A 54209-nucleotide genomic window follows, 5' to 3' on the forward strand; every position below is an offset into this window, starting at 1 on the left:
TGGCGATGTAAAGTCTACAACGTAGCTGAAAACTTACAAGTGTGAAGTCCGTCAGGCATATGAAAAAAAAAGTTCCGTATACCGATTATTTAACATTTTTCGAACGAATTTTGTGCAATAAAATTAAGGAGAACCGCACCAGACAAGCCTTGCCGCAATTTTCAGGCCGGGAACTTTAATGCCATCTTGTGGTCAAAAAAAATTCCAGGAAAAATCTTAATTTCACTCAATGATACAAATTGGAGTGAATTTTTAGCCCAGAAAGTTGTCCTCTGCGGTAAGAATCCGATCGAACCGGACGCATAATGAACCCGATCGCATTCCCTTCTTCGGCTGCTTCAGTCAGACGGAAATGTTCCTCTTCCGTCAATTCTTCCGGTAACCATCCAATCACCACGCTGTAATTTCCGGTGCGTAACGCGCGGATCATCGACTCAACGGTATCGCACGGCGGGAGCTGATTAATTTGCATGACCTTAGTAAGCGGCAGGCCTGCGGACTGAACCCACTCACGGCTCAGTTTTTGCTGGGGCGTGAGCCAAAGCTGCCAGCGCGATTGCTGACCAAGCTGTTGTAATAACGGCAACAACAAAAGTTGCGTCAACAGGGGCTGGTCTTCACGATAAACCACTTCACTGATAAGCCCCGTGGAAACACGCTCGACGGAATTCTGCGCGACATTGCCTGCGGTAGAAGAGAGAGAGGTTGAGCGATTTGCATAGCCTGAAGTGTGCATATTCATTCCAGCCCTGTAGTTACTGTATGGATATACAGTAACCCCTGTATGCATAAAGATCAACCTCATTTTCGGAAAGCGACTCGCAAAATTCATTCAATGTTGATGTCCCTCGAAAAATCATCTTGCTCATCGGCAATAAGTTGCCTATTTTCCTGCTAACGGATCCGCTAGTAAGAAATTTCGTTGTTACTTTATGATTTTGAAGGGAAATATCATGAAAAAGATATCTTATGAACGGATTTATAAATCCCAGGAATACCTCTCCCCGTTGGGCGAGATTCATCATCGTGCGCTGTTTGGAGGCTATACCCTGGCGGTGGATGATGCGGTTTTTGCCATGGTGTCAGACGGAGAGCTTTATCTTCGCGCCTGTGAGGAGAGTGCGAAATACTGTGTAAAAAATGCCTCCTCTTTTTTGACGTTGATGAAGCGAGGCCGCCCGGTGCTGCTCAACTATTATCGTGTGGATGACGGATTATGGCAGGACAGAGAGCGGCTGCTTCAGCTCTCCTCGTTTGCGCTCAGTGCGGCAAGAAAAGAGCGCTATCAGCGCCATCAACGAAACCGACTCAAGGATCTGCCAAACCTGACCTTTCAGCTTGAAGTCTTGCTCTTTGAAGCTGGCATTACCAATGAGGAAACGCTGCGGGCGCTGGGTGCCAGAGCGAGCTGGCTGAAGATGCGGGCAAAAAACAAAGCGCTCGGTATTAAGGTTCTCTTCGCACTGGAAGGGGCTATCGAGGGGCTGCATGAGGCGGCACTCCCGGCAGGCATTCGCCGGGAGCTGACGGAGTGGTTTAATGCACTGCCTGAGCCACAGGAGAATCACTCCTCCAGGTAGCGATTTGCTGTTGCAGCCGGCAAATTTCAGGCAGCAGAGCGATAAGCAGGCCTATTTGCTGAAGAACCAGCGGTGCTTTGCTGTCGTTTCCTGGGTCAAGATGCGCAATGCGTTGAGCCAGTTCATCCAGGGCCTGTTGAACGCGCGGCTCATCGGCCGGTCGGTGATGAAGTGCGTCATCAACGTAACAGACGGCATCATCGAGCAGGTTGAGAATGCCCGGGTTGGTGAGTTTCTCACGGTGGGCACCCAGCGTCGAAATATAGCTGGTGAACGTATGGTTCAGACAGAGCAGGCGGAACGCAGTCTCACGAATCTCCGCCGTGGCGCGAGGCTCCGTTGACATGTTAGAGACAACGGAGGCCAGTTCTGCGTCACTGTTGTGCGCGTCGCGACGGGCTATCCGGTAAGCCAGGCGGTTATCGCGCCCCTGGTGGTACTGCTCCAGGATTGCGTCAAGGTATCGACAGTTGGCGTTCATTGCCCTGTCTACCACGCGCGGCAAATTGCGGAAACGCCAGTCCGGCCAGATAAAGCTGACCGCAGCCCAGGCAATCGCACAGCCAATCAGGGTATCGATCACGCGGGGCAGGGCAACTTCAAACCCTTCACCCAGCAGGTTAAAGCAGAGCAGCACCAGCAGCGTGATGAACATGGTGGCGTGGGCGTACTGCACGTTGCGAAACGCGAAGAACAGCACGCCGGTGATCACAATCAGAATCAGTTGACCTTCAACGGCGGGCACGAAATAGAGTACCGGAAGGCCGATCGCGACGCCGACCAGCGTGCCGATAATACGCAGCGCAAGACGGTGTCGGGTGGCGTTATAGTTCGGCTGGCAGACGAACAGGCTGGTCAGCAGGATCCAGTAGCCGTGGTGCAGCCCGGTTATCTGGATAAAGGCATACCCCACGCACAGCACCAGCGACATTCTCACCGCGTGGCGAAAGAGAGCCGACTCCGGCGTAAAGTTACGGCTCAGCCGTAGCCACATATCGCTAACGCTGTGCACGCTGTCATCAGCAAGCTGATTTTCCACCTCACTGCCCGGCAGCGCCATCGCCTGTTCGGACTCAATGGTCGCCAGCTGAGCATCAATCGCCCGCAGGTTGTTCAGCAGAAAGCCCAGCGCTTTGATGTGCTCCGGTGACGTTCCGCTGGCCTGAACGCGGTCGAGCGCCGCATCAAGATGGCTGAATACGCGTTCAAAGCGGGGGTCATGCTGATAGGGCGTACGCAGCAGAATGGAGCGCGAGAGCTGCTGACACGCCTGAGACTGCATGGACAGCAGGCGCTGAAAGCGGAACATCACGTCGCTGTAGCGGAACTTCTCGCGCAGGGCCGCGTATTGAACGTGCGAGGAGCTGGCACGTTCGTGAATGTCCTGGGCGGCAAAATAGTAGTGTAAGGTCCTTCGCGTTCCGCGCTGACCGCGATCGCCGCGCAGACGGGTAAGCAGAGAGGCTTTTGTCTGGTTAAGGGTGGCGACCAGCTGGCCGTTTGCCAGCGCCAGATCGTAGAGCGGAGCCTGGCTTTCTTCCTCGATATCCGGGTCGAACAGCCGGGATTTCAGTTCCAGATAGTGGGCTAACTGCTCAAAGCTGCGGGCAAGGTTATCCTGCAGCGGGCGAACCGGGAAGATCAGATGACCGGTTAGCGTCAGCAGGTTATACCAGATGGCGCCCAGCAGCAGGAGAACCGGCTGCTGGTACCACTGGTCGTACAGGGAAACGCCCAGCATGGTGTAGATGGCGATCAGCAATGCACCAAACGCGATGGTGGCATAGCGCTGCCCGAGGCCGCCCAGCAAAATAAACCCGCTGGTTGAGAGCGTAAGGCCCAGGGCAAACAGCCAGGGCCACGGGAAAAGCAGCTCAACGGACGCTGACGCAATGAAAAAGCAGACGAGCGTAATGACCAGGTTACGTAAACGTCCGGCCAGACGATCGTCCAGGTCCGCCAGCGCCCCGGCCACCACTCCCAGCGTAAGCGGAATGGTGAGCTTGACATCATTCAGCCACCAGGGCAGGGCAACCGTGCCGCAAAGCGCGATAAATATCCTGACGTTGTATAGCCAGGTGCTGTTCCAGGTATAACGGCGAAGCAGTGGGCTTAGCATAAACGCGGCCGGTCCTTATTTACTGAAAACGACGACGCGCGTTAGCTTCACGGGCCGCCTGGGCCACTTCTACCGGAACAACCCTGCGACCGACGGGCCAAAGGGCGATAGCGGCGATCTTAAAGTTCGCTATCCCCACAGGAATACCAATAATCGTGATGCACTGTGCAATACCGGCAAAAATATGCATGATGCACAGCCACCAGCCGAAGAAAATCAGCCACAGTATGTTCAGCAGGGTTCCGCCCGTATTCATCAGGGCGTTTTTGTTCTCCGGATTGAGCTCGTCAACGTGGATAGCTTCATTCCCGTAGGGGATTAAGGAGAGTTTTGTGATTTCCCAGCAGGAACGGGTCAGGGGAAGCGTGAAAATCAGGACGATGCTCACCAGCGTGGCAAAAAGCCAGGAAAGGGTGGTGGCAAAACCGCCCAGCACAAAATTCAACACATTCAGAACGGTACGCATAAACCCTCACTTCCTTTCGATAAAATTAACGCCCAATGATTGTAACGTTTTTTTAGGCTGGAGCACCTTAAAACTGGCAGTTAAACTGTCAGGTAAATTATCTCTTCGTGGATTTGGCGGAACATGGAACTGAAAGCAACGTCGTTAGGCAAACGCCTGGCGCAACACCCTTACGACAGGGTGGTTCTCCTTAATGCCGGGGTGAAAGTCTCCGGGGAACGCCACGAATACCTTATTCCGTTTAATCAGCTTCTGGCTATCCACTGTAAACGCGGGCTGGTGTGGGGCGAGCTGGAGTTCGTTCTGCCTGACGATAAAGTCGTGCGTCTTCACGGCACCGAGTGGGCGGAAACCCAGCGTTTCCATCATCACCTGAACGCACTGTGGCAGCAGTGGAGCCAGGATATGAGCGTAATTGCCGCCCAGGTGCTGCAGCAGGTGCTGGACGATATCGCGAAGAGCAACGCACAGCACGCGTGGCTGACCCGTCAGCAGACCGCCGGGCTGCAGCAAAAGATCCGACAGGCACTCTCGGCGCTGCCGCTCTCCGTGACGCGTCTCGACGAGTTTGACAACTGTCGCGACGCCTGGCGCCAGTGTCAGGCCTGGCTGAATGATAAGGATAAAAGCCGTCTCGCCCATAACCAGGCCTGGATGGACGCTATGCTCACCCAATACGCCGACTTTTTCAGTACGGTGGAATCTTCACCGCTCAATCCGGCCCAGGCGCGCGCGGTGGTCAATGGCGAGCAGTCGCTGCTGGTGCTGGCGGGGGCCGGTAGCGGTAAAACGTCGGTACTGGTGGCGCGTGCCGGCTGGCTGCTGACGACCGGAGAAGCGGTAGCCGATCAAATACTGCTTCTGGCCTTTGGCCGCAAGGCTGCTCAGGAGATGGACGAACGCATCCAGGAACGTCTGCACACGCGGGATATCACGGCCAGAACCTTCCATGCCCTTGCGCTGCATATTATTCAGCAGGGCAGTAAAAAAGTGCCTTCCATCAGTAAGCTAGAAAACGACGCGCAGGCGCGTCAGGCGCTGTTCATCAAAACGTGGCGCCAGCAGTGCAGTGAGAAAAAGGCGCAGGCGAAAGGGTGGCGTCAGTGGCTGGAGGAGGAGCTCGGCTGGGAGGTGCCAGAGGGCAGCTTCTGGCAGGATGACAAACTGGCGCGTCGGCTGGGTTCGCGACTTGACCGCTGGGTCAGCCTGATGCGAATGCACGGTGGAACGCAGGCAGAGATGATTGAAAGCGCGCCGGAGGCGATCCGCGATCTGTTCTCGAAACGGGTCAAGCTGATGGCTCCGCTGCTGAAAGCCTGGAAAAACGCGCTGAAAGAGGAAAATGCCGTCGATTTCTCCGGTTTAATCCATCAGGCCATCATCATTCTTGAGAAGGGACGTTTTGTCAGCCCGTGGAAACACATTCTGGTGGATGAGTTCCAGGATATCTCTCCGCAGCGTGCTGCACTACTCTCGGCGCTACGGGCGCAAAATAAACATACGTCGCTGTTTGCGGTGGGTGACGACTGGCAGGCCATCTATCGCTTCAGCGGGGCGCAGCTCTCCCTGACGACCGCGTTCCACCACTATTTTGGCGAAGGGGATCGCAGCGATCTGGACACCACCTACCGCTTCAATTCACGCATTGGTGAGATCGCCAACCGCTTTATCCAGCAGAACCCGCATCAGCTGGCCAAGCCACTCAATAGCCTGCGCCCAGGGGATAAAAAAGCGGTCACCCTGCTGGCGGATGACCAGCTGGAGCCGCTGCTGGACAAGCTCAGCGGCTACGCGAAGCCCGATGAACGTATTCTGGTGCTGGCCCGCTACCATCACCTTAAGCCCGCGGCGCTGGAAAAAGCCGCCACCCGCTGGCCGAAACTGCAGCTTGAATTTATGACAATTCACGCCAGCAAAGGGCAGCAGGCTGACTATGTGATTGTGGTGGGGCTGAAAGAGGGCAGCGACGGTTTCCCGGCCCCGGCCCGCGAGTCGGTGATGGAAGAGGCCCTGCTGCCGGTGCCGGAAGATTTCCCGGATGCCGAAGAGCGGCGTTTGCTGTATGTGGCCATCACCCGCGCGCGGCATCGCGTGTGGCTGCTGTTCAATAAAGAGGAGCCATCCGTGTTTGTCGATATCCTGAAGAGTATTGATGTGCCGGTGGCGCGTAAGCCATAACGATGTCAGGCAAGATTTTGTAGCCGGGTAAGGCATAGCCGCCACCCGGCAAAAAAGCTACTTCAGTCTGTCGGAAAGATAACGCTGATAGTCCGGAATAAGGATATCAACCGGCGAGTTAAACTGCGGCGATTCGATGATGAAATCCGCCGTCGACAGGTTTGTCGCCACCGGAATATTCCACACCGTCGCCAGGCGCAGCAGCGCTTTAACATCCGGATCGTGCGGAACCGCGTTCAGCGGGTCCCAGAAGAAGATCAGCACATCAATTTTCCCTTCGGAAATCTGCGCGCCGACCTGCTGATCGCCGCCCATCGGACCGCTCAGCATGGCATTCACCTGCAGACCCGTTTCGCGCTGGATCAGGTTACCGGTTGTGCCGGTCGCCGACAGGGCGTGCTTTTCCAGCGAAGGCTGATGGCGGCGAACCCAGTTAAGCAGCATTTGTTTACAGTGATCGTGCGCCACAAGAGCAATGTGTTTGCGCTCAGGCAGCGTGCGTGTTGTCAGTTCCATAATCATATCCATCAGGTTAACTGACTACACGATGACGGGAACCGTCTGACGCTGCAAGAGAAAGGCGTAAAAAATGTGGCTTATGATGAAGGTTGTTGTTTTGCCCACTGTAAAAACCGGGCCCGCGTGTCGGGATCGGCCTGCTGGAACCAGAATTTAAGGCGCTGTTCCGTCAGGGTCTGGGACTGGGGAGGAATAACGTCCAGTTCAGAGACGCCGGATAGAAGCGTACTGTCGTCCGCCATCATGGTGGCAAACTGCGGAAGCGAGGCGCGTTTCCCCGCTTTGTTATAGGTCTGGGTCGCGGCCTCGTAATCCGGGCCTTTCGGCGAGGTCGTTAACGCCAGAATATCCAGCTTCACCGGAATCGGCATCGCATTCCCGTCCAGCAGTTCAACGCGGGGTGAAGCGTCGAAGGCCGCAGATTCCTTCTCCGTTTCAAGGCGAGGCAGGGTGATGTTCACCTGACTGATTTGCCGGGTATTAAAGCTGACGATCAGCGGCGGGGAGATGTACATCCGTTGCTCGTGATTAGCCAGACCGATCGACTTTTCTACCCGAAAGACCAGCTGATGCGGCCCGTTATCTAACTCGATGCTGTCTGCACCGCGCAATAACGAGCTGGAGACCTTTTTCCCGTCCAGTACAAGAAGATCAATGTCGGTAGAGAGCCGGAGCGTGGTAGCAAAAACGCAGACCGGCATCACTAACGCAATCAGGGCAGTGGCAATACCGGTTTTCATAGAAGGCTCCCGTCAGAAATCCTGTCGCCGCATTAATGTATCTAAATTTTTCGATAATCACGTTTACTAACATATAGACATATTTCGCCGTTTTGCCCTCATGCATCTGTATGGGATGGATGGTTGAGATGTGCGGTTTGGCGTACACTTTTAAAAAAGCCAGGAGAAAAACCATGAAAGAGAACGATATTGCCGAGATTCTGACATCCACGCGTACCATTGCGCTGGTGGGCGCGAGCGATAAACCCGATCGTCCCAGCTATCGGGTGATGAAATACCTTCTCGATCAGGGCTATCACGTTATCCCGGTCTCACCAAAAGTGGCGGGGAAAACATTGCTGGGTCAGCAGGGTTACGCCACGCTCGCGGAGGTGCCGGAAAAAATCGATATGGTCGATGTCTTCCGTAATTCCGAGGCAGCGTGGGAAGTGGCGCAGGACGCTATCGCCGTAGGGGCGAAAACGCTGTGGATGCAGCTGGGCGTGATTAACGAGCAGGCCGCCGTGCTGGCGCGGGATGCGGGGTTGAAGGTCGTCATGGATCGCTGTCCGGCGATCGACATCCCCCGTCTGGGGCTGGCGAAGTAATAAAAAAAAGCCCGTTATCGGGCTTTTTTTACACGCTTAGTTCCGCAGGCGCGGAGCCTGTAACTGTTTGCGGATAGTCTGAGCAAGTTCATCCATTGTGGGTTGCTCCGGATGCTCTTCCTGCAGCTCGCTACTCAGCTGCGCTTCGGCCAGATAGGTGTGAACGGGTTGTCCATCATCACCTTCCATTACCACATGGTACCAGGGCGCGGCGCGAAGCTCTGCGTTCACCGCCAGCTCGTCTGCTGACGGTTCATCAAGGGAATACTCCGGGTCGATATCCACGACCACACCCAAATACCCTAGCAAAGTGTGGCGGACCTGCTGGCCGATACCGAATTTGCTGGCAATCATAGTCACCTCCCGGGAAATACGACTTACACGTTATGTGCGGGCAATATTTCTCTTTTCAAGTTACATGACGCGACAGGCAAACCCTTTCAGATACAGTCCTTCCGGGTAGGTAGCAATCACGGGGTGATCGGCTGCCTGACGGAACTGCTCTATAAATTGTACATCACGACCAGCATCTATTGCGGCATCGGCGATGATTTTCTGAAATAAATCTGTGGTCATCAGGCCGGAGCAGGAGAAGGTGAGCAGAACCCCGCCCGGGTTCAGCAGCTGGATAGCCAGCATGTTGATATCTTTATACCCGCGGCACGCGCCCATCAGCTGGCTTTTGTTTTCCACAAACTTCGGCGGATCCATCACGATGACGTCGAACTTCTCGCCCTGATCGCGATATTTACGCAGCAGCTTGAACACGTCATCGCGGACAAACTCCGCTTTGCTCAAGTCCAGCTTGTTGAGCTCGACGTTCTGTTTTGCCACGTCCAGCGCTTCCTGCGAGGTGTCCACGCTCACCACCTGAGCACAGCCGCCCATCAGCGCCGAAACGGCAAAACCGCCGGTATAGGAGAAGCAGTTCAGCACGCGTTTGTCGGCAACGTACTGACGCGTAGCCAGACGGCTATCGCGCTGGTCGAGGTAGTAACCCGTTTTGTGCCCGCCCTGAATATCCACCAGCAGCTTCATGCCGTGCTCTTCAATCGGCAGCAGGGCCGGTGGCAGTTCGCCCGTTACGGGCCCCTGAGTCAGCTCCATGCCTTCTTTTTTGCGCACCGCCACATCGCTGCGGTCGTAAATGGCGCATTCCGGGAACAGCGTTTGCAGCGCGCTGATCAGCGCGGCACGCTGGTATTCCGCTCCGGCGCTCAGGAGCTGCAGCACCAGGAAGTTACCGAAGCGATCGATGGTCACGCCAGGCAGGCCGTCGGACTCACCGGCAATCAGGCGGTAGCTGTCCAGCCCGTCGCGTTTTGCCAGCCAGTCGCGCCACTGCTGCGCCTGCTGCAGACGGCGAACGAAGAAGTCGATGTCGATGGTTTCATCTTTATCAAACGTCCAGACGCGAGCGCGGATCTGGGACGCTGGCGAGTAGGCGCCTCGCGCTAACCATTTCCCCTGATGGTCAACGATATCAATGGTTTCACCGAGGCTGGCTTTGCCTTCCATACGGGCAACCGCGCCGGAAAAGACCCAGGGATGACGGCGCAGTAATGATTTCTCGCGCCCTTTGGCTAACACTAAACGTACACTCATAATTTGCTGTTCTGTCGATTTCAGGAAATGGCGCGTAGATTACCACATTCAGCAAGGCGCAATCATCTGCGGATACCGTTGAGCGTTTCGGCACAAAATCAAATCGCTTAGGCACATTACGATATTGCAGCTGGGTTTAGAGTGGGGCTTCCGGTACAGCAGAGGGAGCACCCATGAAAAAGCGCAGTGTGATAGCAATAGCCGCTCTGGCGGCGATGAGTTTTCAGGTTTTAGCAACAACGCCTTTCGGCATCACCAGCCGGGATATTTCCGGCGAAAGGCGGCTGGCGCAACAGCAGGTATTTGAGGGGTTTGGCTGCCACGGTGGGAATATCTCTCCACAGCTGGCATGGAAAAATCCGCCTGCCGGTACGAAAAGTTTTGCCGTCACGGTATATGACCCGGATGCGCCTACCGGCAGCGGCTGGTGGCACTGGACCGTAGCCAATATTCCGGCGAAGACAATGACGCTGCCCGCTGACGCCGGTAACCCGAACGGCGAGAAATTACCTGCCGGCGTTGTGCAGGGGCGTAATGATTTCGGCTATTCTGGATTCGGCGGCGCATGTCCACCCGAAGGGAACAAGCCTCACCGCTATCAGATTACCGTCTGGGCCCTGGACGTGGATAAACTGCCCGTCGACAACAATGCCAGCGGCGCGCTGGTCGGTTTTATGCTCAATAGTCACGTTCTGGCAAAGGCTCAGTTAACAGCAACCTACAGCAGATAAGGATGGCAGGGTGCAGGAGTTTCATTTTCGACATAACCATCTTACCGCGGGTGAAGTGACTGCCAGCAAAATGCATCGCCTGCACCAGGTTAAACTGTTTTTTCCGGCTATTTGTCATATCACTCACGGCACTAAGGTGATAGTTCAGGATGATAACCGCCTGGAGGCGACACGGGATGAGCTCATCATTATCCCGGCCAATACGGCGATGGAGATTATCAATCAGCCTGTAAACGGTCTGTTTCACTCGGATTTGCTAATGTTATCCCCGGAGATCGTCGCCGAGTTTAAGGCGCATTACCTGAAATCCTGGCCGCGCACGACGCTGCATTCGCTCTGCGCCCCGCTGAGCGAGGGGTTGGCGTTTATGTGGGACAATCTGCTGCACGCCGTGCGTCAGGATTTACCGGAGGCTCTACAAAAGCATCAGGCTTTCGGTCTTTTGCTGGCCCTGCTGCACGATGGCGTGGCGGGTCCGCTGCTTGTTGAGCGTAACAGTAACCTGACCGAGCAGGTGCGGCAGTTCATTATGCTGTCGCCCTCCAGAGACTGGACCGCGCAGGACGTTGCCAGCCGTCTGGCCTTAAGCGTGCCGACGCTGCGCAGACGCTTGCGTGAAGAGTCGCAGAGTTTTCGCCAGATCGTGGAGGAGGTGAGGATGGCCGTTGCTTTGTCACAGCTCCAGTCAACCCGATTACCGATTGGCGAAATCGCATTACAATGTGGGTATCTTTCCAGCTCTCGTTTCACCGCCCGTTTCCGGCAGCACTATGGCTGTTTGCCTAAAACGCTACGTTAAGGAGAAGAAAAATGTCAAAAGTCTGCACCATTGCCTGGGTTCACGGCGTTGTTCAGGGCGTGGGGTTCCGCTACAGCACCCAGCGCGAAGCGGTTGAGCTTGGGCTCACGGGATACGCGCGAAATAGGGACGACGGCAGCGTTGAGGTGGTCGCCTGCGGCGAAGCGGAGCAGGTCGACAAGCTGGTGGCGTGGCTGAAAGCGGGCGGGCCGCGCAGCGCACGGGTTGATAAGGTGTTAACGGAACCGCATCAACCCGGGCGCGAATACGTAAACTTCGGGATTCGGTATTAAATACACTTCACCGGCTTAGGCAGGCCGGCAATTTTGGTGGCCTGTTTTGCCGGGCCTTTCGGGAACAGACGATACAGATAGCGGCTGTTGCCTTTCTCTTCGCCGAACTTATTGGCCATGGCTTTGACCAGCATGCGGATCGCCGGAGAGGTGTTGAATTCAAGATAGAACTCGCGGACAAAACGCACCACTTCCCAGTGTTCGGGGGAGAGGGTAATCCCTTCGTTTTCCGCAATTTTCTCCGCCAGCGGCTCGCTCCAGAGCGTCGTATCTTTCAGATAGCCTTCGCTATCGGTCTCAATTTCCTGGCCTGCAAAAATGAACATAATCTTCTGTCGTCTGTGAAAAAAACGGCGACAGTGTAGCAAAAAAGCCGCCGAAGGATAAGCCGTGCCCTACAGGAGCAGTTGCAGCAGATTGTTGGCATTAAGCTTTTTCAGCGCGTTGCATTTATGGGTTGAAACCTGCTTCTCAGACATACGCGTCACGATGGCAATGTGGCGTACCGGCAAGCCGGTAAGCATCAGATCGAGCACGTTGAATTCAAGGCCGGTAAGACAGCAGTCAAGACTTCGGACGCGGCGAGGCTCTTTTGCCAGCAAATATGCCGCATCAGCGACGGCGATCCGGTCATCGATGATATAAAGGGTCAACGTACTGAAACGCTTGCGTAAATGCGTCGCCAGCGCCCACCCCTTTTCATTGCAGACCAGATACAGGCTGCCTTGCCAGCGGGCGGCTTCCAGTCTGAGCAAAATGTTTATCAATGCCTGATGCGTACCCGCCACGGAAAAACGGCAGCGTACGACAACCACGCGGCGGGTAAGCAGCGCTGGCTGCCATTGCACGGTGTCGCTTTGGACCTCTGGCTGAACGCCCCGACGCAGCAGCGCGTAGCGCAACCCTTCGGCGTAAAATCGATTATTGTCGAGAATAGCGTAACTCACGGTGACCTCGTTATAACGTGCTGGGCGTATAGATAACGCGCAGCGTGCCGGTATAGTCGCCCGCGTTTTTGCTGCTGGCGGCAAACGCGGGGGTTTTCAGGATAATAGGGGCAGGAATGCACAATACGCTCTCGCGTCCGCCGGGCAGCACGACCTGACGCAGATGCTGCGGATCGTTCGTGCCTTGCCAGACCAGGGTTTTACCGTTCGCGACGGCTTCGGTTGCGCCTGTTATTGGATTGGTGACGGAGACCCGATAATCGAGACGATCCCGCGCATCGGTCTGGCTACCGCCGCGTCGCCTGATAGAAAACGCGCCTTCGGCACGATCCGCTGAGGGGAGTCCGTCATCCTCAAAGCGAAGATAGGCGCGGGTGCTGGTACTGTTTTTGCCGTCGTAAAGGCACATATCCAGCGAGTTTTCACCCTGGATCTCACTACCTCCCGGCCGCCCCGGGAAGTTGGTCAGGTTGAGGTTAACGACGGGCGTTGAGTGCGGAAAGGCCGGCAGATAAATCTGCTGATTACCCGGATCGACCACCTCAATGCGAATGTTTGCCTGCCACCTGGCGATGGTGAGGTAGCCAGGGCATCCGACGTTTACGTCATTGAAGTTTCCGCCACAGTCGGCGCTCCCCCATTGACGCAGGTTCTGCTTCAGCGTTGCGGTCCAGATCCCCGGCAGGGCGAGCTTATCCAGTTCGCTTTTCACAATATAGAAATCGAAATAGGGTTCTCTGTTCCAGGCGCTGAGATCGCCCGTTCCCCCTGTGACAAAACTGGCGAAGGTAAAGACTTTATTGTTGATAAACATGTAGTGATCGCCATATACCTTGATATCCACCGTCTTGCTGGTGAGGGCATGCGTGAAACGTAAATTGATGGCATAGGGCGCGGCCGGGTTAGCTGAGAACCAGACCGGTGAGTTCATGCAGGCCCCGTTCGCGGTATCAGTTCGGGACTCACAGGTCAGGGTATTACGTCCCCACTTTTGCGGGTCGGCGAGGTCATAGCCGCCCGATTCATGAAACCAGATATCGAAACGCGCAGGCGGTGCCGTACGATCGAAGCTGATCCCAACGCTGGTGTTTCGTCCCGCAGGGGCGCCCGCCAGCGCCTGGCCTGTCCACAGGCTTAAGAACAGTAATATAAAGAAGCACTTAATCACATCATTTCCCTTTAATGAGGTTGTCGACGTTCATGGCAGTTGGACTGGCAGGTACCGATCGTCCGGCGAGCATCAGCTGCGCCTGCTGCTGGACGGCATCCGGCAGGGCGGAGAAGGTTAACTCCCGGCAAGGAATTGAGCCGACATAGCGCACCACGTCGCGCATACTTTTCACGTTGAGTTCGCACTGATAAAACTGCTGCTGGCGCACCAGGTAGAGGTTATGCAGCAGGGCATCGCTCTGGGCGCTGAATCCGCCGTTGCCAAGATCGCTCCAGCCGTTAACGTTCAGCGGCACGCCACCGATAAACGGCGAATGACGCTCGTCGGTTAACTGGCCGAGCCAGGTGTAGCTTGCGGTGGTTTGCACATCCCGACGCAGCAGTTTGCCAGGCACCATAAACAGCGTTCTGCTGCCTGAACCTTGCGTGATCTCACTGCTGGCCCCCCGGGATACGTCCAGCGATTCGTTAATCGTCAACGTTGTCTGCTGGTAGCCCGGCACTGCGAAGAGGGCGCGGCTATTGCCCGGAATGTCTGCGCTCCCGCTGTTATCCAGCGACACGGCAACGCTAGGAGCCTGGGTATCTTCCGGTGTGGCAACGTTAACCGCGACGGCGGAAGCAGGACGACCGTCGCTCCAGCGTCCCAGCCACAGGCCAGAACGCGACAGCGCAAGGGTCGAGCTGTAGTTGCCGCTGCTGCTCAGCGTATGGCGCCTGTCCTGACGATCCCAGGCGTCGCTGACGGTCAGGCTGCCGTTGCCGTATCGCCCGCCCTGGCGCGTATAGGCTGAGGTATTCAGCGAGTCGCTGTTAATGCCCGACGCGCTCAGACCATACTCGTTTTCGCCGCGTGCATCGGCGTACCAGTTATGCGCCACGTTGTAGCTCAGCTGATTTTTTTCACGCTGCTGGTGCTGCCAGGTCGCGCCCATAGAGGTATAGCTCGAGGCATCACCCTGACGGTTATGCGCCATGGACAGGCTCACGCTCAGGTAGCCGCCTTTGTCCCTGCCGTCGCGGGCGTCATCGTGACGCATGAACAGGTTAATGCTGCTGTTAATGTTCAGGCCTCGGGTGCTAAAGACATTGCTCAGCCCTCCCTGCCAGGCCCGCGAGCGCGAGCGGGTCATATAGACCGATTCCCACGGCAAACCCGCATCGTGGCGATCGTCGCTGTCCGGGAGCTCCCGACGTGAAACGTACCGTCCTTCGTTGCGGTTATCCGAATATCCGAGGCTCGCATACCAGGCCCCGACAGGGACGGAAAACATCACCGAGAGGGTGCGATAGCAGCCGTTCACGGCGTCAAACCCCGCGCTTCGGGTGTTGCAGTTTTCCGCTGATAGCGCGTTGCGATAGAGGCTCAGCGAAAAACCGTCGTTGTAGCTGATTTGCTGAATATTGCCGCGCTGGCCTTCGCTGCCGTAAAGGTAGCTAAACCGGGTACTCAGCACGCCGTCGATCGGGCCCGCGTTGAAGCCCCGGCTCCAGTCGAGCGCATTTTCCAGGAAACGCTGGTTTTTCTTTATCGTTGCTCCGCTGGTCAGCGCCAGGGTCGGGGTGACGGGCAGGCGCACACCCGCCTGCGCAACCGCGCTGCGTTCTTCGTTCCGATCGCTATTGTCGGTTTCACCCGCCTGCAGGAACCACTCGACGCGGTCAAATGGCGTAATGCCGGTTCGGGTAAACGGCACCTGCTCGGTACGCGTCAGCCGGTTATTTTCATAGACCGACAGCGTGACGGTGTAGCTCCCGTCCGGAAACGAGCGCGTGTCGAGGGTTTGCGCCCCGGCATTCAGGTAAAAGCTGGCCAGCAGCTGATTGCCACGGCGGGCGTCGATACGCGCGTCATGGGAAAGCAGTACGGTGACAGGCGTTCCCTTTGACTGCTGAACCGGATTAATCCACGCCCGTGTTGAACCCGTGCGCAGACCGCGAATTTTGCCCAGCGGCAGCTGGCTGAGGTTGATATTCCCGCCGGCATTACTGAACAGATCGCGGGTATCCATCTCGCCCAGCTGGACATAGTACTGACGCAGGATATCCTGGCGGAACCAGGCGTTGTTGACGGTGATTTCCTGTTGCTGCTGGCGCCTTGAACGCTGTCCCAGCCAGGTCCAGTCGAGGTTAACATAGCCGTCCTGCGTGAGCGCCAGCGCGCCATTGCCCTGTACGGTGGCTGACTGATAATCCCTGTCGGCAACAAAATTAATATTCTGCTGATGGATCAGCGCATTTTCGGTGTCCTGCGTGGGCTGATACCACTGATTTTCCGCGGTGGCTTTAGGCAGAAATTTCTTGTCCAAAAACAGGCTAATACGGGCGTTATTCTCATCATAGATAATGGCCGCGCGGTCGGTATCAATGTAATCGCAGCCCGCTGCGGAGCCGTTGCTGCTGCAGGCCAGGTTGCCGTTACGGGCAAGCGGAACGGCCAGCGCGGCAGACACGGTGCCAACGAGAGCAGGGTCGTCGTTAAACCGACGTTTGATGGCCGCCACAACGGTTTCAGGTGCGACAAAACTGACCGTTTCAAGCGTGATATCCGTTTCAAAAAGTCCAAGCGACTCGCCGTAGAGGTTGACCTCTGTCCACAGGCGCTGCGTTTTCGCCAGATCTTCAAAACCTGCCGGGACGGCCATCCCGGCGCAGGCGAGTTGGATGGATGCGGGTAACAAAGCAACAAAGAGGAGAGTATTTCTGTGAAACGCCATGAACGAGCCTCGACATCATCCTGACGTCAGAGGGTGGGCACCCTCTGACGTTATTCCTTAGGTGCTGTGGTGTTACGCACCGCCTTCCGTGGTAGTCGCCTGCGTCAGCATCAGGCTGACAACGCCGCTGTACTGACCGGTTTTCAGAATGCCTTTGGTGGTCTGAGAAATGGTCAGCGGCAGTACCGCTGAACCGTTTTCAATGCTTCCCGGGAACAGTTCGGTACCGGTATATTCCACATCGGCGGTAGAGAGGGTTTTGTCGCCCAGCTTCACCGTCATTGGGATGGTCTCAGCACCGTCGGCATTTGCCAGCTTCGCGGCGCTTACCAGACGGACTTTCACGTTGCTGGTGGCGGAGTTAGACCACACCTTGGTATTCAGGCGATAGCTTTCCAGACCGCGGCCTGGCAGGTACTGCATATCGATGCTTGCCGGCAGCGGCGTGTTATCGGCCTGGGTCATATCCAGCTGTGAATCAACGCTGGCGTTGACGGTAATATCTTTTTGGATCGCCAGCGCGCTAACGGACGTGGTCATCGCGGCAACAATCATCAGAGGTTTAAAGTACTTACGCATTGATATCTCCATATTTACAAATGAGCACCCTGGCTCTTTAAACAAACCCTTTTGGGTCTTTACGGTAACGTCGTGTTATTGCACGACGGGTAAATCAGCTTCTTCAGCGGTTTTATTCACCCAGTTGAAGTAGCGGAATTTATATTTCTGGCCTTGTGTATTTGTGAGCGTTTTTAATTTCCGTTCGGTATCCGGATAAATCGTCGCGTCTTCTTTAACCCATTTACACGACGAATCTCCGTCACAAATACCGATCTCTCTCAGCGGCACGCGCAGCGTACCGTTGTTTTTTAACGTGCCCCTGCGAGGGTCTATCGAGAGTGAAACCACACTTTTTTCCGGGGCGAGGTGGATCAGGGCGCCCCAGATCACATTGACGCCCAATGTCGCCGTCGCAGCCGGGCTTTCTGCCTTGCCGGGAATAATGCTGTCAGGCTGCTTTACCCCTTCAAAATAGACGCGCCAGGTGGTCTCTTTTTCCGGTGGCGTAAGCGATACCAGACGAACGACGCGCATGGCGCCTGCCGCGAGGGCAAATTTTTCGGGCGTGACAACAACGCCGCCTTCTTTCCACGAGGCCACATCAATCTCTTTTTCCTGGGCCGTGCCGGGATTAAGAATTTTCTTTTGCCTCACCCGAATGAACTGAATATCATCCGTTTTCGACGCTACCTTAATTTGCGCCGCACCGGACCTGTCCACATTCAGTTCCATGGGGTACACGCTCATATTGGCCATTGCCATTTCTGAGAAAAATGGCAATGACAGCGCGGCGACATAAAAGGCGGTTGTCATGTTCACTCTATTTTTCTGTTTCACATTCAGTCTGCCTGCTCTGAGTTCATCGGCGGCGCGTTAACACCAGGACACCGTCTGCTTTCGTATTGCTTCAGGGCAGGGAAACTTTAACCAGAACAGCGGTTTGTGAAAATTTGTATTAATTAACTCGTTAAATACAGGTTTTTATCCTGCTTTTCTGTCTTTAAGGTTGTATAGTTAAGCGAAAATACCGCGGCCAGGGATAGGAAGAAAATTCCTTCTGATGAAAAAATAAGCAGGTCAGGAGGCGGTTTTCATGTCGATGTACCAGGGATTAAAAAAGCATGCGGTAACAGCCGAGAATAAAAGATGTTTTTTATATGCAATAATTCGTTGTTATTCGATCCTGAAGCACATGCAATAAGTCTTGTTGGACAACCAGAATCTGTATTAACGCTTTCGGCGCCAGCCGTGCGGCTTTTGCAGGAATTTATAAAACACAAAGGGCACGACCTGAGTCGGGAGGAATTGATCACTCGCGTTTGGGAGGAATTTGGCTTTACGCCATCGGGAAATAATCTCAATAAAGCGGTAAGCGAATTACGTAAAAGCTTCCAGTCTCTGGGAGAGGGGCACGAATTTATTGTGACCGTACCCCGTTACGGATTTCGCTTTGATGCTGAGGTGATTTTTCAGCCGGGGGAGAATATTCCATCCGTCGATCCGCAACCCTCGGTCGCACCGCAAGAAGTAAAGCCTCAACGCGCCTCCATGAAAAAATGGGCGATTGTGGCCGTATTGATCGTCGCTGCGCTGGGGACGAGCCTCTACTTCAGCCGACAGCAGGGGATTTTCATTCCGGCGAAACTCAAGCCGGTTAAGGAAAAAATCGCGCGTTGCAGCATCTGGATTATCAACGATCACGGACGACCGCTGGTGCTATCGAAATTAGCGGAGCGGCTGGAGGCTAATAACGTGGCGTGCGGACGGGAGGAGTACGACATTTATTATTTCAGCGCCCGTTTTACTATTTCCGCTGCAGATGAGGTGTTTATTGGTGCCTGTCCGGTCAGCAAAACCAGCCTGTGTAAAACCATACGTTATAAAAGCGGGGCACAAAAATGAAAATAAAACTTCTTTTTGGCGTGGGCGGTGTACTGGTTGGTTGTTCGCTGGCATTTTTTTACTATTCCGGCAGCGTGGGTAAAAAGGATGTGCTGGCCTGCAGCACTGAATTTAATTTCACGCGCAATGAGGGAAAAGCCAGTGAAGTGAAGGTCAATACCGTTGCCCAGTTCTATTTTCATCGGGACGGTACCGGGTTGACCACCTATAAAGGCGCGGCAAGGGCTGGCGGGCAATGTTTGATCGTTGACAGGGATGTGGATTTTACCTGGCAGCAGCGGGACGATGATAACGTCATCGTATTGAGCTACACCAAAACCTGGCGTCGGCACAATGACAATACGCCTGATGCTCAGTGGGGTAGCTTCGCCAATCCGACCGCACGCTACTACCTGACGATCTCTGAACTCTCGCCTTCCGTGTGGCTGATTCAGGACCGGCGCTATCCCACCTATATTTGCCGGGGTGAGTAGGGCATAAAAAAAGGAGAATGCCACAGGCATTCTCCTTTTTCGTATCCGTTGTGCTTAATCGCGGCTGGCGAAGCCCAGGATGCTCAGCAGGCTGACGAAGATGTTGTACAGCGACACATACAGGCTCACGGTGGCGCGGATATAGTTCGTCTCGCCGCCGCGAATGATGTTGCTGGTTTCAAACAGGATCGCGCCTGAAGAAATCAGAATAAACACGGCGCTGATTGCCAGATGCAGGGCAGGCAGCTGCAGGAAGATGTTTGCCACCATGCCCACCAGCACTACCACAACACCCGCCATCAGCATACCGCCGAGGAAGGACATGTCCTTACGCGTGGTCAGCACGTAGGCCGAGCAGCAGAAGAACACCAGCGCGGTACCGCCCAGCGCCATGCCGATAAGATCACCCATACCGGCAGACAGATACGCATTCAGCATCGGCCCCAGGATGTAGCCCAGGAAGCCGGTGAAAGCAAACGCGGACAGGATGCCGACGGGCTTGTCAGCGGTTTTGTAGGTCAGGAACATCAGACCATACATACCCACCAGCGTCAGGATCAGCCCCGGAGACGGCAGCATCAGAACGGTGCTGGCGGTGGCGGTGATCGCTGAGAAAGCCAGCGTCAGGCTGAGCATGAAATAGGTATTGCGCAGCACCTTATGGGTGCTGAGTAGCGATGTGCGGTCGCGTGAAGAAGTAATTATACGATCCATGAGTCACTCTCTTATGACAGATGTAATTAGTGGAAAGAATAGGAAACGGCACGCCAGTCTCAAAGTGGTTTTACCCATCTTTACTCAGCACGTTAGCGCTGGAGGCGGTTATTTCTTCTGCAGAAATCCGTTTCGCCAGTATGAACAGCGGTTTGCGACAATTTACCAGATCAAGCTCTTATAGGTTACTGAAAAATATTGCGTTATTACCATTCGAACGCTAAGAGTTATTTCCGGATCGTCATAAAACAGACTATAAGGCGAAGGAAATGAAACCACAAACACGCACTCACTTTACGCTTTCTTTGTTAACCGCAGGGATCCTGTGCGCCAGCACGGCAGCCTGGGCGGCTAACGTGCCGACAGGAACCGCGCTGGCCGACAAACAGGAACTGGTCAGAAACAACGGCAGTGAACCGGCTTCGCTCGACCCGCATAAAGTCGAAAGCGATGTCGAATTCAATATTATCAGTGATCTATTCGAAGGGCTGGTGGGCGTTTCCCCGGCAGGCGAAGTTCAACCCCGACTGGCGGAAAAATGGGAGAACAAGGACAACACCGTCTGGACGTTCCATTTGCGCCCGGGCATCACCTGGAGCGACGGCACGGCGATTACCGCTGAGGATGTGGTCTGGAGCTGGCAGCGCCTGATCGATCCGAAAACGGCTTCGCCGTATGCCAGCTATCCGGGCAACATGCATATCGTCAACGCGGCCGATATTGCTCAGGGAAAAAAAGCGCCCGATACGCTGGGCGTAAAAGCGATTAACGACACCACGCTGGAAGTGACGCTCACGCAGCCAAACGCGGCCTTCCTCGCGATGCTGGCGCACCCGTCACTGGTGCCGGTGGATAAAGTGCTGATTGGCCGCTTCGGGGATAAGTGGACCAAGCCGGAGCATTTCGTGAGCAGCGGGGCGTATAAGCTGTCGCAGTGGGTGGTCAACGAACGCATCGTGGCAGAGCGCAACCCGCGCTACTGGGATAACGCGCATACCGTGATTAACAAAGTCACCTACCTGCCCATCACCTCTGAGGCCTCGGATGTGAACCGCTATAAGGCGGGCGAAATTGACATCGTGTACACGGTGCCGATCAACCAGTTTGCCCAGCTCAAGAAAACCCTGGGCAGCGAGCTGGACGTTTCACCTCAGCTGGCGACCTATTACTACGAATTCAATACCACCCGGCCGCCGTTTAACGACGCGCGCGTGCGTAAGGCGCTGAACATGGCGCTGGATAAAGACATCATTGCCGGAAAAGTATTAGGGCAGGGGCAGCGCCCGGCGTGGCTCATCAGCCAGCCGGATATCGGCGGCGTGAAGCTACAGAACCCGGATTACGCCAGTTGGCCGCTTGACAAGCGCATCGCGGAGGCGAAAAAGCTGCTGAACGAGGCCGGATATAACGCCAGCCATCCTCTGAGCTTCAACCTGCTCTACAACACCTCTGAATCGCACCAGCGCATCGCGATTGCGGCCAGCTCCATGTGGAAGAAAAACCTTGGCGTGGAGGCAAAGCTGCAAAACCAGGAGTGGAAAACCATGCTGGATACCATGCACACCCACAACTTTGACGCGGTGCGGTACGCGTGGATTGCCGATTACGACGATGCGGCGACCTTCCTGAACAACTTCCGCACGGGCGACAGCGAAAACACCAGCCAGTACAGCAATCCGGAATACGATCGGGCGCTGCTCGATGCCGCAAAAGCCAAATCAGCGGAAGAGCGGGGTAAGTTCTACCAGCAGGCGGAAGATCTGCTGGGGCGTGATGTGCCGGCTATTCCGGTTTATCACTACGTCCGCACCCACCTGGTGAAACCGTGGGTAGGCGGATTTACGCCGGATAAGCTGGGGTACTATTTCACGAAAGACATGTACATCAAAAAACACTAGGCCTGTGCTGATAAAATCGTCGATGTGTCGTCAGTTCAACCGATTAAACACGTTTTGACTATTTTTACAGCGAACGAGTGCAGCCACTCTTTACAGCACGCGGTGAGGTGTTTATAGTTCGCCTCACTTAGGAAGTGTGGCCGAGCGGTTGAAGGCACCGGTCTTGAAAACCGGCGACCCGAAAGGGTTCCAGAGTTCGAATCTCTGCGCTTCCGCCAGATATAAACCCCAGGTTACTCGTTAACCTGGGGTTTTTCTTTTGCCTTAACGCGGGTTTGTCTGTCACCAGATTCTGGCCATTCCTTCGCTTTCCGGGCGAACGAGCGTAAAACCAAATTTTGCATAAAGCTCAGGCACATCCGCCATTAAACAAACGTAGGCCCCTTTACAGGCATGGGTATCCAGCCAGGCTACAAGCGTTTCCATAATGACTCTGCCAAGCCCTTTCCCCTGATAAAGGGGATCAACGGCGACATCGACAATATCGAAATTCAACGCACCGTCCCCCACGATTCGCCCCATACCCACTGGTTTACCCTCATAAAGAATATGCATGCCGTAACAGCTGCCAGGCAGTGCTTTCCGGGCTGCCTCCAGAGGACGAGGGCTGAGGCCCGAGATTTCGCGCAGCCGACAAAACGCTTCTGCAGTGGGGACGGTCTCAACAACGGTATAGTTATCAGGCATAAAAAAGCTCCAGTCAGTGTCCATCAGGGGATCCCAGTCTGGCAGTAAAACTGACTAAACACGATTTTTAGGATCGATCCGCCTCACACTTTTAAGACTCTGCTATTTCCCTGTAAAAAACAGGCGTTATCATTCATCCCGTAAATATATTGCTATCTCTTACCGAGGCTTTGATGCTGGAGAATGTTTTCATCAGATAATCAGTTTCCCGCCCTTTTCAGGACGGACTGGTTATCGCTGCGCTTAAACCTTACGCGCGCACCTGCGGGTGTGGGCTCGTTTTTACGCATGATGATTACACAGGTTTTCCAGTATGAATTTATCCCGTCAGGAACAACGCACCTTACACGTTCTCGCTAAAGGTGGACGTATTGTGCACGTCCGCGACAGCTCTGGCCGCGTCACTTCCGTAGAGTGCTACACCCGTGAAGGGCTGGTGCTGAGCGACTGCACGCTTAGCGTCTTTAAAAAACTCCGCACCAAAAAGCTGATCCGTTCCGTGAACGGGCAGCCTTACCGCATCAACACTACCGGGCTGAACAACGTTCGCGCCCAGCTGGATAATCGCTAAGCGGAATAAACAACGCCACCCGCGGGTGGCGTTCATGCATTGAACTGGCAATTTAGCGATATCGTTGCGGATGCAGGAATGTAGGCCGGGTAAGCGCAGCGCCACCCGGCAATAAAGGCGACGTTTAAGAGCGGATAAAGGCCAGAATGTCCGCGTTGATGGTGTCCGCATGGGTGGTATGCATCCCGTGCGGGAAGCCCGGATAAATTTTCAGTACGCTGTTCGCCAGCAGTTTATCCTGCAGCAGGGCAGCGTTTTTATACGGCACGACCTGATCGTCATCGCCCTGCAACACCAGAACGGGAACCGTGATGGTTTTCAAATCTTCCGTCTGGTCGGTCTCTGAAAACGCCTTAATCCCCTCGTAGTGGGCCTTAGCGCTGCCGATCATCCCCTGACGCCACCAGTTCTGGATCGTACCCTGTGAAACGTCCGCGCCATCCCGATTAAAGCCGTAGAAAGGCCCGCTGGCGACGTCGAGGTAAAACTGGGCGCGATTAGCCGCCAGCGCTTTGCGGAAGCCGTCGAAAACCTCGATGGGCGTTCCGCCGGGGTTACTGTCCGTTTTGACCATCAGCGGCGGGACGGCGCTGACGAGCACCGCTTTGGCGACGCGCCCCTGCGGTTGCCCGTACTGCGCAACATAGCGGGCGACCTGTCCGCCGCCGGTGGAGTGACCGACGTGCACGGCATTGCGCAGGTCCAGGCTTTCAACCACGGCCGACGCGTCGGCCGCGTAATGATCCATATCGTGGCCTTCACTCACCTGGTCCGAACGCCCGTGTCCACGACGATCGATAGCGATAACGCGATAGCCTTCAGCGAGGAAGAAGAGCATCTGGTTATCCCAGTCATCGGCACTTAGCGGCCAGCCGTGGTGGAAAACAATGGGTTGAGCCTCTTTTGGGCCCCAGTCTTTGTAATAAATATTGACGCCGTCTTTCGTTGTTACGAATGCCATACCGCAGACTCCTCTGTTAAAGGCAAAACGTTCCCCGGCTGAGCGCACAGCGAATCATTAATGCCTTAATTAAGTTGGCTTTTTTCTGTTTCCCGTACCGACAGTACTCCTAAAGTGTAGGAGAAATAGTAAAAGCGGTTGGTTTCATTCCTGTGAAAGGGGCAGGACAGCGTTCAGGGGGAGGGGGAACGAATGAAGGCTCCGGAGAGATCCTCCTGAGCCTTCAGGGCAGCATTAACAGCAGGGGCGTTTAGCGGTTTTCTTCAATATAGCGGGCCAGGTCCGCCGGGGTTTTTAGCACCGTCGCCACGTCAGTTGGCGGGATCATGCAGCCGTAAACGTCCTGCACTTCCAGCACCATATCGACCGCCAGGATGGAGTCGAGAATGTCGGATTCAATCAGTTCATCGTGAAAGCCCACCTTACGGGATAACACTTTTTCGAACAGGGCGAGAATTTCTTGTTCCATAATTTTTCCTGGAGTCATTAATTTGTGCGGGCGTAAGCGTCCAGTAGCTTGCGGTCAATTTTGCCGTTAGGATTCAGCGGCAAAGCGTCTTTTACGATAATTTGTGAAGGCACCATATAGTGCGGAACGACCTTCGACAGCGATGTTTTGATGGTGTCCGGCGCCATATCCGTCACGCAGAACGCGGCAATGCGCAGTACGCTGCCGCAGGATTTCATCAGCGGCAGGACCACCGCTTCGTTGATGCCGGACATGGCCAGCAGGCGGTTCTCGATCTCGTTGATTTCAATACGGTAGCCGTTCAGTTTGACCTGGCTGTCGTTGCGGCCCTGACAGTAGATCAGCCCCGCCTCATAGCCCAGATCGCCGGTCCGGTAGCCGCGAAACGCTTCATCTTCCCGACGGAGTAATTTCGCCGCGTTCTCCTGCGGCAGGCCGAGATAGCCGCGCATGACGTTTTTACCCCAGATAATCAGCTCGCCGTCGGCGGAAATTTCCATTTTGCTCTCAGGCATCATGACGCCCACCGGCAGCACGGCGCTGTCGCTGTTCAGGATCGCATCCGTGATTTCAACCACGGTCGTCGCAATCGTCGCTTCCGTAGGGCCATACGAGTTAATGATTATGGCCTGCGGGAAGCGGCGGCGAAGCTGTTTAACCAGCGCTTTATTGAGCACTTCACCAATGAAGATAAAGACGTTGAGCGCGGGCAAATACTCGCTGTTGAACTGCGGGGAAAGCAGCTGCTGGTATGCAAAAGAAGGGGTGGAAACCCAGGCGGAGACCGCGTTGCTTTTCAGTCGCTCCAGCCAGTTCTCTTTCTGAATGTCCTCTTTGGCGTTCAGCACGATGTGTCCGCCCATCGCCAGATTCGCCAGCAAAGGGATCAGGGAGAGGTCAAAGCTGAATACCGCGTGGTTCATCAGGACCGGTTTTTCCGGCAGTGAAAAGTCCTGGCTGACCCATTTCATGAAGTGCCATACGCTTTCACGCCCAATCTGTACGCCTTTAGGTTTACCGGTGCTGCCTGAAGTAAACATGATGTAGGCCAGATCCTGCTCCTCCAGTACCTTGCCCGGTTCCCCGGTGGCGATGAACTGCCGGGTCACGACGTCGTAATAGTAAGGGGCGCTGGCCAGATGGCAGATCTCCCGAAGGCGCTCCTGCGGATAGATGCAGTCCACCGGGATGTACGGAATGTTGTGCAGCAGGCAGCTATAAATTGCCACGGCGAACTCGGCCTGCTGGTGACCGTACAATACGACCGGCGTACCGGCAACAGGCTGGCAGCGCTGATAGCGCTGCGCCCAGTCCGTCACGGCAGCGGAAAGCTGTAGCCAGCTTAAGGCTTCGTCGCTGCCGCTGATGACCAGCTGCTGCGGGGAGGCGGGATCGCACAATGCCGCACGTAAGAAATCCTGCAGTTCCTGAAGATCGGAGTGATTTTTCATAGAGGTGACATTCCACTAAAGATGTAAAGGGATCCCGCGGCGCTTCCCAGCGTCAGAATTCGCCCTAAAAACGCAACGGCCGGATACTGCAGGCCGCGGTGCAATGCCGGGCTGCGTTTGGCTGACCACAGCAGCATATTGTGAGCGACGGAAATCGCGCCAAACAGCGCGCCGCTGATGACGTAATGGCGTTCCAGGCCATTCCATGCCCCCATGCAGAATAAGGTGCAAAAAATACCGATATTTTGCGCCAGCGTTTTGTTCTGACGGAAAAAGTTCAATTTCATCAGGTTCATATAAACGGGCATAAACACCACATCGCGCAGCCATTCAGACAGGCTGATGTGGAAGCGGCGCCAGAAATCCTGCGGGTTCTTTGCCAGAAGCGGCATGTTGAAGTTTGCCGGAATATTGAGTCCAAACAGGCGGCCTGCGCCGATGGCCATATTGCTGTAGCCCGCAAAATCAAAGTACAGGTAGGTGCTGTAGGCAATCGACATCACCACGCCCACGGTCAGCGTAAACGGCTTATGGCTCCAGGGTTGCACGACAAGCGAATCAATCAGCATGGCAAACAGGAACTTCTGGACAATGCCGGTAATGATTTGCTCCAGCGCGACTAAAAACTGTTCGCGGTTAAGGGCAAATACGGGCTTGCTGACGTCACTCATCCACGTCCGCCAGCGGTACATTGGGCCGGCCAGGATAATAAAGGGCATAAACAGATAACAGAAATAGTGCAGGAAATTCTGACCTTCTTTTTTACTGCGATAGAGCAGCACGTCCAGCGCGCGGAACGTCATAAAAGAGAGGCCGATCATGCCCCAGTGGTTATTTAAATGTAATTTCACCAGCAGCAGCGGCAATAATGTCAGAACGACTGCCTGCCACGTTTTTAACCATCCCTTCTCTTTAAGCGTGGCAAAAACATAAAAGCTGAAAAAAACGGCGGCGGGGGCAATATAATCGCCCTGAAATATATATCCCCATCCCAGCGCCGTTAACACCGAGAGCGCAGATAACCAGGTCAGACGATGGCGCAATACGCGATTAACCAGCGCAAACGCCAGCGCGGATGAAAACAAATAAACAAAAAACATTCCTGAGCTGTACATCATTCGGCCTCAGAACTTTTGATATTCAAAATGCAGCTGCATGCTCATGCTGTCATCGACAGAGGTCCACGCGACGATGGTGATCGCCAGCAGGAGATAAAGGAAAAAAAGACGGATCGCGATTTTCATCATTTAAAACTCTGTGCAATAAAGCGAATCATAGGAACCCAGGCCAGTTCGGAAGGGTGCAAACGATCCCAGTTCCAGCCATTCTGATAAGGCATGGCGTACATATCTAAATAAGGGATCTGGTTTTTTTCCAGAATGGTTTTTATTTGTTTATCAACCGGACGGAAGGTATCGGTATTGTAAAGCGCCCAGGGGTTAACCGGGTCGACGATAGCAATCACCTGCACGTGGTGTTCTTTAAGCAGCTGGACGGTTTTACTGAAGGCGGCGATTTGCGCAGGCACGACCGGCGTGTCATCCCACTGCTGCCGCGTACTGTCCTCCTCGTAAATCGTTTTGTCCATCCACAGGGTGGCCGCGCTCTGCTGGCGTTTTTTATTTAACTCGCGCGCATTCGCCAGCTCTTTATCCCAGTCGGGGGCAATGTGGGCGGCTGGCTGCTGCGGCCAGGGCTGTACCGTCTGGGGCGTGATGTTGAGCAGCGCCAGCCAGTCGTTTTTTATCAGGGTGCAGACGTTGGCAAACTGGAAGCTCAGCTCGTCCCACATCAGATCGGGGTGCCAGCCAAAGACGCGCATTTGGCCGAAGGTTAAATGGCTTATTTCTTTACTATCAATATGCTTTAAATAATTAACCAGCAGCGGGCGCGCCTGCGGATCCTTCATCAGCGGATTAAAAATAGAGCCGGGGAAATTATCGGCATAGATAGCCGGTGGCAGCCCTTTTGAATAAAAGCTGTCAGGAGCCAGAAGCAAAACAACTTTACTGTTTGCGTTAAGGCTATTTTTAAAACGAGAGAACAGTAAAAATTGCGTTTCATCATCGACGAACGCATCGCCATACGCCACGACGGGTTTGTGTAATTGCTTATTAAAGTAATTATATACAGCGTAATGTTCATCTTCTGAGGTGGCCACCTCAGACGCGCCAATGAAGAAAATAGCATTCCCTTCTAAGGCATGGGAAATAGTCGCAATTTTTTCCGCTTGTTCTTTCGGCGTGCCCGCCATTGATTTAATCAGCGGCTGGAAGGTGAGGGGCGGATTGAAGCTCGTCACCAGCGGGTGAACACAAAGGAACAAAATGGCCAGGGTCGCCATCAGGATATGTAAGCAAAGCGTATTTTTGATTTTCATCATCAACCAGTAACACTGCATGGCAGTAATTTCTAAATCTGCGGGTACTCAGATTTATAACAATTACACAACAAATGACCGTTTATTTTTGTGGCATTCTATACCAGAGCGATTTAAAAGGATGAGCGTTGCTGTGTAACGGTATGTACAAGGGGGCTGTGACCGGTGCGCGGCAAGCGATTGGGTGATTTTTGCGCAGTCAAACGCCGGTGGGTGAAAATAGAAAAATTCCTGCTTTACAAGGGGCTAATAGATGTTTATAGTGCGCCTCACTTTGGAAGCGTGGCCGAGCGGTTGAAGGCACCGGTCTTGAAAACCGGCGACCCGAAAGGGTTCTAGAGTTCGAATCTCTACGCTTCCGCCAAATTTGAAAACCCTGCGATAGCAATATCGCAGGGTTTTTTCGTTTTACAGGGCAATCACCAGCTCCCCGGAATGGCTCCGCGAACAGCACAGCGCCACCTGCTGGTCCGTCCCGCCTTTTTCTGCCTCCGACTGCACGCTATCCCGGTGATCCACCACGCCGTCAATCACCGGCGTCAGGCACGCCCCGCAGATCCCCATTTCGCATGACAGCGGCACGTCCACGCCGTTTTCCTGTAGTACCTGAGCGATGGTTTTATCCGCAGGCACCGGCCAGCGCTCCCCGGTGGAGGCGAGTTTGACCGTAAAGATCTCGCCCGCGTCACCGCGTGCGGCAGGGGCCGCGGGCTGAAACGCCTCGCTGTGAAGATGGCCATCATCCCATTCCCTGGCCGTCGCCACGTCTCGCACTTTTTCCATAAACCCTGCCGGGCCGCAGATCCAGGCGTGAAGCCCCGCCTCAGGTGCCGGGAGATGCTCTGCCAGCGCCGTGCGCGGGCTGGCGGTATGAATCTGGCACTCACCGAACCGGGAGAGTTCGCGCGCAAAGGCCGCGCTTTCGCGGCGTTTGACGTAATAGTGCAGCGTAAACGGCGTTCCGGCCGCCTTCAGCTGCAGGGCCATCGCATACAGCGGCGTAATGCCAATGCCTGCCGCCAGCAGCAACACCCGCTCAGCCTGATGCAGCGGAAACAGATTGCGCGGGGCAGAGATCGCTAATTTCTGCCCGGGTCGCAGCGTCTCGTGAACGTAACGCGATCCGCCGCGCGAGGCGGTTTCCCGCCCCACGCAGATAAGATAGCTCTCGTCTCCACACGCACCGGTCAGGGAATACTGGCGCACCGCGCCGCAGGGCAAGTGGACATCAATGTGCGCGCCGGGCTGCCACGCCGGCAGCGCGTTACCGTCTTCAGCCACCAGCCTGACGGCGAGGCTTTTGTCGCCCTCGCGCCACAGCCCGTCAACAATTACGCTCAGCATATCGGCCTCCGTCATACGAGGAAAAATTCGCCAAAGCCCATCTTCTTCAGTCCCCGACGGTAGGCAATTGAGCTCTTATCGGCGGGAATATGGGCTTCCAGCGTCAGATCCAGCGGCAGACTTTCCGGGCGCTGGGTTTCCACCATCAGGCGATCCTCTTCAAAAATGCGCAGATTGAAGGCATGCACATCCTCCACCGGAATATGCAGGTCAAAGTTACGCGCGATAGGGGCGAACATGCGGGTGACGCGCGATGACACGGGCGACGCGGCGTTCATGATGACCAGTCGCGATTCTCCCGGAAAATGAATCGTCAGGGTGGCGGTAAACGGCAGATGCATTTCAAAATGGCGCAGCCACTGGAACCCTTCCGGCGCCTGCACGGGTGAACTGGCGGGATAGTTGCTCACGGAGCTCCAGTAATCGGCAACAAAACCGAACGGCGTCTCCTGCGGTTGATAGGTGGGGACCCGCTGATTATTGGGGTCGGCAAAGGTCTCGGTGTGGATCCAGGCAAAGTGCGCCACGTCCAGAAACCCCTCTACCTGACGACCGGCAAAGCCGTTCACCTCAAACGCCGGGCAGTTGATCTGCTGAAATCCGTCGTCATCCCAGTGCGGCATGGTGGGCAGCGGCACAGGATTGTCCGGGTCAAACGCCAGGCAGGTCCAGATCAGGCCGAAGCGCTCCTCCACGGCGTAGTTAATCAGGTTCAGCTTCGCCGGAACGGGCTGGTCGGGGCTGGACGGAATACGGTTGCAGCGCCCGTCTTCTCCAAAGCGTAAGCCGTGGTAGGGGCAGATAATTCCGTGCTCGTCGTGAAAGCCGAGCGTCAGCGGCACGCCGCGGTGCGGGCAGACGTCACGGGCGACCACGACCTGGTCGTTAATCCGGTAAATCACCAGCTGTTCGTCCAGCAGGGTCGCCTTGACCGGCGCCGGGCCGACGTCGCAGGCGCGCGCGACCGGATGCCAGCATTTCGCCAGGCGCAGCCAGTCCTCTGGCTCAAACGTGCAGTGGGCGGGTGGAGTCGGTTCTCTTTTCATCGTTGTCCCTCTTGCGTTCAGCCTAACGGGCCGCCCTGAATGGTCTCGCACAGACCGTTGATGATGCGCTCACCGGTCTCCTCTTTGAGCTCCTGATACCAGGCCTGCGTCAGAGCCATGTCTTTCCCGTGGGTGACGTCGCAGCGTTTACGCGCCTTCAGCACCAGGTCGCGCACCCGGTCGCAGCGCAGCGCTTCGTACTGGCGCAGCGCCAGCGTAATGCTGTGGTTTTCACGCAGGCACTCACCCAGCACCACGGCGTCTTCCATCGCCGCACAGCCGCCCTGGCCGATATCCGGCGTGGTGCTGTGCGCGGCATCGCCGAGCAGCGCGACGTTGCCGCGCACCAGGCTGTCGAACGGCTCAATGTCGTGGATTTCAATGCGGTTGGTCGTTTCAGGATCCAGCGCCGCGATAAGCTTCTGCACCGGCGGCGCCCAGCCGCGGAAGTAGCCCGTGAGGTCGGCGCGCAGGGTGGTGCGATCCTCCGCCAGGCCCGCGGGTAGCGGTACGTCAAAAAAGAAGTAGAAGCGTCCGCCGGAAACGGGCATCAGCGACACGCGTTTGCCTTCGCCAACGAAGGTGGTCCACTGGTGCGCCGGGGCGATCTCTTCGTCAATCTTCACCAGCCCGTTCCAGTTCACGTACCCGGCGTAGCGGCGCTCCGGGGTATACCCCAGCACGTACGAGCGCACGGCGGAGTGGCTGCCGTCGGCGGCAATCAGAAAATCGCCGGCTGCCGTGGTGCCGTCGGTGAAGGTCACGCTCACGCCCGCGTCGTCTTCGCTTACGCGTTCGACGCGCTTGCCGAACTGCACCCTGTCGCGCCCCCAGAAGTCCAGCATTTCGCGCTGAAGCTCAGCGCGCGAGACGGGGCAGGGGCGCCCGCCGGTACGCTCAACCAGCGGGGCAAGGCTGAAGCGGGTCAGGGTGTCGCCGCGCCGGTAATCCTTGTAGGCCATAAAACGCATCGGCCCGCCGTACGTCTCGATGATGTCGCCCATGCCGAGGTGCTGCATGCATTTCACGCCGTTAGGCCAGATGGAGATGGCCGCCCCGACGGGCCGGATCTCTTTGACGGCTTCAAACACGGTACAGTCGATGCCCGCTTTCTTCAGCGCGACGGCGGCGCTCAGGCCGCCAATACCCGCGCCAATGACGATTGCTCTCATGCTTCTCTCCTTTTGCAGGGTGTAAAGACATTCAGCAATTTGCGTACCAGGCTGCAGAGTGGCAAAAACGGCGTTGTGAGGGCGACGTTTGCACTGCTAAGGTGCGCAAACGCGGTGAGCGTGCCTTTTTTTGAATCAAAAATTTCCAGTTGAGCTATACGGAATCGACTGTTTCACGCCCGCGTTCAGAGTGGCGTGGTTTGTGCAATAACCCGGAGGAAGACAATAAAGGAGACGCTATGATCGCACTGCACGACTTCAATCATCTTCCCCACGAAAAGGCATTAGCGCTGATTCATCCCTGCGTGGCGCTCCCCGGCTGGGCCGATGCGCTGGCTCTGGGGCGACCCTACGCCAGCCGGGACGAATTGTTCAGTACGGCAAAAGCGCTGACGCAAAACTGGGACGAAGCGGCGCTGGCGCAGGCCCTGAGCGCTCATCCGCGCATCGGGGAAAAGCCCGCAGGTTCACAGGCGGAGGCGGCGCTGTCGCGCCAGGAGCAGGGCGCGGTGAATGAAGGCGATGCTGCCCTTGCCCGGGCGCTGCGCGAGGGCAATGCCCGCTACGAGGCCCGCTTCGGACGCGTGTTTCTGATCCGCGCGAAGGGCCGCAGCGGCGAGGAGATTTTACAGGCGCTGCACGCGCGGCTGGAGAACAGCGACGCGCAGGAAGTCCGTGCCGCGCTGGAACAGCTGCGGGAAATTACGCTGCTACGGCTGGAAGGAGTTATTAGCGAATGAGCACACTCAGCACCCATATTCTTGATATCTCGACGGGCAAGCCCGCACAGGGCGTGACGGTCCATCTCGAACGGGAGGGCGAAATAATGGCCTCGGGCGTGACCAACGTCCAGGGGCGCATCGCCGCGTTCGTTCCCTCTCTGCCCGCAGGCCGCTATCGGCTGGTGGCGGAGATCGGCGCGTGGTTTAGCGAAACCGGTCGCGACACGCTATACCCCTGCGCGCAAATTGATTTTGTGACGGGAGAAGCGGCAGACGAGCATTTCCATCTGCCGTTTGTGATTGCGCCCGGCGGGTGGTCAACCTACCGGGGAAGTTGACCACACCCGCTCGCCGTTGACCCAGGTCTCGCTGATGTTGCGCTCGTCGCCGAGGGTCATCAGCACAAAAAGCTGCTCGTAGATATCCTGACAGCGGCGATTGCGCAGGCGCTGCAGCGGCGTCACGTCAGGGTCGATTACCACGAAATCCGCCTCTTTGCCGGGCGCGAAGTTGCCAATCTTATCGTCGAGCCTGAGGGCGTGCGCGCCACCCAGCGTGGCGTGGTAAAACGCCTCGCTGGCGCGCAGGCGGTAGCTCTGAAGCTGGCCGACCTTGTAGGCCTCCCCCAGGGTGCGCAGCATGCTGAAGGTGGTGCCCGCGCCGACGTCGGTGCCGATGCCCATCCGCACCCTGTGCTGCCAGCAGGCGGGCAGGCGAAACAGCCCGCTGCCGAGAAACAGGTTAGAGGTGGGGCAAAACGCCACCGCCGAACCGGTGTCATGCAGGCACTGCCACTCGCTGTGGTGAAGGTGAATCGCGTGGGCGAACACGCTGCGCTCGCCGGTCAGGCCGTAGTGGTGATACACGTCCAGATAGCGCTCGTGCTCCGGCCAGAGGTCGCTCACCCAGGCCACTTCGTTGGGATTTTCGCTCAGGTGGGTCTGCATCCAGGTATCCGGGAACTCCTCTCTGAGCAGGCTGACCGCGGCGAGCAGCTCGGGGGATGAGGTCGGGGCAAAGCGCGGGGTAATGGCGTAGCCCAGCCGTCCCCGGTGGTGCCAGCGCTGGATCAGCGCACGCGTCTGCCGGTAGCTCTGCTTCGCGTCTTCGCTCAGGTAGTCCGGCGCGTGTCTGTCCATCATCACCTTTCCGGCGATTAGGCGCATGTTGAGGCGCAGGGCTTCGGTAAACAGCGCCTCGACCGATTCCGGATGCAGCGTGCAAAACACCAGCGCGGTGGTGGTGCCATTGCTTACCAGCTGGCGAATGAAAAATTCGGCGATCTCTTTCGCGTAGGCTTCATCGGCAAACTGGCTCTCCACCGGGAAGGTGTAGGTGGTCAGCCACTCCAGCAGCTGCTCGCCAAAGGCGCCGATCATCTCCGTTTGCGGATAATGGACGTGGGTGTCGACAAAACCGGGCAGCAGAAGCCTGCCGCGCAGGTCGGTATAGCCTTTATGAGGGTCAAGATACTGCTCGCCCTCCTGCCACGGCATGTGCGCCAGAATTTTCCCGCCCTGTATAAACAGCAGCCCGTCCTCAAGGTAGCGCGCGTGCCGGGCAATCGCGTCTGCGCTGTCGCAGACCTGGGCAATATCAAAAAATGCACCGCGGATCGCTGTCTGGTAATCCATCATGATTCCTGCCTTAGTGTTTGCGTAGCGGGGTGAGAAGGCGCAGCAAGAACGGTGCCAGAATGAACGGGCCGCAGACACGCTGCGGCCGGAGGAGGGGGTTACTCTTTTTGCGTGGCCACGCGGGAGCTGAACGACGTCGCCCCCGCCGTCTCGCGATCTTCCCGCGCCAGCCAGCGGTAGGTCACGCCGCCGAGGAAGACGCCGATAAACCAGCTGAAGTTCGCCACCTCATGCAGGGCCGGAATAAAACTGATCACCAGGCCCACGGCAACGGACGGGATCAGCGCGCCAATGGCTTTCGGGTTAAAGCCGTTGCGGTACCAGTATTTGCCCTTCGGCGTGTCGTCGAACAGATCGTCAACCGACACCTTGCCGCGCTTAATCAGGTAGAAGTCGGCAATCAGAATGCCGAACAGCGGGCCGATAAACGCCCCGAGCACGTCTAGGGTGTAGTGGATAAGCTCCGGCGAGTTGAACAGGTTCCACGGGGTAAGCAGGATCGAGCCGACGGCGGCAATCATTCCCCCGGTGCGGAAGCTGATTTTCTGCGGCGAGCAGTTAGAGAAATCAAACGCCGGGGAGACGAAGTTCGCGACGATGTTGATCCCGATGGTGGCGGTGATCATCGTCAGCAGGCCAATCGCTACGGCCAGATCGTTGCCCACGCGGCTGACGGTTTCGATCGGGTCGGTGATCATGCGGCCAAACAGCGACTGGGTGCCGGAGACAATCACCACGGTGACGATGGAGAACAGCAGGAAGTTAAACGGTAGCCCCCAGCGGTTGCCGCGGCGGATCTCGCCCATGCTTTTGCCGTAGCGGGAGAAGTCGCCAAAGTTGAGCAGCGGGCCGGAGAAGTAAGACACCACCAGCGCGGTCGCGGTGATCATCTGCCAGGTCTGCTCCCCCGCGCTCAGGGATTTGCTGGCGAGAGTGAAGGAAATGCCGTCAAAACCGGTCTTGTATACAATCCAGCCTGCGAGGGCCAGCATCACCACGTAGACCGCCGGACCGGCGATATCAATAAAGCGCTTGATAGCGCTCATGCCGTGCCAGAAGACCATCGCCTGCAGCACCCACATGATGGCAAAGCAGATCCAGCCGAGATGCGACAGGCCCAGGAATGCGCCGGTAGTGAGCGAAGAGAGCGACGGCCAGAACTTGAGCGCCACCAGCATCAGGGCGTTGGCGGCCAGGTAGGTCTGAATGCCGTACCACGCGAAGGCGATCAGCCCGCGGATCACCGCCGGAATATTGGCCCCGAACACGCCAAACGCCTGACGGCTGATCACCGCGTAGGGCACGCCCGCCATCTGGCTCGGTTTGGCCACCAGGTTGGCGCACAGCTGCACGATGCAAATCCCCACCAGCAGGCACAGCAGCACCTGCCAGCTTGCCAGCCCGAGCGTAAAGAAGCTCGCGGCGACAACATAACCCCCCATGCTGTGAACGTCCGACATCCAGAACGAAAAGATGTTGTACCAGCTCCAGTTCTGGTCACGCGTCGGTGCCAGATCCTCATTGCAAAGACGTGGGCTGTAAACCGCACCGGAATCAGCGGCCGTACCCTGCTGCGCGTTTTGACTGTTTGGCATGAAACCTGCTCCTGTGAATGAAAACCCGTTAAGCGGGAGTGCAGACGGTGTTGCAGGATCCAGGCCAAAATAATAAATCTTGTATGCAATATTTTATTTTTATGTATACGATTCGATAACGAAGAGTAAAAGACGGAGTGGTGAATGAACAACATAAACGCCCTGCAGACCGCGCCAGACCTGCATGACAAAGACGAATCGATCTTTCAGGCGCTGATGACCGCGATTGTCGAACATCAGCTGCTGCCGGGGAGCAAACTGCCGGAGGAGGCGCTGGCCGAGGTCTTTGGCGTAAGCCGCACGGGCATCCGCAAGGTGCTTCAACGACTCGCGGCTGTGCAAATGGTCACCTTAACGCCCAAGCGTGGTGCACACGTTGCCAGCCCGACGGTGGAAGAGGCGCAGCATATCTTCCGCACCCGCGCGCTGCTGGAGGTCGCCAACCTGCCGGACGTGCTGGCCCGCTGCCAGCCGCCGCACCTTGCCGCGCTGGAGGCCATTATTCGTCAGGAGCAGCAGGCGCACGAGGCGTACGACGGCCCGGCGGCAATCCGCCACTCCGCCAATTTCCACATTCAGCTGCAGGCCATCTCCGGCAACCAGGTGCTGACGGAGATGGTGACCGGCCTGAGCCAGCGCTCCTCGCTGGTGATTGCCACCTGGGGCGCGCCGTGGCGTCAGGGGTGCCGCTGCAACGATCACGAACAGCTGGTGGAGCTGCTGCGCCAGAAGGCGCTCCAGCCGCTAAGCGATGCCTTAATGCACCATTTTGAACACATCGTTGCCAGCCTTTGCTTCGAGCGGGCGGGCGAGTGCCTGCCTGATTTTGCCCGGCTGTTTGCCGGCCACAAGGAGTCGTAATGTCATCTGTCTGTATACAAGTGATCAATCCCAACACCAGCCTCGCGATGACGGAAACCATCGGCGCGGCGGCCCGCGCGGTGGCGGCGCCGGGAACGGAGATCCTCGCGGTCTGCCCCAGCGCGGGCGTGCCGTCTATAGAAGGCCACTTTGATGAGGCCATCGCCGCCGTGGGGGTTCTCGAACAGGTTAAGCTCGGCAGAGAGCAGGGCGTCGATGGTCACGTCATCGCCTGCTTTGGCGATCCGGGCCTGCTGGCGGCGCGCGAGCTGGCGCAGGGGCCGGTGGTCGGTATTGCCGAAGCCGCCATGCATATGGCGACGCTGGTGGCGACGCGCTTTTCGGTGGTCACCACGCTGCCGCGCACGCTGATTATTGCCCGCCATCTGCTGCACCAGTATGGCTTTCAGGACAGGTGCGCGGCGCTGCACGCTATCGATCTCCCGGTGCTGGCGCTGGAAGACGGCAGCGGTGTGGCGCAGGAGAAGGTGCGCGCGCGCTGTATACAGGCGCTGAAAGAGGATGGCTGCGGCGCCATCGTGCTGGGCTGCGGCGGCATGGCGACGCTGGCGCAGGAGCTGACGCGCGAGCTGCGCGTGCCGGTCATCGACGGCGTCAGCGCGGCGGTGAAGATGGTGGAATCGCTGGTGGCGCTGGGGCTGTCGACCAGCAAGCACGGGGATCTGGCGTTCCCCGAGAAAAAAGCGTTAAGCGGACATTTTCAGGCACTGAATCCATTTTAATTTTTGGGGGTGGCAATGGGGCTTTTTGAACAGGATTACCCGCGGGATCTGCGCGGCTACGCGGGCAACCCGCCGCACGCGCGGTGGCCGAATCAGGCGCGTATCGCCGTGCAGTTTGTGCTCAATTATGAGGAAGGGGCGGAAAACCACGTTCTGCACGGCGATGCCGGATCCGAGCAGTTCCTGTCGGACATTATCGGCGCGGCCAGCTACCCGGATAAACACATGTCGATGGACTCCCTCTACGAATACGGCAGCCGCGCCGGGTTCTGGCGGATCCACAGTGAATTTCAAAAGCGCGGCCTGCCGCTGACGGTCTTTGGCGTGGCGATGGCGCTGGCGCGTCATCCGGAGATCGTCGAGGCAATCAAGGCGGCGGATTACGACGTGGTGAGCCACGGCTGGCGCTGGATCCACTATCAGAGCATGGATATCAGCCAGGAGCGCGAACACCTGCACAAGGCGGTGCACGTGTTGACCGACCTGTTCGGCAAGCCGCCGACGGGCTGGTACACCGGGCGCGACAGCCCCAACACCCGCCAGCTGGTGGTGGAGCACGGCGGCTTCGACTATGACAGCGACTACTACGGCGACGATCTGCCCTTCTGGACGGAAGTGGCCTGCAGCGACGGCACCCGTAAACCGCACCTGATCGTGCCGTATACGCTGGATGCGAACGACATGCGCTTCGCCACCGCGCAGGGGTTTAACACCGCCGAGCAGTTTTATACGTATCTGAAGGACAGTTTTGACGTGCTGTACGAAGAGGGGGAACGCGCGCCGAAGATGATGTCCATCGGCATGCACTGCCGCCTGCTGGGGCGGCCGGGGCGTTTTCGCGCGCTGCAGCGGTTCCTGGATTATATTCAGCAGCACGAGCGGGTGTGGGTTTGTACCCGCCAGCAGATTGCCGACCACTGGCGGGAGGTGCATCCGTTTAAGAAGTAAGTGTGCCGTGTTTAGCCGGGTGGCGGCTGCGCCTTACCCGGCCTAGGACTACGACATCAAACTCACCTGTGCCGCCACGATCCGCCATCCGTAGGCAAACCGCACCCACGTCTGCTGCTGGCGGCCAATGCGTTCCGTCCCCTCGCGGGTAAACTCGGTGCTGCACACGGCATAATCCTCGCCGAAGGTGGTGATGACGGTGTGGCGCAACGTCCGCTGCAGCCCGGCGGCGGGGCGCGCCGCCCGAAAGGCGCGGATTTCATCAATCCCGTACAGGTTTTCACCTGCCCCCAGACGCACCGTGTTTTTGTCGTGCCAGAACAGCTCGTCCAGCACCGCAACGTTGTTGCTCACCAGCGCGTCTTCATAGCGATAAAACGCGGCGGTCACCTCGGCAACTACCCACGGAAGGTTAATGTCATCGTGATTCATCATGCGGCCACCTCCGCCGGGCGGGCATCGGCGATGCCGCTCCCTTCAAGCACGCGCGCGACGCGCAGGCAGGCCTGCTCGTTAAACGGCGCGGCAATCAGCTGCAGGCCAATCGGCGCACCCTGCGCGGTGCGCAGCGGAACGGTGGTCACGGGCAGGCCCAGAAATGAAATCGGCTGGGTCAGCATCCCCATGCTGGCGCGGATGGGGAGCGGCTGACCGTTAATCTCCATGGTCTGCTCACCCGCGAGCGTGGCGCTGCGCGGCGTTGCCGGCGCGATCAGCACGTCGGCCTGCGCGAACAGGGTTTTAAACGCCTGTCGGGCGTGCGCGCGAAACCGCTGGGCCTGAATGTACCAGGCGGAGGGGATCATCGCGCCTGCCAGCAGGCGTTCCCGGGAGTGCGGCTCAAAACGCTCGGGCTCGCGGCGAAGCGCGGGCAGGTACTGGTTTCCCCCTTCGGAGGCGCTGATGATAAACGCCGCGGAGCGCGCCAGTTCTGCGTCCGGGAACTGCAGCTCATCCTGCACGTCGAGCGCCTTCGCCGCCCGCGCCACGGCGTCTCTGGCATCCGCGTCGCACCAGGTGGTGAAGTAGCCGCCGAGCACCGCGCAGCGCAGGCCGTCAAGCCCGCGATCGAGGAGGGGGCGCGTCTGCTCGCGCGAGCTCTCTGCCTGAAAAGCGTCGCTGCTGTCCCGCCCCTGCAGCGCATCGTAGACGGACGCCAGGTCGCACACGCGGCGGGCAAAGGGGCCGATATGATCGAGGCTCGCGACAAACGGATGGCTGCCGGATCGCGACAGGCGTCCAAAGGTGGGCTTCAGGCCGTAGATGCCGCACAGGGAGGCCGGAACGCGAATCGAGCCGTTGGTGTCGGTGCCGAGCGAAAAGTGCACCAGCCCGGCGGCCACGGCGGCGGCCGAGCCCCCGGACGAGCCGCCCGCAATGCGCGCCAGATCGTGCGGGTTACGCGTCGTGCCGTAGTGGCTGTTTTCGGTCGTGAAGCCGTAGGCGTAGGCGTCCATATTCACCATCCCGGTCAGCAGCCCGCCCGCGCTGCGCAGCTGGCGCACCGCGAAGCTGTCAGCGGCCGCGGCGGGGCGCTGGCTGAACAGCTCTGCCCCGGCAAGGGTGGTGTGGCCGGCAACGTCGAACAGGTTTTTTACCGCGTAGGGCACGCCCGCCAGCGGGGGCAGGGGGCGCTTTTCGCGGCGCAGGGTATCGATGCTCTCGGCCTCGGCGAGCATGCGCGCTTCCGTCACGGCGGTCCAGGCGCCGATCTGCGGGTTAACGCGCGCAATCGCCTCCAGCGTCTGGCGGGCAATCTCGCGAGCGCTCAGCTCGCCCGCGCCCAGCGCATGCTGGATCGCGCTGATACTCATCTCGTGTAGCCTCATGCTTTGTACACTCCTGCGATCTCCAGACGGTCGTCGAGCGGCAGCGCCATCAGCGGGGCGGCCATGTTTGCTATGCGGCTGAACTGCACCTGCAGCTCGGCGCGGCGGGCATCGTCCAGCGTTACGCCGAGCACGGACTCCATTTGCGCCAGATACGCCTGCCAGTCGGGTTGTTGTGTCGTCATAGTTTTCTCCTCAGAATCCGGCGGCCGCGCCGTTGCTGCGCGGGTCAAATGCCCCTTCGAACAGCCCGTTGGGGTGGCGGACAATCGCGCCCGCGTGGCCCATCGCTTCGCTGAAGTCAGGGAACATTTCCACCTCGTGCCCGAGTGCCTGAAGCCGTGAGACTGTCTCAGCGGTAAAGCGTCCTTCCAGCTTTAACGTGTCCGAGGTTTGTCCCCAGGTGCGCCCCAGCAGCCAGCGCGGGCGGGAAATGCTCTCCTGTAAAGGCACGCCCTGAATCGCGTAGCGGGTAAAAAGCGCGGCCTGGGTTTGCGGCTGTCCGTCACCGCCCATCGATCCGTAGACCATCACGCGCCCGTCCTTAAGACGCGCCGCCGCCGGGTTCAGGGTATGGAAGGGCTGCTTGCCCGGCGCGAGGGCCAGAAGATGATTGGGATCGAGGCTGAACGATGCGCCCCGGTTCTGCCAGACGATGCCGGTGTCGGGCAGCACCACGCCGCTGCCGAACTCGTGATAGATACTCTGGATAAACGACACGGCAAGCCCGCTGTTATCCATCACTCCCATCCACACCGTATCGCCCGGGCCTTTTCCGGTGCCCCACGGCGCGGCGCGGCCGTCGTCAACCCTGTCGGCAAGCGCCTGCAGGGCGGCGGGATCCAGCAGACCCTGAATATCGGTTTTCAGCTCGCGCGGGTCGGTAATGTGGGCATCGCGCAGGCCAAAGGCCAGCTTGGTGGCTTCAACGATGCGGTGAATGGTGTCGGCGTCGTCGGCCTCGGCCATGTTCAGGCGGTCGGTGATGCCGAGTATCGCCAGCGAGACCAGCCCCTGCGTCGGCGGGGCGTGGTTAAAGATCTCCCCCTGCTGATGCTGCAGCCTCAGCGGTGCGGTGCGCCGGGCAGCGTGCGCGTTAAGATCGGCCAGCGTCACGGGCAGGCCCAGCGTCTCCATGCCGTGCGCCAGCACGTCCGCCAGCGGGCCGCGGTAAAAGCTGTCCAGACCGTCTTCCGCCAGGCGCGTCAACGTCGTGGCCATGGCGGGCTGGTAAAAGCGGCTCCCGACCTGCGGCGGCTTACCGTCCACCAGCCAGGTTTCCGCGAAGCCGGGGACGTCCTTCAGCTCGTCGAATTTGCTGGCCGTGGCGTGGGCCTGAGAGGCCGTGACCGGCGTGCCGTTCTGCGCATAGTCAATGGCGTCGGCCAGCAGTCGGGACAGCGGCAGCGCCTTGCCGGTCAACTCGCGCGAGACCTTCAGCGCCTCGTCCCAGCCGCTCACCGTGCCGGCGACGGTCAGCGCCGCGCGGGGGCCGCGATGGGGGATATGCGCCAGACCGTCGTAGGCGGCGAGCGTCGCGCGCGATCCCGCCGCGCCGCTGGCATCAATGGCGACAGGTTCGCCTTCCGGCGGCACGATAAGCCAGAAGCCATCGCCGCCCAGCCCGTTCATGTGCGGATAAACCACGGCAACGGTGGCCGCCGCGGCGACCATCGCCTCTATCGCGCTGCCGCCTTCGCGCAGTACCGCCAGCGCGCTCTGGCTGGCAAGATGGTGGGGCGCAACGGCCATGCCGTGCGTGGAGACATTACTTTGCATAGAGAGTCCTCGTAACCCTGAAAGTCACAAGGCGCTGCAAAAGCTGTTCCAGTTCTGAAAGAAAAGTTTCAGTAAACTGGCACGTATAATGAATACGCATAATAAAAGGTACAATGTGATGAAACAAAAGTTACAGAGGCGCTATGGAACAACTGGATGAACGTCTGAAAGCACAGTACCCCTCGCTGTCGCCGCAGGAGCAGCGGGTGGCGGACTTTATTTTCGATCATTTTGACGATCTCATTAGCTACAACAGCGCCGAGCTGGCGCAGCTGAGCGGGGTGTCGAAAGCCACGGTTAGCCGTCTGTTTAAGCGTCTGGGCTATGAGAAATATAAGGACATGCGCGACGAGCTGCGCACCCTGCGCCAGAGCGGGATGCCGCTCACCGATAACCGCGACGCGGTGCAGGGCAATACGCTGCTGGCGCGCCACTATAAGCAGGAGATGGCGAACCTGACCCAGTGGGTCAACGCCCTCGACGCGCAGCAGTTTGCCGACGCGATGGCCTGCATGGTGAAGGCGCGGCGCATCGTCATTATCGGCATGCGTAACGCCTATCCGGCGGCGCTGCACCTGCGCCAGCAGTTGCTGCAGGCGCGCGGTCAGGTGCTGGTCCTGCCGCAGCCGGGGCAGAGCCTGAGCGAGGAGCTGGTGGATTTAACGCCGGACGATCTGGTGGTCATGATGGCCTTTCGCCGCCGCCCGCGCATCATCCGCCCGCTGATGCAGCAGCTTCAGAGCCGCGGTATTCCGGTGCTGCTGATGTGCGAGCCGCAGGCGCACAGCCTGTTTCCGCTGGCGAGCTGGCAGCTCTGCGCCCCGCTGGACAGCGTCTCGGCCTATGACAGCTACTCCTCGGTCAATAGCCTGATTAACCTGCTGGCGAATGCCTTCCTGCATGACAGTCTCGATAAAGGCCGTCCGCGCATTCACGAGATTGCCTCCCTTTACCAGCAGCTGGACGAACTCGAACAGCGATAATGGGGCATCAGGCTGGTGCTTTGCATTAAAATGGTGCATCTGACGGGTCGGGAAAATAGACGTTTTTTCGACCCGTCCGCGTTTTATCAGGCTTCGCAAGAATATTTTCCGCTTCGCCCTGGTTGGCACATTAGTTGCAAAATCACACTAAAAGAATCTTTTGTTTCATGTTAACGTTACGGGGAAGCACCATGAAAAAATTGTTGATTGCACTGGCCGGGGCCGCATGTCTCTTCACACAGCTGCCGGCAAAGGCTGACCAGCTTCAGGATATCGAGAAGCGCGGCACCATTCGCATTGCCGTTCCGCAGGACTTCCCGCCGTTTGGCTCGGTGGGGACCGACCTGCAGCCGCAGGGCTATGACATCGACATGGCGCGCTATCTGGCCAAACAGATGAAGCTCAAGCTGCAGCTGGTCCCGGTGACCAGCGCCAACCGCGTGCCGTATCTGCAAACCGATAAGGTGGATCTGGTCATTTCAAGCCTCGGTAAAAACCCGGAGCGCGAGAAGGTGATCGACTTTAGCCGCGCCTACGCGCCGTTCTTCCTCGGCGTGTTTGGTCCGAAAGGGGCCGAGCTGAAAGACGCCGCCGCGCTGAGCGGAAAAACCATCGGCGTGACGCGCGGGGCGGTGGAGGACATGGTGCTGACCGGCCTGGCGCCGAAAGACGCGGACGTGAAGCGCTACGAAGATAACAACACCACGCTCTCCGCCTACCTCTCCGGACAGGTGCAGTACGTGGCAACCGGTAACCTCGTGGTGGCGGCCATTTCGCGCCAGAACGCGGATAAAGCTCCCGTGCCGAGCTTTATGCTGAAAGATTCGCCGTGCTTTATTGGCCTGAAGAAAAACGAACCGGCCCTGAAGGCAAAAGTGGACGCGCTGATTGAGCAGGGCATCAAGGACGGCACGCTGAACGGCCTGTCCGAGCAGTGGCTGAAGGCTCCGCTGCCGGCCAACCTTGGCGCCTGAGCCGATGACGGAGCAACTTGATTTCTCCGCGCTCTGGCCGCACTGGCCGGAGCTGCTGGCGGGGCTGTGGGTCACTATTCAGCTGACGGTGATGGCGACCGTCGGCGGCCTGGCGATAGGGATTTTCGGGGCGGCGATCCGCAGCGCGCGCCCAACGTGGTACAGCCGGATCTGGGGCGCGTACGTGGAGATCATCCGCAACACGCCGTTTGTGGTGCAGCTGTTTTTCATCGTCTTCGGCCTGCCGAATCTTGGGCTGAAGATGACGGCGGGGGAAGCGGCGCTGCTGGCCATGGTGGTGAACCTGGGCGCCTACAGCACCGAGATTATCCGCGCGGGCATTCAGGTCACGCCGAAAGGGCAGTGGGAGGCCGGACGCGTGCTGGGGCTGACCCGCCTGCAGACCTTTATTCGCGTGGTGCTGCCGCCCGCGCTGCAGCGCATTTACCCGGCGCTGGTGAGCCAGTGCATTATCGTGATGCTCGGCTCGTCGGTGGTGTCGCAGGTCTCGTATGAAGAGCTGACCTTCGCCGCCAACCTGATCCAGTCCAGAACGTTTCTGAGCTTTGAGGTTTATCTGGTGACAACCGGGATTTACTTAGCGCTGTCGATTACCCTGCGCCAGCTGATGATGGCGGCGGGACGCAAATGGCTGGGGGTGCAGGCATGATGACCACCTTTACCGACTGGGACATTATTCGCAACCTGCTGCTGGCCGGACGCTGGACGGTGCTGCTGTCGCTGGTGGCGTTTGTCGGCGGGGCGGCGGTGACGCTGCCGCTCCTGCTGCTGCGCCTGACGGGCGGGCGCACGGTCAGGCGCATCATCCGCGGCTATATTGAGCTGTTTCAGGGCACGCCGCTGCTGATGCAGCTGTTCCTGGCCTTCTTCGGCGTTGCGCTGTTCGGCATCGACGTCTCGCCGTGGACCGCCGCCTCGCTGGCGCTCACCTTCTACACCAGCGCGTTTCTGCTCGACATCTGGTTTGGCAGTATTCGCGCCTTGCCAAAAGGGCAGTGGGAAGCGTCGCGCTGTCTGGGGCTGACCTTCGGCCAGACCCTGTTTCGCGTCGTCGCCCCGCAGGCGCTGCGCATCGGTATCGCCCCGACGGTCGGCTTTGCCGTGCAGGTGATCAAGGGCACCGCTCTGGCGTCGATTATCGGTTTTATCGAGCTGACCAAGGCCGGGACCATGCTGACCAACGTGACGTATCAGCCGTTTAAGGTTTTTGCGCTGGTGGCGCTCGGCTACTTTATTCTGTGTTATCCGCTGTCGCGCTACAGCCGCTATCTGGAGACGAAATTCAATGCCTCTCATCACCATTAATCAGGTGCAGAAGTACTACGGCGATAACCACGTGCTCAAGGGCGTCGATCTGGATATCGACATGGGCCAGGTGATCTCCATTATCGGGCGCAGCGGATCGGGCAAAAGCACGCTGCTGCGCTGCATCAACGGCCTGGAAGGCTATCAGGACGGCAGCATCAAGCTGGGCGGCATGACCATTACCGACCGGGATTCTCAGGCGCGCGAAATCAGCCGCTCGGTCGGGATGGTGTTCCAGAGCTTCAACCTGTTCCCGCACATGACTGCGCTGGAAAACGTGATGCTCGCCCCGCGTCGGGTGCTGAAGAAAAGCGCCGCCGAATGCCGCGAGCTGGCGCAGCAGATGCTGGAGAAAGTGGGCTTAGGCGATCGTCTGGATTACTACCCGTCGAGCCTCTCCGGCGGCCAGCAGCAGCGCGTGGCGATTGCCCGCGCGCTGGCGATGTCGCCGAAAGTTTTACTCTGCGACGAGATCACCTCCGCGCTCGACCCGGAGCTGGTGGGCGAAGTGCTCAAGGTGCTGGAGCAGCTGGCGGCCGAGGGGATGACGCTCATACTGGTTACCCATGAAATGAATTTTGCCCGCGAAGTGGGCGACCGCGTGGTGTTTATGCACCAGGGGAAAGTCTGGGAGCAGGGCGACAGCAAAACGCTGTTCGCCAACCCGCAGACCACGGAACTGAAGCAGTTCATCTCCTCCGTGCGCGGCCTCAACTGATAAGGACTTAACAATGGATATCGCACGCTTTCCGCAAATCAACCCGCCCCAGCGCCTGCTGATGGGGCCGGGCCCGATCAACGCCGACCCGCGCGTGCTGCGCGCCATGTCGAGCCAGCTGATCGGCCAGTACGATCCGGCCATGACCCACTACATGAACGAGGTGATGGCGCTCTATCGCGGGGTGTTCCGCACCGAGAACCGCTGGACGATGCTGGTGGACGGCACTTCCCGCGCGGGGATTGAAGCCATTCTGGTCTCCGCCATTCGCCCGGGAGATAAGGTGCTGGTGCCGGTCTTTGGCCGCTTTGGTCATCTGCTGTGCGAAATTGCCCGCCGCTGCCGCGCGGAAGTACATACCATCGAGGTGCCGTGGGGCGAGGTGTTTACCCCGGATCAGGTGGAGGATGCGATTAAGCGTGTTCGTCCGCGCCTGCTGCTGACCGTGCAGGGCGATACCTCCACCACCATGCTGCAGCCCCTCGCCGAGCTTGGCGCCATCTGCCGCCGCTACGACGTGCTGTTTTATACCGACGCCACCGCGTCGCTCGGCGGCAACGCGCTGGAAACCGACGCCTGGGGACTGGATGCGGTATCGGCCGGGATGCAGAAGTGCCTCGGCGGCCCGTCGGGCACCTCGCCGATCACCCTGAGCGCGCGCATGGAGGAGGCGATCCGCCGCCGCAAATGCGTTGAGGAGGGCATCCGCACCGACGCCCACCGCGACGGCGACGAGGAGATGATCTACTCCAACTATTTCGATCTCGGCATGGTGATGGACTACTGGGGGCCGGAGCGCCTTAACCACCATACCGAAGCCACCACCGCGCTGTTTGGCGCCCGCGAGTGCGCGCGTCTGATCCTGCAGGAAGGGCTGGATAACGGCATCGCGCGCCATAAGCTGCACGGCGATGCGCTGCTGAAGGGCATTCAGGCGATGGGGTTGGAGACCTTCGGCGACCTGAAGCACAAGATGAACAACGTGCTGGGCGTGGTTATCCCGCAGGGCGTCAACGGCGACCAGGTGCGTAAGCTGATGCTGGAGGATTTCGGGATTGAAATCGGCACCTCGTTTGGCCCGCTGCACGGCAAAGTGTGGCGCATTGGCACCATGGGCTACAACGCGCGCAAGGACTGCGTGATGACCACCCTGAGCGCGCTGGAGTCGGTGCTGAACTACCTGAAATTCAACACCACGCAGGGTGCCGCCATGCAGGCCGCGTGGGACCACTATCGCCGCGAGACGCCGCAATGAGCCCGGCGGCAGAACGGGTGATGGCCCGCGCCGACGCGCTGGCCGCCATCAGCGAAACCCCGGATGCGCTGACGAGGGTTTATCTCTCCACCCAGCATCTGCAGGCCAACCAGCTGGTGGGGCAGTGGATGAGCCAGGCGGGAATGACCGTCTGGCAGGACAGCGTGGGCAACATCTGTGGACGCTATGAGGGCGCGCAGGAAGGGGCGCAGGCGGTGCTGCTCGGCTCGCATCTCGATACCGTGCGCAACGCCGGGCGCTACGACGGCATGCTCGGGGTGCTCACCGCCATTGAGGTGGTGGACAGCCTGCACCAGCAGGGGGTGCATCTGGCCCAGGCCATCGAGATTGTCGGCTTTTGCGACGAAGAGGGAACCCGCTTCGGCATTACGCTGTTAGGCAGCCGGGGGCTGACGGGCACCTGGCCGCAGGGCTGGCTGGAAAAAGCCGACTCCAGCGGGATCAGCGTGGCGCAGGCGATGACCCTGATGGGGCTCGATCCTGCCCGCGTGCTGCATGCCGCGCGCCGTCAGGAGGATTTCAGCGCCTATCTGGAGCTGCATATTGAGCAGGGGCCGTGCCTTGAGCAGGAGGCGCTCGCCCTTGGCGTGGTGGAAGCCATTAACGGCGCGCGTCGTCTGAACTGCCGCTTTACCGGCGAGGCCGGGCACGCGGGAACCGTGCCGATGCTCCACCGCAGGGACGCCCTGGCCGCCGCCGCCGAGTGGATAGTTATCATTGAAAACGCTACCCGACAGCAGGGCGGCAACCTGGTGGCGACGGTTGGCGAGCTGCGCTGCCTGCCGGGGGCGGTGAACGTGATCCCCGGCGAGGTTCAGCTCTCGCTGGATATTCGCGGGCCGCAGGATGCGCCGCTGGATCGGTTGCTTAACGACCTGCTGGAACATGCGCAGGCGATCGCATCGCGCCGCGGTCTGGACTTCAGCGCCGAGGAGTTTTACCGCATTGCCGCCACGCCGTGCGATATCCACCTGCAAAAGGTGCTGGGGGAGGCCGTTACATCGGTACAGAGTCGCTCGCTATCGCTGCCCAGCGGTGCGGGACACGACGCGATTGCCATCGCGGAACGCTGGCCGGTCGGCATGCTGTTTGTGCGCTGCAAAGGGGGCGTCAGCCACCATCCGGCGGAATCGGTGATGGCTGAAGATGTCGCCCTGGCGATTGAGGCGTTTGGGCGGGCGGTAAGAACGCTTGGTGCGATCTGAGTATTGCCCGGCGGCGCTACGCTTGCACGGGCCTACGGGATGGGTAGGCCGGGTAAGCGCAGCGCCACCCGGCAGGGAACTACGTTACTCCAGCCCCAGCGTATATTGCGCGATCTTGAAGTAGATAATCAGCCCGGTGCCGTCGATAAGCGTCGCGATAAACGGCGCGGAGACGACCGCCGGGTCAATGCCGCAGCGCTTGAGCACCATCGGGATCACGGACGACACAATCGCACTCCACAGCGTAATGCACACCAGCGTCAGGCTGACGATAAGCGTAATTTCCAGCCCAATCCCCATCATCCAGGCGCGAATGCACCCGGCGATACCGAGCGTGGCGGCAATCATCAGCGAGGTGGTCATCTCTTTACGCAGCACGCGGCCAACGTCGCGCAGGCGGACTTCCCCCAGCGCCATGGCGCGCACCAGCGTGGAGGTGATCTGCGTCCCGCTGTTCCCGCCCGTGCCGATCAGCAGCGGTATAAAGAACGCCAGCGCGATGGCGGACTCCAGCGCCTCTTCAAAATGCTGGATCACCGAGCTGGTGTAGGCCTCCGCGACAAACAGCAGCAGCAGCCAGACGGAGCGTTTCTTCCACAGGCTATACGGGCTGGTGTCCAGATAGGGCTTCTCCAGCGGCAGCGTCGCCCCCTGAAGCTGGGCGTCTTCGGTGACGTCATCTTCCAGCAGATGGGCGATTTCGCGCTCGGTCAGGCAGCCGACGAGCTTGCCGTGGGTGACCACGGGCACCACATCCGCGCCGCCGTGCGCCAGCAGTCCGGCGACATCGGCACGTTCATCCTCCGGTTTGACCTGCAAAAACTGCGAAATCATCAGCGATTTCACCGGCTGTACCGTGTCGGCGGTCTGCAGCAATTTACGTACGGCAATCATGCCCGCCAGGCGGCCATTGTCTTCAATAAAAATATGAGACGGAATATCGTCGTCTTTTAATTTTTCGAAGAATTGCTCGCGCGCCAGCGCCACGCATAATGAAATATCGAGGACAATAAAATCGGTATTCATATATTGCGCGATCGCGCTGTCATTGAATGCCAGGTTCTGGTTGTGAATAGCGTAAGACATAGTGAATTCCCTTTGAATAATAACATCTCTCAGGGGCGAGCAAGACAGGGCATGTCGAAGAGGAGATCCCCACGTCCTGGGTTCAGCACTGTACACCGTATCCCACGAGGGAAGTTATACTGACAAAGCCTTGATTCGACAGTGCCTGTTTTACCCTGTGCCGGTTCTCTCGAACCTACCAGAGCGATAACGTGTATTTGTACAGGAGCCTCGCCATAACGAGATCGTTGTAAAACGTGAGGAATAATACGCTTATTTAAATTTACCGCTCAGGAAATTAAATAATGTTTAAGAACGGTTTAGATGATTTTTATTAATAAAATGTTGAGGGTTTATTTAAGTTAATTCATTTCTAATGGAGGATTAAATAATCAACGGAGGAGAGGATAATGGCGTGGTTTGATAATCTGCTGAATCATTTTGCGCTGTATCCGGCACATCTTTTCGCGCTGTTATTTGTGATGGCGCTGAGTAAATCGACGGTGCTAGTCTCCTCCGTGCTGCCGCCCGCCTCGGTGATGCTGCTGGCGGGCATTACCGTTAGCCAGACGAGCATGCCTCCCGCGCTGGCGTGGCTGGCGGTGGTGTTGGGGGCCACGGCGGGTTCGGTGCTGAACTACCATATCGGCCAGCTGATGGGGCACACCCGGCTGGTCACGCGTTTTACCTCAAAGCATGCCGATAAGTTCTTGCGGGTACAGCATCAGCTGCAAAAGAACGGCGTCATCGTGCTGTTTACGTCGCGTTTTCTGGCGGTGTTGCGCTACATCGTGCCGCTGGCGGCGGGAATGCTCAGGCTGAATGCAGTCAAGGTCTACGCCGTCAGCCTGCTTTCCGCCTGCGCATGGGCGGCGCTGTATGTCGGCATCGTCACCGGCATCAGCGCCTTTTGAGTTACAAACTCCCCATTCCGCCGTCGACCAGCAGCTCCGTTCCCACCGTGTAGCTCGACTCGTCGGACGCCAGATAGAGCGCGGCTTTTGCCAGCTCCGTCGTCGAGCCCATTCTGCCGAGCGGCACCAGCTTGATGATCTCCGCCATCATCGCGTTAAGCGCCTCGTCGCTTAAGCCCGTTTTGGTAAACGCCGGGGTCTCCACCGGACCGGGGCTCAGGCCGTTGACGCGGATCCCGCGCGGCAGCAGCTCCGCCGACAGCGTGCGCGCCAGCGACAGCAGGGCGGCCTTGCTCGCGGCATACACGCTGCTGGTCGGCAGGCCGATACGCGCGCTCACGGAGCCGCAGAGGATCACCGACGACGGGTTATTCAGCAGCGGCAGCAGCGCCTGAATTAAAAAGAACGGCCCCTTCAGGTTGATGCCCATCAGGCGGTCCCAGGCATCCTCCTGCCAGGCTTCCAGCGGCGCGTGCGTCACGTCACCAGCGTTGAGAAACACCGCGTCCAGGCGTGGCCAGCGGGCGGCGAGGGTTTCCGCCAGCGCTTTTTGCGAGGCGATATCTCCCGCATCGGTCGGGATCACCCAGGCCTTATCGCCAAGAATACGTTCTGCTTCGGCGAGGGTGTCCGGGTTGCGTCCGGTCACGGCGACGCGCGCGCCTTCGGCGATAAACGCCTGCGCGGTGGCAAGACCGATGCCGCTGGTGCCGCCAGTAATCAGCGTATATTTATCTGTTAAACGACCCATGTTCTTCTCCTGAAATGTCTCTGGAGAAAGCACTATAGAAACGTTAGTATCGAAAGGAAACCAGGTACCAAATGGATACTAAAGAGGCAAGAGGTGTGCTATGGCAGAAATGCTGGAGGTGTGCTGTGAAAAAAAATCTGAGGCGTATACCTGCCCGATGACGCAGTTTGTGAACCTGATTTCCGGTAAATGGGCGATCCCCATTCTGTACCGTCTGATTGTGTTCAACACGCCCGTACGCTTTGGCGATCTGCTGCGGGCCGCTGCCCCCATCACGCAGAAAGAGCTGACCAAGCAGCTGCGCCTGTTTGAGCAGCGCGGGCTGGTGACGCGGACGGTCTACCCGGAAATCCCGCCGCGCGTGGAGTATCAGATCACCGCGCTGGGGTTAACCCTGCAGGACGCACTCTCCCCGCTGGCCGCCTGGATGAGCGAGTACGGCGACCAGCTTGAGCGTTAGGCTACTGTTTTGCGTAGCGCGGTGCCGGAATGCCGGTGCGCGCGCTGTTGAACAGCTCAAGACGCGCCGCTTCGTAGCGATCCCACAGGCCGGCGTCATGCATCGGCGGGATGGTGATCGGTTCACCCTGATCCAGACCCGCCAGCGATGCATCCACCATATCGTCGGTGGTCATCACCGATCCTTCCGGCAGATCGTTCACCGTGACGCCCGAATGGCTCCAGATTTCTGTCGCCGTGGCGGCGGGCAGCACGGCCTGAATGCGCACGTTGCTGTCGGCAAATTCTTCCTGTAACCCACGGGTAAAGCTCAACACCCACGCCTTGGTGGCGCTGTAGAGCGCGCTGCCCGCCCGGACGTGCAGGGCCAGCACGGACGCGATATTGATCAGCGTGCCGCGATTGTTCTGCGCCAGGCGCGGCAGGATGGCGTAGGTCAGACGCATCAGCGCCGTGGTGTTCAGGGTGTTAATGGCCTGATGCTGCGCCACATCGCCCGCGAGGAACGGCGCCATCTGCGCGGTGCCCGCGTTGTTAATGAGCGTATCAATCGCGGTATTGCTGCGCAGCGCCTCTTCCACGGCGCGGATCCCGGCTTCATCGGTAAGATCGGCCACCAGAATATCGACGGCCACGCCGTAGCGCGCGCGAAGGTCGGCGGCAAGGGTTTTCAGGCGATCTTCGCGACGGGCGACCAGCACCAGGTTAGCGCCGCGCGCGGCAAGGCGATTGGCATAAACGGCACCAATCCCGGAAGAGGCACCCGTAATCAGGGCGGTGGTGATTTGCGTAGTCATCGTGTGTTACCTCAGGGCAAAGTGGGTTATTTGGTTTCAAGATGAAACTAAACAAACTCTCTGCTATTTGGTTTTATAATGCAACCATATTTGCGAGCATTTTGTGCTGTTGCCGTCGGGAACGTTCAGGAGGGGAGTTTTGCCACGATCTCTTCAGGCGTCAGTTCGCGGCCATCGTCGGCGATAAGCGCCAGTTTGCGCAGGGGTTTGCGCTGTTCGGTATCGACCAGCACGGTGCCGCATTCGTTATCCGCAAACAAAAATTCATTGCCCCACTGGGAGAGGGCAACCAGCACCGTTTGCAGGGCACGCCCCTTGTCGGTCAGGACGTATTCCTGCCAGGCGCTGCCGTCGGACGCGGGCTGAAGCCGGAGGATGCCTTCGTCGACCAGCAGTTTCAGCCGCGTGGTCAGCATGTTTTTCGCGATGCCGAGGCTTTTCTGGAACTCGCCGAAGCGTTTAATCCCGCGCAGCGCGTCGCGCACAATCAGCAGCGACCACCAGTCGCCGATGATATCCAGCGAACGGGCGACGGGGCAGGTGCTCTCTTCGAGGCGGGTACGTTTCACGGTCAATTCTCCGGTGGGGTGTGGTTTTATTATAAAACTTATTGGTGCACACCGTAAGCACGTTAATCATCAGTTTGAGAAATGCTTCCCGGAAAATTGTCACGAATCTGTCACACTGAACGCGACATTTTAAAACGAGTGAGGAATTAGGGATGAGAAAAGCACTACTCGCGCTGGCAGTCGCCGGTTCCATTTCAGCAACGTTTGGCGTGCAGGCGCAAGAGACGCCGGAAGGGTATCAGCTGGAGCAAGTTTTAATCATGAGCCGTCACAACCTGCGCGCGCCGCTCGCCAATAACGGCAGCGTGCTGGAGCAGTCCACGCCGAAGCAGTGGCCGGAGTGGGAGGTGCCGGGCGGTCAGCTCACCACCAAGGGCGGCGTGCTGGAAGTCTATATGGGCCATTACATGCGCGAGTGGCTGGCGCAGCAGGGGATGGTGAAGACGGGAGAATGCCCAGCGGCGGATAGCGTTTATGCTTACGCCAACAGCCTGCAGCGTACCGTCGCCACCGCGCAGTTCTTCATCACCGGTGCGTTCCCGGGCTGCGACGTTCCCGTGCACCATCAGGAAAAAATGGGCACCATGGATCCGACCTTTAATCCGGTGATTACCGATAACTCGCCGGAATTTCGCGAAAAAGCGCTCAAGGCGATGGAGTCCGAGCGGCAGAAAATGCAGCTGGGCGAAAGCTATAAGCTGCTTGAGCAGATGACGAACTACGCGGATTCCCCGTCCTGCAAAGAGAAAAAGGTCTGCTCGCTGGCTGACGCGAAAGATACCTTCAGCGCCGACTATGAAAAAGAGCCTGGCGTATCCGGGCCGCTGAAGGTGGGTAACTCGCTGGTGGACGCGTTCACGCTGCAGTATTACGAAGGCTTCCCGGCCGACCAGGTGGCCTGGGGCGAAATCAAAACCGACCAGCAGTGGCGCGTGCTGTCGAAGCTGAAGAACGGCTATCAGGACTCGCTGTTTACCT

Annotated in this window: 58 protein-coding genes, 2 tRNA genes, 1 pseudogene and 1 riboswitch (1 of these 62 cut by a window edge); of the genes and pseudogenes, 27 read left to right on the forward strand and 34 right to left on the reverse strand. The window is 58.1% G+C overall.

The window, feature by feature from the left end:
* Positions 1 to 226: 226 nt before the first annotated feature.
* Entirely contained in the window at positions 227 to 736 is a 510-nt protein-coding gene (gene sulA, locus UR289_RS03240; RefSeq protein WP_033145120.1) for an SOS-induced cell division inhibitor SulA, read from the reverse strand.
* A 217-nt stretch (positions 737 to 953) separates the two neighbouring features.
* Between sulA and UR289_RS03245 the strand changes: the two genes are divergently transcribed.
* Positions 954 to 1580 carry a TfoX/Sxy family DNA transformation protein gene (locus UR289_RS03245; RefSeq protein ID WP_033145121.1) on the forward strand — a complete coding sequence of 209 codons (627 nt, stop codon included), beginning with the start codon at positions 954 to 956 and terminating at the stop codon, positions 1578 to 1580.
* Here UR289_RS03245 and yccS read toward each other — a convergent pair.
* Together yccS and UR289_RS03255 are read right to left on the reverse strand one after the other, a co-directional pair.
* The gene (gene yccS / locus UR289_RS03250) at positions 1537 to 3699 is read right to left on the reverse strand and encodes a YccS family putative transporter (protein WP_320709151.1); all 2163 of its coding nucleotides are present in this window, start codon (positions 3697 to 3699) and stop codon (positions 1537 to 1539) included. The two genes, UR289_RS03245 and yccS, sit on opposite strands and share 44 nt — an antisense overlap.
* A 19-nt stretch (positions 3700 to 3718) precedes the next feature.
* Entirely contained in the window at positions 3719 to 4165 is a 447-nt protein-coding gene (locus UR289_RS03255) for a YccF domain-containing protein (RefSeq protein ID WP_032649128.1), read from the reverse strand.
* A gap of 123 nt (positions 4166 to 4288) precedes the next feature.
* Between UR289_RS03255 and helD the strand changes: the two genes are divergently transcribed.
* Positions 4289 to 6343 carry a DNA helicase IV gene (gene helD, locus UR289_RS03260; protein WP_064672235.1) on the forward strand — a complete coding sequence of 685 codons (2055 nt, stop codon included), beginning with the start codon at positions 4289 to 4291 and terminating at the stop codon, positions 6341 to 6343.
* 57 nt (positions 6344 to 6400) lie between these two features.
* On the opposite strand, the gene mgsA is transcribed toward helD, so the two are convergent.
* On the reverse strand, positions 6401 to 6859 hold the full coding sequence (gene mgsA / locus UR289_RS03265) for a methylglyoxal synthase (protein ID WP_033145124.1): 459 nt from the start codon (positions 6857 to 6859) through the stop codon (positions 6401 to 6403).
* Between the two features lie 80 nt (positions 6860 to 6939).
* Positions 6940 to 7602, reverse strand: coding sequence for a curli synthesis inhibitor (csgI, locus tag UR289_RS03270; RefSeq protein WP_033145125.1), 663 nt, complete (start codon positions 7600 to 7602; stop codon positions 6940 to 6942).
* A 173-nt stretch (positions 7603 to 7775) separates the two neighbouring features.
* Here csgI and UR289_RS03275 point away from each other — a divergent pair, with 173 nt between their 5' ends.
* Positions 7776 to 8189 carry a CoA-binding protein gene (locus tag UR289_RS03275; protein ID WP_023311036.1) on the forward strand — a complete coding sequence of 138 codons (414 nt, stop codon included), beginning with the start codon at positions 7776 to 7778 and terminating at the stop codon, positions 8187 to 8189.
* Between the two features lie 36 nt (positions 8190 to 8225).
* Here UR289_RS03275 and hspQ read toward each other — a convergent pair whose 3' ends face one another.
* Together hspQ and rlmI are read right to left on the reverse strand one after the other, a co-directional pair.
* The gene (gene hspQ, locus UR289_RS03280) at positions 8226 to 8543 is read right to left on the reverse strand and encodes a heat shock protein HspQ (protein WP_008499919.1); all 318 of its coding nucleotides are present in this window, start codon (positions 8541 to 8543) and stop codon (positions 8226 to 8228) included.
* Positions 8544 to 8603: 60 nt separating this feature from the next.
* Complete coding sequence (gene rlmI, locus UR289_RS03285) at positions 8604 to 9794, reverse strand: 23S rRNA (cytosine(1962)-C(5))-methyltransferase RlmI (protein WP_032658151.1); 1191 nt, start codon at positions 9792 to 9794, stop codon at positions 8604 to 8606.
* Positions 9795 to 9967: 173 nt separating this feature from the next.
* Here rlmI and UR289_RS03290 point away from each other — a divergent pair, with 173 nt between their 5' ends.
* From UR289_RS03290 to yccX, 3 genes are read left to right on the forward strand one after another with little or no spacing between them, the layout of a single operon-like run.
* A complete protein-coding gene (locus tag UR289_RS03290) occupies positions 9968 to 10525 on the forward strand; it encodes a kinase inhibitor (protein ID WP_320709152.1) in 558 nt (185 codons plus the stop codon).
* A gap of 10 nt (positions 10526 to 10535) precedes the next feature.
* Entirely contained in the window at positions 10536 to 11324 is a 789-nt protein-coding gene (locus tag UR289_RS03295; protein WP_320709153.1) for an AraC family transcriptional regulator, read from the forward strand.
* Positions 11325 to 11335: 11 nt separating this feature from the next.
* Positions 11336 to 11617, forward strand: coding sequence for an acylphosphatase (yccX, locus tag UR289_RS03300; protein ID WP_033145129.1), 282 nt, complete (start codon positions 11336 to 11338; stop codon positions 11615 to 11617).
* Here yccX and tusE read toward each other — a convergent pair.
* From tusE to UR289_RS03330, 6 genes are all read right to left on the reverse strand, one after another.
* On the reverse strand, positions 11614 to 11943 hold the full coding sequence (gene tusE, locus UR289_RS03305; RefSeq protein ID WP_008499913.1) for a sulfurtransferase TusE: 330 nt from the start codon (positions 11941 to 11943) through the stop codon (positions 11614 to 11616). The genes yccX and tusE overlap by 4 nt on opposite strands.
* A 69-nt stretch (positions 11944 to 12012) precedes the next feature.
* The gene (locus tag UR289_RS03310) at positions 12013 to 12564 is read right to left on the reverse strand and encodes a LuxR C-terminal-related transcriptional regulator (RefSeq protein ID WP_047061513.1); all 552 of its coding nucleotides are present in this window, start codon (positions 12562 to 12564) and stop codon (positions 12013 to 12015) included.
* A gap of 10 nt (positions 12565 to 12574) precedes the next feature.
* Positions 12575 to 13732: a CfaE/CblD family pilus tip adhesin gene (locus UR289_RS03315; RefSeq protein WP_320709154.1), complete on the reverse strand. Its 1158-nt coding sequence runs from the start codon at positions 13730 to 13732 to the stop codon at positions 12575 to 12577.
* A 1-nt stretch (position 13733) separates the two neighbouring features.
* Entirely contained in the window at positions 13734 to 16451 is a 2718-nt protein-coding gene (locus tag UR289_RS03320; protein WP_320709155.1) for a TcfC E-set like domain-containing protein, read from the reverse strand.
* Between the two features lie 72 nt (positions 16452 to 16523).
* Positions 16524 to 17030 carry a CS1 type fimbrial major subunit gene (locus UR289_RS03325; protein WP_021240847.1) on the reverse strand — a complete coding sequence of 169 codons (507 nt, stop codon included), beginning with the start codon at positions 17028 to 17030 and terminating at the stop codon, positions 16524 to 16526.
* A gap of 75 nt (positions 17031 to 17105) precedes the next feature.
* Complete coding sequence (locus tag UR289_RS03330) at positions 17106 to 17849, reverse strand: fimbrial protein (protein WP_172620518.1); 744 nt, start codon at positions 17847 to 17849, stop codon at positions 17106 to 17108.
* A gap of 309 nt (positions 17850 to 18158) precedes the next feature.
* Between UR289_RS03330 and UR289_RS03335 the strand changes: the two genes are divergently transcribed.
* Both UR289_RS03335 and UR289_RS03340 read left to right on the forward strand, forming a co-directional pair.
* Complete coding sequence (locus UR289_RS03335; protein ID WP_033145134.1) at positions 18159 to 18914, forward strand: winged helix-turn-helix domain-containing protein; 756 nt, start codon at positions 18159 to 18161, stop codon at positions 18912 to 18914.
* Entirely contained in the window at positions 18911 to 19387 is a 477-nt protein-coding gene (locus tag UR289_RS03340; RefSeq protein ID WP_033145135.1) for a hypothetical protein, read from the forward strand. Before UR289_RS03335 ends, UR289_RS03340 begins: the two co-directional genes overlap by 4 nt.
* Positions 19388 to 19441: 54 nt before the next feature.
* Here the strand turns inward: UR289_RS03340 and yccA are convergent, their stop codons facing one another.
* A complete protein-coding gene (yccA, locus tag UR289_RS03345; RefSeq protein ID WP_023335168.1) occupies positions 19442 to 20101 on the reverse strand; it encodes an FtsH protease modulator YccA in 660 nt (219 codons plus the stop codon).
* Positions 20102 to 20370: 269 nt separating this feature from the next.
* Between yccA and UR289_RS03350 the strand changes: the two genes are divergently transcribed.
* Positions 20371 to 21999 carry an ABC transporter substrate-binding protein gene (locus UR289_RS03350; protein ID WP_214538273.1) on the forward strand — a complete coding sequence of 543 codons (1629 nt, stop codon included), beginning with the start codon at positions 20371 to 20373 and terminating at the stop codon, positions 21997 to 21999.
* Positions 22000 to 22129: 130 nt separating this feature from the next.
* Positions 22130 to 22217: transfer RNA gene (locus UR289_RS03355), tRNA-Ser, on the forward strand.
* A 64-nt stretch (positions 22218 to 22281) separates the two neighbouring features.
* Here the strand turns inward: UR289_RS03355 and UR289_RS03360 are convergent.
* Positions 22282 to 22686, reverse strand: a complete 405-nt coding sequence (locus UR289_RS03360; RefSeq protein ID WP_033146518.1) for a GNAT family N-acetyltransferase — start codon at positions 22684 to 22686, stop codon at positions 22282 to 22284.
* A gap of 313 nt (positions 22687 to 22999) precedes the next feature.
* On the opposite strand from UR289_RS03360, the gene UR289_RS03365 reads away from it, so the two are divergent.
* Complete coding sequence (locus UR289_RS03365; RefSeq protein ID WP_021240841.1) at positions 23000 to 23257, forward strand: YjhX family toxin; 258 nt, start codon at positions 23000 to 23002, stop codon at positions 23255 to 23257.
* A 124-nt stretch (positions 23258 to 23381) separates the two neighbouring features.
* On the opposite strand, the gene UR289_RS03370 is transcribed toward UR289_RS03365, so the two are convergent.
* The 6 genes from UR289_RS03370 to UR289_RS03395 all read right to left on the reverse strand — a co-directional run bounded on the left by UR289_RS03370 (position 23382) and on the right by UR289_RS03395 (position 28518).
* On the reverse strand, positions 23382 to 24218 hold the full coding sequence (locus UR289_RS03370) for an alpha/beta fold hydrolase (RefSeq protein WP_032658141.1): 837 nt from the start codon (positions 24216 to 24218) through the stop codon (positions 23382 to 23384).
* A gap of 250 nt (positions 24219 to 24468) precedes the next feature.
* Positions 24469 to 24687 (reverse strand): acyl carrier protein, encoded by a 219-nt coding sequence (locus UR289_RS03375; RefSeq protein WP_008499867.1) that lies wholly within the window; start codon positions 24685 to 24687, stop codon positions 24469 to 24471.
* A 17-nt stretch (positions 24688 to 24704) separates the two neighbouring features.
* Positions 24705 to 26138 (reverse strand): AMP-binding protein, encoded by a 1434-nt coding sequence (locus UR289_RS03380; RefSeq protein ID WP_320709156.1) that lies wholly within the window; start codon positions 26136 to 26138, stop codon positions 24705 to 24707.
* A complete protein-coding gene (locus UR289_RS03385; protein WP_167818346.1) occupies positions 26135 to 27253 on the reverse strand; it encodes an MBOAT family O-acyltransferase in 1119 nt (372 codons plus the stop codon). Before UR289_RS03385 ends, UR289_RS03380 begins: the two co-directional genes overlap by 4 nt.
* Positions 27254 to 27262: 9 nt before the next feature.
* On the reverse strand, positions 27263 to 27385 hold the full coding sequence (locus UR289_RS03390) for a hypothetical protein (protein WP_023335174.1): 123 nt from the start codon (positions 27383 to 27385) through the stop codon (positions 27263 to 27265).
* Complete coding sequence (locus UR289_RS03395; protein ID WP_033146519.1) at positions 27382 to 28518, reverse strand: D-alanyl-lipoteichoic acid biosynthesis protein DltD; 1137 nt, start codon at positions 28516 to 28518, stop codon at positions 27382 to 27384. Before UR289_RS03395 ends, UR289_RS03390 begins: the two co-directional genes overlap by 4 nt.
* A gap of 276 nt (positions 28519 to 28794) precedes the next feature.
* Here UR289_RS03395 and UR289_RS03400 point away from each other — a divergent pair.
* A tRNA-Ser gene (locus tag UR289_RS03400) sits at positions 28795 to 28882 on the forward strand.
* Positions 28883 to 28926: 44 nt separating this feature from the next.
* Here UR289_RS03400 and UR289_RS03405 read toward each other — a convergent pair.
* From UR289_RS03405 to hpxO, 3 genes are read right to left on the reverse strand one after another with little or no spacing between them, the layout of a single operon-like run.
* Positions 28927 to 29862, reverse strand: coding sequence for a PDR/VanB family oxidoreductase (locus UR289_RS03405; protein WP_320709157.1), 936 nt, complete (start codon positions 29860 to 29862; stop codon positions 28927 to 28929).
* An 11-nt stretch (positions 29863 to 29873) separates the two neighbouring features.
* Complete coding sequence (gene hpxD / locus UR289_RS03410; protein WP_058840868.1) at positions 29874 to 30908, reverse strand: molybdenum cofactor-independent xanthine hydroxylase subunit HpxD; 1035 nt, start codon at positions 30906 to 30908, stop codon at positions 29874 to 29876.
* A 17-nt stretch (positions 30909 to 30925) separates the two neighbouring features.
* On the reverse strand, positions 30926 to 32080 hold the full coding sequence (gene hpxO / locus UR289_RS03415) for an FAD-dependent urate hydroxylase HpxO (protein ID WP_320709158.1): 1155 nt from the start codon (positions 32078 to 32080) through the stop codon (positions 30926 to 30928).
* A gap of 239 nt (positions 32081 to 32319) precedes the next feature.
* Between hpxO and uraD the strand changes: the two genes are divergently transcribed.
* Positions 32320 to 32820, forward strand: coding sequence for a 2-oxo-4-hydroxy-4-carboxy-5-ureidoimidazoline decarboxylase (uraD, locus tag UR289_RS03420; protein WP_320709159.1), 501 nt, complete (start codon positions 32320 to 32322; stop codon positions 32818 to 32820).
* Positions 32817 to 33140, forward strand: a complete 324-nt coding sequence (uraH, locus tag UR289_RS03425) for a hydroxyisourate hydrolase (RefSeq protein ID WP_033145142.1) — start codon at positions 32817 to 32819, stop codon at positions 33138 to 33140. The genes uraD and uraH overlap by 4 nt, the downstream gene beginning before the upstream one ends.
* On the opposite strand, the gene guaD is transcribed toward uraH, so the two are convergent.
* The gene (gene guaD / locus UR289_RS03430; protein WP_320709160.1) at positions 33120 to 34439 is read right to left on the reverse strand and encodes a guanine deaminase; all 1320 of its coding nucleotides are present in this window, start codon (positions 34437 to 34439) and stop codon (positions 33120 to 33122) included. The genes uraH and guaD overlap by 21 nt on opposite strands.
* Positions 34440 to 34537: 98 nt before the next feature.
* Positions 34538 to 36034 carry an NCS1 family nucleobase:cation symporter-1 gene (locus UR289_RS03435; RefSeq protein ID WP_029741848.1) on the reverse strand — a complete coding sequence of 499 codons (1497 nt, stop codon included), beginning with the start codon at positions 36032 to 36034 and terminating at the stop codon, positions 34538 to 34540.
* Positions 36035 to 36178: 144 nt separating this feature from the next.
* Between UR289_RS03435 and UR289_RS03440 the strand changes: the two genes are divergently transcribed.
* From UR289_RS03440 to puuE, 3 genes and pseudogenes are all read left to right on the forward strand, one after another.
* Positions 36179 to 36895, forward strand: a complete 717-nt coding sequence (locus tag UR289_RS03440) for a GntR family transcriptional regulator (RefSeq protein ID WP_096150532.1) — start codon at positions 36179 to 36181, stop codon at positions 36893 to 36895.
* A pseudogene (hpxA, locus tag UR289_RS03445) lies at positions 36895 to 37769 on the forward strand (allantoin racemase). The gene UR289_RS03440 and the pseudogene hpxA overlap by 1 nt, the downstream one beginning before the upstream one ends.
* Positions 37687 to 38586, forward strand: coding sequence for an allantoinase PuuE (gene puuE, locus UR289_RS03450; RefSeq protein WP_320709358.1), 900 nt, complete (start codon positions 37687 to 37689; stop codon positions 38584 to 38586). Before hpxA ends, puuE begins: the two are co-directional and overlap by 83 nt.
* Before the next feature lie 48 nt (positions 38587 to 38634).
* Here the strand turns inward: puuE and hpxZ are convergent, their stop codons facing one another.
* Genes hpxZ through hpxW form a run of 4 tightly spaced genes read right to left on the reverse strand, consistent with a single transcriptional unit; the run spans position 38635 to position 42194 of the window.
* The gene (hpxZ, locus tag UR289_RS03455; RefSeq protein WP_045354537.1) at positions 38635 to 39021 is read right to left on the reverse strand and encodes an oxalurate catabolism protein HpxZ; all 387 of its coding nucleotides are present in this window, start codon (positions 39019 to 39021) and stop codon (positions 38635 to 38637) included.
* Positions 39018 to 40415: an AtzE family amidohydrolase gene (locus UR289_RS03460; protein WP_087822304.1), complete on the reverse strand. Its 1398-nt coding sequence runs from the start codon at positions 40413 to 40415 to the stop codon at positions 39018 to 39020. Before UR289_RS03460 ends, hpxZ begins: the two co-directional genes overlap by 4 nt.
* Positions 40412 to 40600 carry an oxalurate catabolism protein HpxX gene (gene hpxX / locus UR289_RS03465; RefSeq protein WP_033145148.1) on the reverse strand — a complete coding sequence of 63 codons (189 nt, stop codon included), beginning with the start codon at positions 40598 to 40600 and terminating at the stop codon, positions 40412 to 40414. Before hpxX ends, UR289_RS03460 begins: the two co-directional genes overlap by 4 nt.
* A 10-nt stretch (positions 40601 to 40610) precedes the next feature.
* Positions 40611 to 42194, reverse strand: coding sequence for an oxamate amidohydrolase (hpxW, locus tag UR289_RS03470; protein WP_320709161.1), 1584 nt, complete (start codon positions 42192 to 42194; stop codon positions 40611 to 40613).
* A gap of 143 nt (positions 42195 to 42337) precedes the next feature.
* Here hpxW and hpxU point away from each other — a divergent pair, with 143 nt between their 5' ends.
* The 7 genes from hpxU (at position 42338) to hpxK (ending at position 48676) form a co-directional block, all read left to right on the forward strand.
* A complete protein-coding gene (gene hpxU / locus UR289_RS03475) occupies positions 42338 to 43177 on the forward strand; it encodes a MurR/RpiR family transcriptional regulator HpxU (protein WP_167818240.1) in 840 nt (279 codons plus the stop codon).
* A 191-nt stretch (positions 43178 to 43368) separates the two neighbouring features.
* A complete protein-coding gene (locus UR289_RS03480; protein WP_023311064.1) occupies positions 43369 to 44151 on the forward strand; it encodes a transporter substrate-binding domain-containing protein in 783 nt (260 codons plus the stop codon).
* Positions 44152 to 44155: 4 nt separating this feature from the next.
* A complete protein-coding gene (locus UR289_RS03485) occupies positions 44156 to 44821 on the forward strand; it encodes an amino acid ABC transporter permease (RefSeq protein ID WP_033145151.1) in 666 nt (221 codons plus the stop codon).
* Complete coding sequence (locus UR289_RS03490; RefSeq protein ID WP_071884868.1) at positions 44821 to 45477, forward strand: amino acid ABC transporter permease; 657 nt, start codon at positions 44821 to 44823, stop codon at positions 45475 to 45477. The genes UR289_RS03485 and UR289_RS03490 overlap by 1 nt, the downstream gene beginning before the upstream one ends.
* The gene (locus UR289_RS03495) at positions 45458 to 46195 is read left to right on the forward strand and encodes an amino acid ABC transporter ATP-binding protein (RefSeq protein WP_032638731.1); all 738 of its coding nucleotides are present in this window, start codon (positions 45458 to 45460) and stop codon (positions 46193 to 46195) included. Before UR289_RS03490 ends, UR289_RS03495 begins: the two co-directional genes overlap by 20 nt.
* A 13-nt stretch (positions 46196 to 46208) precedes the next feature.
* Complete coding sequence (locus UR289_RS03500) at positions 46209 to 47450, forward strand: pyridoxal-phosphate-dependent aminotransferase family protein (RefSeq protein ID WP_087822309.1); 1242 nt, start codon at positions 46209 to 46211, stop codon at positions 47448 to 47450.
* The gene (gene hpxK, locus UR289_RS03505) at positions 47447 to 48676 is read left to right on the forward strand and encodes an allantoate amidohydrolase (RefSeq protein WP_320709162.1); all 1230 of its coding nucleotides are present in this window, start codon (positions 47447 to 47449) and stop codon (positions 48674 to 48676) included. Before UR289_RS03500 ends, hpxK begins: the two co-directional genes overlap by 4 nt.
* A gap of 84 nt (positions 48677 to 48760) precedes the next feature.
* Here the strand turns inward: hpxK and UR289_RS03510 are convergent, their stop codons facing one another.
* Positions 48761 to 49762 (reverse strand): magnesium transporter, encoded by a 1002-nt coding sequence (locus UR289_RS03510; RefSeq protein ID WP_029741838.1) that lies wholly within the window; start codon positions 49760 to 49762, stop codon positions 48761 to 48763.
* Between the two features lie 60 nt (positions 49763 to 49822).
* A riboswitch (M-box (ykoK) riboswitch) is annotated at positions 49823 to 49992 on the reverse strand.
* Between the two features lie 159 nt (positions 49993 to 50151).
* Here UR289_RS03510 and UR289_RS03515 point away from each other — a divergent pair.
* The gene (locus UR289_RS03515; RefSeq protein WP_048976701.1) at positions 50152 to 50655 is read left to right on the forward strand and encodes a DedA family protein; all 504 of its coding nucleotides are present in this window, start codon (positions 50152 to 50154) and stop codon (positions 50653 to 50655) included.
* Position 50656: 1 nt separating this feature from the next.
* Here the strand turns inward: UR289_RS03515 and UR289_RS03520 are convergent, their stop codons facing one another.
* Positions 50657 to 51406 carry an SDR family oxidoreductase gene (locus UR289_RS03520; protein ID WP_029741836.1) on the reverse strand — a complete coding sequence of 250 codons (750 nt, stop codon included), beginning with the start codon at positions 51404 to 51406 and terminating at the stop codon, positions 50657 to 50659.
* Between the two features lie 100 nt (positions 51407 to 51506).
* On the opposite strand from UR289_RS03520, the gene UR289_RS03525 reads away from it, so the two are divergent.
* On the forward strand, positions 51507 to 51866 hold the full coding sequence (locus UR289_RS03525) for a winged helix-turn-helix transcriptional regulator (RefSeq protein WP_023311072.1): 360 nt from the start codon (positions 51507 to 51509) through the stop codon (positions 51864 to 51866).
* A gap of 1 nt (position 51867) precedes the next feature.
* Here the strand turns inward: UR289_RS03525 and UR289_RS03530 are convergent, their stop codons facing one another.
* Together UR289_RS03530 and UR289_RS03535 are read right to left on the reverse strand one after the other, a co-directional pair.
* Positions 51868 to 52662 carry an SDR family oxidoreductase gene (locus tag UR289_RS03530; protein WP_320709163.1) on the reverse strand — a complete coding sequence of 265 codons (795 nt, stop codon included), beginning with the start codon at positions 52660 to 52662 and terminating at the stop codon, positions 51868 to 51870.
* A gap of 125 nt (positions 52663 to 52787) precedes the next feature.
* Positions 52788 to 53231 carry a winged helix-turn-helix transcriptional regulator gene (locus UR289_RS03535; RefSeq protein ID WP_032658095.1) on the reverse strand — a complete coding sequence of 148 codons (444 nt, stop codon included), beginning with the start codon at positions 53229 to 53231 and terminating at the stop codon, positions 52788 to 52790.
* A 152-nt stretch (positions 53232 to 53383) separates the two neighbouring features.
* On the opposite strand from UR289_RS03535, the gene agp reads away from it, so the two are divergent.
* Positions 53384 to 54209 carry the 5' portion of a bifunctional glucose-1-phosphatase/inositol phosphatase gene (gene agp / locus UR289_RS03540; protein WP_221702521.1) on the forward strand. It continues 416 nt past the right edge of the window, so 826 of the gene's 1242 nt are visible here — the first part of the coding sequence; the start codon lies at positions 53384 to 53386; its stop codon lies off the right edge, out of view.

The sequence above is a fragment of the Enterobacter sp. 302C9 genome (assembly GCF_034106085.1).
GTDB classification, from domain to species: domain Bacteria; phylum Pseudomonadota; class Gammaproteobacteria; order Enterobacterales; family Enterobacteriaceae; genus Enterobacter; species Enterobacter asburiae_B.

Excerpts from the sequence above, each read along its gene's own strand:
- rlmI (WP_032658151.1), bottom strand. The coding sequence starts at position 9,794 with ATGAGTGTACGTTTAGTGTTAGCCAAAGGGCGCGAGAAATCATTACTG.
- UR289_RS03515 (WP_048976701.1), top strand. The coding sequence starts at position 50,152 with ATGGCGTGGTTTGATAATCTGCTGAATCATTTTGCGCTGTATCCGGCA.
- UR289_RS03325 (WP_021240847.1), bottom strand. The coding sequence starts at position 17,030 with ATGCGTAAGTACTTTAAACCTCTGATGATTGTTGCCGCGATGACCACG.
- yccA (WP_023335168.1), bottom strand. The coding sequence starts at position 20,101 with ATGGATCGTATAATTACTTCTTCACGCGACCGCACATCGCTACTCAGC.
- helD (WP_064672235.1), top strand. The coding sequence starts at position 4,289 with ATGGAACTGAAAGCAACGTCGTTAGGCAAACGCCTGGCGCAACACCCT.
- UR289_RS03275 (WP_023311036.1), top strand. The coding sequence starts at position 7,776 with ATGAAAGAGAACGATATTGCCGAGATTCTGACATCCACGCGTACCATT.
- UR289_RS03360 (WP_033146518.1), bottom strand. The coding sequence starts at position 22,686 with ATGCCTGATAACTATACCGTTGTTGAGACCGTCCCCACTGCAGAAGCG.
- UR289_RS03500 (WP_087822309.1), top strand. The coding sequence starts at position 46,209 with ATGGATATCGCACGCTTTCCGCAAATCAACCCGCCCCAGCGCCTGCTG.
- UR289_RS03520 (WP_029741836.1), bottom strand. The coding sequence starts at position 51,406 with ATGGGTCGTTTAACAGATAAATATACGCTGATTACTGGCGGCACCAGC.
- UR289_RS03335 (WP_033145134.1), top strand. The coding sequence starts at position 18,159 with ATGTTTTTTATATGCAATAATTCGTTGTTATTCGATCCTGAAGCACAT.
- mgsA (WP_033145124.1), bottom strand. The coding sequence starts at position 6,859 with ATGGAACTGACAACACGCACGCTGCCTGAGCGCAAACACATTGCTCTT.
- yccS (WP_320709151.1), bottom strand. The coding sequence starts at position 3,699 with ATGCTAAGCCCACTGCTTCGCCGTTATACCTGGAACAGCACCTGGCTA.
- UR289_RS03375 (WP_008499867.1), bottom strand. The coding sequence starts at position 24,687 with ATGGAACAAGAAATTCTCGCCCTGTTCGAAAAAGTGTTATCCCGTAAG.
- hpxX (WP_033145148.1), bottom strand. The coding sequence starts at position 40,600 with ATGACGACACAACAACCCGACTGGCAGGCGTATCTGGCGCAAATGGAG.
- UR289_RS03490 (WP_071884868.1), top strand. The coding sequence starts at position 44,821 with ATGACCACCTTTACCGACTGGGACATTATTCGCAACCTGCTGCTGGCC.
- hpxU (WP_167818240.1), top strand. The coding sequence starts at position 42,338 with ATGGAACAACTGGATGAACGTCTGAAAGCACAGTACCCCTCGCTGTCG.
- UR289_RS03525 (WP_023311072.1), top strand. The coding sequence starts at position 51,507 with ATGGCAGAAATGCTGGAGGTGTGCTGTGAAAAAAAATCTGAGGCGTAT.
- guaD (WP_320709160.1), bottom strand. The coding sequence starts at position 34,439 with ATGATGGATTACCAGACAGCGATCCGCGGTGCATTTTTTGATATTGCC.
- UR289_RS03390 (WP_023335174.1), bottom strand. The coding sequence starts at position 27,385 with ATGATGAAAATCGCGATCCGTCTTTTTTTCCTTTATCTCCTGCTGGCG.
- UR289_RS03385 (WP_167818346.1), bottom strand. The coding sequence starts at position 27,253 with ATGTACAGCTCAGGAATGTTTTTTGTTTATTTGTTTTCATCCGCGCTG.
- UR289_RS03370 (WP_032658141.1), bottom strand. The coding sequence starts at position 24,218 with ATGGCATTCGTAACAACGAAAGACGGCGTCAATATTTATTACAAAGAC.
- UR289_RS03380 (WP_320709156.1), bottom strand. The coding sequence starts at position 26,138 with ATGAAAAATCACTCCGATCTTCAGGAACTGCAGGATTTCTTACGTGCG.
- hpxK (WP_320709162.1), top strand. The coding sequence starts at position 47,447 with ATGAGCCCGGCGGCAGAACGGGTGATGGCCCGCGCCGACGCGCTGGCC.
- yccX (WP_033145129.1), top strand. The coding sequence starts at position 11,336 with ATGTCAAAAGTCTGCACCATTGCCTGGGTTCACGGCGTTGTTCAGGGC.
- UR289_RS03350 (WP_214538273.1), top strand. The coding sequence starts at position 20,371 with ATGAAACCACAAACACGCACTCACTTTACGCTTTCTTTGTTAACCGCA.
- hpxW (WP_320709161.1), bottom strand. The coding sequence starts at position 42,194 with ATGCAAAGTAATGTCTCCACGCACGGCATGGCCGTTGCGCCCCACCAT.
- UR289_RS03460 (WP_087822304.1), bottom strand. The coding sequence starts at position 40,415 with ATGAGGCTACACGAGATGAGTATCAGCGCGATCCAGCATGCGCTGGGC.
- tusE (WP_008499913.1), bottom strand. The coding sequence starts at position 11,943 with ATGTTCATTTTTGCAGGCCAGGAAATTGAGACCGATAGCGAAGGCTAT.
- UR289_RS03510 (WP_029741838.1), bottom strand. The coding sequence starts at position 49,762 with ATGTCTTACGCTATTCACAACCAGAACCTGGCATTCAATGACAGCGCG.
- UR289_RS03245 (WP_033145121.1), top strand. The coding sequence starts at position 954 with ATGAAAAAGATATCTTATGAACGGATTTATAAATCCCAGGAATACCTC.
- uraD (WP_320709159.1), top strand. The coding sequence starts at position 32,320 with ATGATCGCACTGCACGACTTCAATCATCTTCCCCACGAAAAGGCATTA.
- UR289_RS03530 (WP_320709163.1), bottom strand. The coding sequence starts at position 52,662 with ATGACTACGCAAATCACCACCGCCCTGATTACGGGTGCCTCTTCCGGG.
- UR289_RS03405 (WP_320709157.1), bottom strand. The coding sequence starts at position 29,862 with ATGCTGAGCGTAATTGTTGACGGGCTGTGGCGCGAGGGCGACAAAAGC.
- sulA (WP_033145120.1), bottom strand. The coding sequence starts at position 736 with ATGCACACTTCAGGCTATGCAAATCGCTCAACCTCTCTCTCTTCTACC.
- hpxO (WP_320709158.1), bottom strand. The coding sequence starts at position 32,080 with ATGAGAGCAATCGTCATTGGCGCGGGTATTGGCGGCCTGAGCGCCGCC.
- csgI (WP_033145125.1), bottom strand. The coding sequence starts at position 7,602 with ATGAAAACCGGTATTGCCACTGCCCTGATTGCGTTAGTGATGCCGGTC.
- UR289_RS03440 (WP_096150532.1), top strand. The coding sequence starts at position 36,179 with ATGAACAACATAAACGCCCTGCAGACCGCGCCAGACCTGCATGACAAA.
- hspQ (WP_008499919.1), bottom strand. The coding sequence starts at position 8,543 with ATGATTGCCAGCAAATTCGGTATCGGCCAGCAGGTCCGCCACACTTTG.
- UR289_RS03365 (WP_021240841.1), top strand. The coding sequence starts at position 23,000 with ATGAATTTATCCCGTCAGGAACAACGCACCTTACACGTTCTCGCTAAA.
- uraH (WP_033145142.1), top strand. The coding sequence starts at position 32,817 with ATGAGCACACTCAGCACCCATATTCTTGATATCTCGACGGGCAAGCCC.
- UR289_RS03395 (WP_033146519.1), bottom strand. The coding sequence starts at position 28,518 with ATGAAAATCAAAAATACGCTTTGCTTACATATCCTGATGGCGACCCTG.
- UR289_RS03485 (WP_033145151.1), top strand. The coding sequence starts at position 44,156 with ATGACGGAGCAACTTGATTTCTCCGCGCTCTGGCCGCACTGGCCGGAG.
- UR289_RS03480 (WP_023311064.1), top strand. The coding sequence starts at position 43,369 with ATGAAAAAATTGTTGATTGCACTGGCCGGGGCCGCATGTCTCTTCACA.
- UR289_RS03340 (WP_033145135.1), top strand. The coding sequence starts at position 18,911 with ATGAAAATAAAACTTCTTTTTGGCGTGGGCGGTGTACTGGTTGGTTGT.
- UR289_RS03255 (WP_032649128.1), bottom strand. The coding sequence starts at position 4,165 with ATGCGTACCGTTCTGAATGTGTTGAATTTTGTGCTGGGCGGTTTTGCC.
- hpxD (WP_058840868.1), bottom strand. The coding sequence starts at position 30,908 with ATGAAAAGAGAACCGACTCCACCCGCCCACTGCACGTTTGAGCCAGAG.
- UR289_RS03320 (WP_320709155.1), bottom strand. The coding sequence starts at position 16,451 with ATGGCGTTTCACAGAAATACTCTCCTCTTTGTTGCTTTGTTACCCGCA.
- UR289_RS03435 (WP_029741848.1), bottom strand. The coding sequence starts at position 36,034 with ATGCCAAACAGTCAAAACGCGCAGCAGGGTACGGCCGCTGATTCCGGT.
- hpxZ (WP_045354537.1), bottom strand. The coding sequence starts at position 39,021 with ATGATGAATCACGATGACATTAACCTTCCGTGGGTAGTTGCCGAGGTG.
- UR289_RS03290 (WP_320709152.1), top strand. The coding sequence starts at position 9,968 with ATGAAAAAGCGCAGTGTGATAGCAATAGCCGCTCTGGCGGCGATGAGT.
- UR289_RS03495 (WP_032638731.1), top strand. The coding sequence starts at position 45,458 with ATGCCTCTCATCACCATTAATCAGGTGCAGAAGTACTACGGCGATAAC.